Origin of the sequence: Sulfitobacter sp. SBS6 (assembly GCF_048285585.1) — a bacterium.
GTDB lineage: Bacteria > Pseudomonadota > Alphaproteobacteria > Rhodobacterales > Rhodobacteraceae > Sulfitobacter > Sulfitobacter pontiacus.
The window spans coordinates 287,030-342,020 of the sequence record NZ_JBLWBA010000006.1; the positions used below are offsets into that span (position 1 = coordinate 287,030).

The following is a 54,991-nucleotide window of genomic DNA, read 5'->3' on the forward strand; positions in this document are numbered from 1 at the left end:
CCCGCCGCAGGCTTGCCGCCGGTATTGGGCTTTTCAGAATCGCGAGGGAGCGGAATTTGTTTCAGATCATGCAATGGTGCGCCGCATTGTGCGCAAGCCAGCTCGTGCCGCCCTGCCCCCAATGTCAGCGCTGCCTTGCTGCCGCAAAAACAGCATGTCGCGATTTTTGTCGGGTAACTCATGCAATTATGCTCAGCTGTGATCCCGCGACGCATATAGCGCGATCGCCGCTGCATTTGACACGTTTAGCGAACCGAACCCGCCGCCTGCGTCGATTCGGACCAGCGCATCGACGGTTTCTTTGGTTTTTTCACGCAGACCTGGCCCTTCGGCCCCCAGCACAAGCGCCACCGGACGGTCGCGCTTCCCCTCTAGTGCAGATTCGACGGTCATATCGGCTTCGCCGTCCAGACCAAGAACAAGATACCCCATCGATTGAAGCTCCTTGATCGCGTCGGCTAGGTTCCGGACACGCAAATACGGCTGCCGCTCCAGCGCGCCACTCGCTGTTTTCGCAAGCGCCCCGGTCTCGGGAGCAGCGTGATGACGCATGCCCACAACCGCCGATGCACCTAAAACCTCTGCGGACCGCAGAATTGCACCAACGTTATGCGGGTCTGTCACCCGATCCAGCAGCAACACGCGCGGTGCTTCAGCCCCGATGCAGACATCCTTGAGCGCCCCCCAGCTCAGCGGTTTGACCTCTAGTACGGCTCCTTGATGCACCGACCCGGGATCCAACGGCGGGCGGAATTTTCGCGGATCAACGACCTCTGGTTCAATGCCGGCCTTGGCAATCGCCTCTTCCAGCTTGATCTGAGCATTCGGCGTAACCATCAGCTTAATCTTTTCACGCGCGGGATTTTCCAGCGCGTCGCGCACTGCATGAAGGCCAAACAACCAAACTGTTTGGTTCGCGTCCGCCTTCTTTTCCTGCTCTTTTTGCACAACCCACTTAGGTTTTTTCATCGCCGAACCTTCTATCTTTCATCGCAAGGTAAAATTCCCTGCATTTCGCGCCGGTTTTCGCCTTGACGCCTATACTGCCCGCTTGTAATCACGCCTTCACATCCGGTGCAATGCACAGGGTGAAAGTGGGCGACAGGCCGCAAGGTGTGGCAGGGGACTGTAACTCCCTCGCGGAGACGCACGCCTGGTTCGATTCCAGGGTCGCCCACCACTTTCCCCTTTTCGACTATCCTTAAGTATAGCGGCACAGCCGTTTGATACATTGTGTTCCGATGTGAATTTGTGACACATCTTATGCATTTAGAACGCATACGAAATGATAGGGGTTACCCGTGTCCCATGCTTCCCGGCCGGATCAGGCTTTCAACATCGCGATCGTCGGGCAACACGGGCGGTTGGCTTATGAGGCTTTGTTGTTTGCCGCATCGCTGCGCCACCACAGCCCCCATTTTTCGGGCAACCTCTATGTGATGGAGCCGCAGCCCGGCCCGCTTTGGTCGGGAGATCCACGAATCAAGAACCCCGATGTTATCAGCGCGCTCCACAATCTTGGCGCAGAGGTGATCCCGTTTGACACAAAGCACTTCGGCGAGAGCTATCCATATGGAAATAAAATCGAAATGCTCAATGCGCTTCCAAAAGCTGAGCCCTTCGTTTTCTTCGATACGGACACGTTGATCACTGGCGACCTGATGTCGGTCCCCTTCGACTTTGACCGCCCGATGGCATCCATGCGGCGCACAAACACATGGCCTGTTCCCCAGCTGTACGGACCACAATACGCCGGTCTGTGGAAATCCCTTTACGACAAGTTTGACCTAGATTTTGACAGCAGCCTCGACCTGTCTCAGCCCGACGACTATTGGCAACGGTATCTGTATTTCAACGCAGGCTTCTTTTTCTATCGCTGCCCTCGCGAATTTGGTGAAAAGTTTTTGCACTATGCGCTGGCGATCCGCGATGACGCGCCGGAAGAGCTGTGCGCGCAGTCTTTTGACCCTTGGCTTGACCAAGTCGCGTTGCCGCTGGTTATTCATGCGCTTGGTGGGGGGCGCGATACCTTGCCCGACGGGCTGATTGACGGGTCTGTTAGCTGCCACTATCGCCTGCTGCCCCTGCTTTACGCACGCGAACCGGACCATGTCGTTGACACTTTAGAAACGATTGCAGCACCAAATAAACTGAAGAAAGTTTTAAAGGGTTCGGAGCCGATCAAGCGGATGGTCTATCAAGGCCGCGGTCGCAAGGCGCGGGCTCTCTTTGATCAGGACAACTTGCCGCGCAAAGAGCAGGCTATTCGGAATCGTTTGAAATCAAACGGCTACTGGATGCGGTAGCGTCGACCGCATTTCATCCGAGTCGGCAAACAACCTCCTAAGCGTGACAGAAGCGACCTACAGCTTGTGCGTTCACATCGGTTCACCTAACCATATTGAAGACAATTTTAGGGAGAACGACGATGACAGATAGCCCCAACTATGGTTTTGATACCCTGCAGATACACGCAGGGGCCAAACCTGATCCGGCGACCGGTGCGCGGCAGACGCCGATCTACCAGACCACGGCCTATGTGTTTCGCGATGCGGACCACGCGGCGGCGTTGTTCAACCTGCAAGAGGTGGGGTTCATCTATTCCCGCCTGACGAACCCGACCGTTGCTGTCTTGCAGGAACGCATCGCCACGCTTGAGGGGGGCGTTGGTGCCGTGTGTTGCTCTTCCGGACACGCGGCACAGATTATGGCATTGTTCCCGCTGATGGGGCCGGGCAAAAACATTATCGCCTCTACCCGTCTATATGGGGGCACGGTGACGCAGTTCAGCCAAACGATCAAACGTTTCGGTTGGTCTTGCAAGTTTGTCGACTTCGACGACGTTGATGCCGTGAAAGCAGCGGTTGACGACGATACCCGTGCGATCTTTGGCGAAGCCATTGCCAATCCTGGCGGCTACATCATGGACGTACGTGCCATTGCCGACGTGGCGGATGCGGCAGGCGTTCCGCTGATCATCGACAACACAACCGCGACACCCTACCTGTGCCGCCCGATCGAACTTGGCGCGACTCTGGTGGTACATTCGACGACGAAATACCTGACCGGCAACGGCACGGTAACAGGCGGCTGTATTGTGGATTCAGGCAAGTTCGATTGGTCCGCGAATGATAAATTCCCGTCGCTGAGCCAACCGGAACCTGCTTACCACGGTCTCAACTTTCACGAGACCTTTGGCGGCTTGGCCTTTACTTTCCACGGCATCGCCATCGGTTTGCGGGATCTTGGTATGACAATGAACCCGCAGGCCGCGCATTACACCCTAATGGGGACAGAGACACTTTCGCTGCGCATGGAACGCCACGTAGAAAACGCCCAGAAAATCGCGACTTGGCTCGAGAATGATGACCGCGTCGACTATGTCACCTATGCGGGGCTCAAATCCTCGCCCTATTTCGAACGTGCGAAAAGCGTTTGCCCCAAGGGGGCCGGCGGGTTGTTCACCTTTGCGGTGAAGGGCGGATACGACGCCTGCGTCAAATTGGTAAATGCGTTGGAGATTTTCAGCCATGTCGCAAATCTTGGCGACACCCGATCGCTGATCATCCACTCTGCCTCCACCACTCACCGACAGCTTAGCCCCGAGCAGCAAGAAGCCGCGGGCGCCGGCGCGAATGTTGTACGCGTCTCCATCGGGACAGAGGATGCCGCCGACCTGATCGCCGATCTTGATCAAGCGCTGGCTAAAGCGACGGCTTAAGCTACGACCTATAAAAGACCCCCGCCAAAGCAACCCTTCGGCGGGGGTATGTTTACCTATTCAAACCTTCAAATGCCGCGAGGCAGCAGAGGGTTAGTCAGCCTCGGCGATTTCGAACTGCAGCGTGACTTGCGCGCTGATGTCGATCTCTCCGGTCTCGATGGGCATATCCATACTTTTCATCTGGGCACCCCGCATTTCCATCGGGCGGAAACCCTGGCTCGATTCGGACATGCTGGTGAGTTTACCAAGCTTAACGCCAGCGGCATCTGCAAGCTGCTGCGCACGCGCCATCGCATCCTCAACGGCCCTCTCTCGGGCCTTGGCCAGCGCCGCTGCATTATCCTGCAAGCCGAACTGCAAGCCGTTGAAATCATTCGCGCCCTCGGCCACGACCGCGTCCAGAAGTTGCCCAAGTTTGCTTAGATCTCGAACCGTCACGCTGACGGTGTTGCCCGCCTCGTAGCCTGATACTTCCACCGGGGACGCATCTTCGCGGGGGCGGTTGTCATAGACGGGCCGCAGATAAAGCCCGCTGGTCTGACGGTCGAGGCCCGCGATCTTCAATGTGTCCAATTGGTCTAGAATGCCGCGCACTTTTTCAGAAGTCTGCGCCATTGCGTCCGAAGCAGAGGCCGCCCGCTCGCTCACGCCCAAGCGGATCGTCGCGGTATCAGGGGCAAGCGATACAATGCCCTCGCCATTCACGGTGATCCCCTGAGGTGCTTGTTGCGCCAACGCCCCTGACGCAAAACCGGCACAGACGATCGCAGCAATTTTCAACATTCGCATATTCATGACCTTTTTTTACTGTGATATCCCTTGGCAACATATGTGGCCTCCCGCCTAAGTTGCCGCAAGCCTCCTCTGCGCTCCGCTCTTTTCATGAGCAAACTACTGCTCTATTCTTTTGCTGTGAACGGGCGCTCTGTTTTGCAGGCGATCCCCATGGTATTGGCAATCTGCTGCCGTCCGAATGTCCCACCGTCCCAATGCCTCTAGTCAAAAGCGTTCCAATGAAGCCCAATTTTGCACTGTCTCTCTCCTTCGAAGGTATTCGCCTACTGCACCGCGCCCCTGATGGATGGCAGCAGGTGGGCGAAGTGGCCGTCGACGCGGAGGATATGGCCGCCCAACTGGCCGCCTTGCGCAGCACCGCCACCGCGCTAGAGCCGAGCGGCCTGCGCAGTAAGCTGCTGATTCCGAACGATCAAATCAAATACATGACGATCGACACCGCAGGGCTTAGCGATCAGGCGCGGCGCGAACAGGCCGAAGTGGCCCTTGATGGCGCGACGCCCTATGCCGTCGAAGATCTGGTCTTTGACATCAGCAATGACGGCCCCCGCACGCATATCGCCGCCGTCGCCCGCGAAACACTGGCCGAGGCCGAAGCCTTTGCGACCGAGCATCGTTTTCACCCCGTCAGCTTTGCCGCCCAGTCCGACGATCATGATTTTACCGGCGAGGCGTTTTTCGGCCCAACAGTCTCGGCCCCCAAATGGTTGGAGCCGGGCGATTCTGTGGAGCGTGACAAAGGGCCATTCGTTATCCTGGGCGATGTGGAGCTGCCTCCGGAGGATACTTCGCCGCCGAAAGGTGATACGGCTGCTGAGGCGGAAAACCCCGGTAAGGCCGATGATGTGACGGCGGATGCGTCGCAGGAGGGTGACAGGACGTTGGATGCTCCGGCGGCTGATGCTGCAAAGCCGGACGCAAAGACGGCGGATGCGCCTCAGCCTGCGAGTCAGAAACCAGCAGGTGCCCCCGCGCCCAAAGCGGCAAAGCTCGACGCGCCTCGCGTTGCACCCGCGTCCCCATCGGTGAAGCCCCCGCCAAGCAAGGCGTCGCCCCCCGCCCACGCCAAAACGCCCGAAGCGTCAGCTGGAAAGGCATCGGCACCCGCGGTACAGAAACCAGCCGCCCCATCTGTTGAAAAAAATGCGGCAGCGACACCCAAGCCCGCGCCCGCCGTGTCCAAAGCCCCGCCCGCGGCACCTGCCGCTACGAAGGCCCCCGCGGATTTTTCCAGCCGACGCAGCGCGCCCATCGTTACGGGTGCCGCCGCGCGCGGTAGCGTGCAGCCCTTGTCGCACACGGGCGGGCCGGTCCCCGATAGCAGTTCGTTAACCGGTGCCAAACACACACAGCCTGCCAAGTCGTCGCCTTTCGGCTTTCTGAAACGCCGCAAGCCCCGCGCGACACCACCTCCGCCCAAACCAATTGCCGCAAAAGCGGCCCCCATTCCCGGCAAGGCCCTCGCCACGGGGGCCAGCGAAGTCGACCAGATGACCGTTTTCGGGGCCCGCAAAGAGCAGTCCATCGGAGGCAAGCCGCGCTTTTTGGGGCTGGTCCTGACCGCAGCTTTGCTGGTGTTCCTCGCGGGCGTCGCAGCTTGGGCGTCTGTCTTCCTTGATGATGGGTTAGCGCTTTCGCGGCTCTTTGGCAGTCGTGACACCACGCAGACCGCCTCTGCCCCACCGGAGCCAGTGGTCAAACAGCAGGCGGAAAGCCGTGAGGACCCCATCGTACCGCAGGCCCGGCCCGAGAATACGGCTGACACCACTGTCGCCGCGCTTGATCCCACGCTCAGCGATGAAGACGGTGCGGTTTTGGACGCGATGCGCGTGCCACAGCAGCTGCAACCACGCGAACTGACCGCCCAGGAAATCGAAGCGAAATACGCGACAACCGGCATTTGGGCCATCGCGCCAAAGACACCAAAAGCGCCGTCGATGGTGACGCTGGATGATCTATTCATGACCAGCATCGATCCCGTCAGCACCTCGAATGACGCTGTTGCACTGCCGACGCTTGCGTCCTTTGGCGGGGATACGGTCGATATCAGTTCGGCCCCTCCGGCGGCGGCGGGCACGTCGTTCACGCTGGATGATCGTGGTCTGGTTGTTCCAAGTCCGAATGGCACGTTGAACGCGGATGGGGTTTTGGTTTTCGCCGGGCAACCGGCCCGTGTGCCCCCTGCGACCCTGGCCCGCCCCGGTGCGGTCGAAGAGGAAGAGGTCGAGGATACGGTTGTTGCCGCCCTGCTCGGCTTTCGCCCCAAGCTGCGCCCCGAGGATCTGCCCGAACAGAACGAGCGCGCCAATCTGGGTGGGGTGACCCGCAACGAGCTTGCCGCGTTCCGCCCGACCCTGCGCAGCGCCGACGTCATCAAGGCCGCTGCTGCAGCCAAACAAGCCGAGGTTGACGCCGCAGCAGAGGCCGCAGCCGCCGCGATCAAAGCCGCCTTGCCGCAAGAGCCCGTGAACAACGCGACGCAATACGCGACAGAAGTGTCCAAGCGACCAGACACGCGCCCCGGTAACTTTTCGCGCATCGTACGTCGGGCCGAACGGGCGCAGCCTGCGCCTGTGACGGTGGCCAGTGCGCCGGCTGCGGTCACGCCACAGGTAGTACAGCCTTCGGTGCCGTCGAAAGCCTCCGTATCGAAGCAGGCAACCGTGAAAAATGCGATCAAACTGCGTCAAATCAATCTGATCGGGGTCTACGGCAAACCCTCAAGCCGCCGCGCCTTGATCCGGCTGAGCAACGGGCGGTACCAGAAGGTTGCCGTCGGGGATCGTCTGGATGGCGGCCGCGTCTCCGCGATTGGCGAGGCCGAATTGCGGTATAACCGCCGCGGGCGCGATGTCGTGCTTAAGATGCCGCGCGGCTAAACCACGCAAGATCTGACTGCTCGCTACATGAAAAAGCCGCATCCGAAGATGCGGCTTTCTGTCGTTTCAGGCTTCGCTCAACTCGCCACTGTCGATTTGTTCCTGCTCGATGCTCTCGAACAGCGCCTTGAAGTTCCCTTCGCCAAAACCGTCGTCCCCTTTACGCTCGATAAACTCGAAGAAGATCGGCCCGATGACAGTTTTCGAAAATATCTGCAGCAAAATGCGGGTTTCGCCGCCATCCACGACCCCTTCCCCGTCAATCAGGATGCCGTGTTTTTTCATCCGATCAAGCGGCTCTTGGTGGCCGGTGACGCGATCCTTGCTCATCTTATAGTAGGTCTCGGGCGGACCGGGCATGAACTTTAATCCGTTGTCCGCAATGGCATCCGTCGCATCATAGATGTTCCGCGCGCCCACGGCGATGTGCTGGATCCCCTCGCCGTTGTATTTCTTGAGATAGGCCACGATCTGCCCCTTCTCGTCGCGATCCTCGTTGATCGGGATACGGATGCGGCCGCAGGGAGATGTCAGCGCGCGCGAGGTAAGGCCGGTAAACTTGCCTTCAATATCGAAAAACCGGATTTCGCGAAAATTGAACAGATCGCCGTAGAACTTGAACCAGACGTCCATGTTTCCCTTAAAGACATTGTGCGTCAGGTGATCGAGATAGTAGAAACCGACACCAGCGGGTTTGGATTGCGCGATCCAGTCGTATTCCTCGTTATAGGGCGACGTGTCGTAATACTGATCCACAAAGTAGATTAACGACCCGCCGATCCCCTTGATCGCGGGCACATCCAGCACCTTGCCTGCGCCTGTATATTCCTCCGCCCCTTTGGCAACAGCGTGGTCCAGCGCCTTTTGCGCATCCACAACCCGCCAGCCCATCGAGGGCGCACAGGGGCCATGCTCGGCCACAAAGCCTGCGGCAAAGCTGTCAGGTTCAGCGTTCAGCACATAGGTGATGTCCCCCTGCTGCCAGAGTTCGATTTTCTGCGTTTTGTGGTTCGCCACATGGGCATAGCCCATACGGGTAAATAGATCGCGAAGCTCCTGCGGGTCGGCGCTGGCGAATTCGACGAATTCGAACCCGTCGGTGCCGGCCGGGTTTTCATCGGTGATTTTGGATTTTTCGGCGTCATGCGGAAACGGACCCATGAGATGCTCCTTTAATAGCGTTCGTGCGCAGTCTATCGCCGGAACCACGCTATCTTTGCGCAAACATACAAGTGTGACTGGCTATTCGCGCGGGGTTGACGCATGGTTTTATCATTCTATGTGAGAATACCGCATGACATTAGATGATATCGATAAACGCCTGCTGGCGGCGCTGCAAAAGAACGCGCATCTCACGGCTCAAGAGCTGGGAGAGAAGCTGCACCTATCCCCGTCCCAAGCAGGTCGGCGGCGGCAACGGCTTGAAACCGAAGGGTATATCCAAGGCTACACGGCCCGGCTCAACCCCGAACGGTTGGGGCTGACGGTACAGGGGTTTGTGCAGGTCCATCTGGGTACCCACGGCCCCGAACATTCCGCCAGCTTTGCGCGGCTTTTGGCCACCCGCCCCGAAATCGTTAGCGCCTGGACGATGACGGGGGATGCAGATTATTTGCTGCGCGTCTATTGTGCAGACCTGCCCAGCCTGAACCGCCTCATCCATGATGTGCTGCTCCCCCATGGTGCTGTCGCAAAAGTGCATAGCCAGATCGTTATGGATCAGCTTAAACGAGACGGGCCCTTGCCCACCTGATTGACCCGCTCGGGGCCTGCCCGACACAAAGAAAGTATGCCCCTTATGGAAGGTTTCCTGTTTCAAGCCTCGATCTATCTCGCTGCGGCGGTGATTGCGGTTCCCATCGCATCGCGTCTGGGGCTGGGGTCGGTGCTGGGATATCTCGCGGCGGGGATCCTGATCGGGCCGGCCTTCGGGCTGGTCGGATCGGAAACCAAGGATTTGCAGCATTTCGCCGAATTTGGTGTCGTGATGATGCTGTTCCTCATCGGGCTAGAGCTTGAACCCCGCGCCCTGTGGAACATGCGCCACCGGCTGCTGGGGCTTGGCGGGATGCAGGTCGTGCTCAGCGCTGCGGCGCTGATGGGCATCGCGATGGCCTATGACCAGCCGATGGGTGTGGCGATTGCGATCGGTCTCACGCTGTCGCTGTCGTCAACCGCGATCGTGCTGCAAACCCTTTCAGAAAAGGGTTTGATGCAAACAGCGGGCGGACGATCTGTCTTTTCGGTGCTGCTGACGCAAGATATCGCGGTGATCCCGATCCTCGCGTTCCTGCCGCTGCTTGTGGCGCAGCTGCCCGCGCAAATGCGGCCGGACGGATCGATCTCGGTGAACCCCGAGGATGCCGCCCACGGGGCAGAGGCAGCCTCGGGGCATGGTCCTGCGGCAGCAGGTCATGGTGCGGAAACCGCGCAGGCGGCGATTTCACTGGTGCAGGGGCTGCCGGGCTGGGCCATCACGCTGGTCACCTTGGGTGCCATTGCCGGGATCATCATCACCGGCGTGTTTTTCACCCGCCCCGTTTTCCGGTTTATCCACGCCGCCAAGCTGCGCGAGATGTATACCGCTTTGGCCCTGCTGATCGTCGTCGGGATTTCCTTCCTGATGATGCTGGTGGGCCTGTCGCCCGCGCTTGGGGCCTTCCTTGCGGGGGTGGTGCTGGCCAGCAGCGAATTCCGGCACGAACTGGAAACCGACCTCGAGCCGTTCAAAGGGCTGCTGCTGGGGCTGTTCTTCATCACCGTGGGGGCGGGTATCAACTTTGATCTGCTGTTCGCCGATACGATCATCATCGTCGGGATGGCGCTGCTGGTTATTCTGGTGAAGGGTCTGATCCTTTACGGGCTTGGCACCCTGTTCAAGCTGCAAGGGCGCGACCGCTGGCTTTTTGCGCTTGGTCTGGCGCAGGCGGGTGAATTCGGCTTTGTGCTGGTCAGCTTCTCGGTCGCCACGGGGGTCATGCCCAATGACGTGGCCGAGACATTGTTGCTGGTCGTCGCCCTATCGATGCTGATCACACCGCTGCTGTTCATCACCTATGACCAGATCAGCAAACGGATGGATACGAAATCCGGCCCCATCGTTGCGGACGAGATTGACGAGCAGGGCACCGTGATCATCGCGGGTGTCGGGCGGTTCGGGCAGATTGTGAACCGTCTGGTGCAGGCCAGTGGCTTTCGCACCGTCGTTCTGGACCACAACCCCGAAACCATTGCCGTCATGCGCCGCTTTGGCTTCAAGGCATTCTTGGGCGATCCGACCCGCGCTGATATTCTGCGCAAGGCCGGTCTGCGCGATGCCAAGGTTCTGGTTGTCGCGCTGGATGATCCCAAGTCGGCCTTGCAGCTTATCGCCTATGCGCGCAAGGAACGCCCCGACCTGCATATCGTAACCCGCGCCCATGACCGAACGGATGTGTACCAACAATACCAGGCCGGCGCGAATGACATCGTGCGCGAAATGTTCGACAGCTCGCTTCGGGCGGGGCGCTATGTGTTGGAGAACCTCGGGCTCTCTGACTACGAGGCGGCAGAGGCGCAGCGGATGTTCTATTCGCACGACCGTGCGTCTGTGCGCGAGCTGGCGGCCCTGTGGCGCCCTGACATCCCGCCAAGCGAGAACAAAGCCTATGTGGCCCGCGCGAAAGAGCTACAAAAGGATCTGGAAACCGCTTTTCTGAACCGGATTGACCAAGAGGATAAGACCCAAGGGTCGTAGCCCCCCTCGCCCTTCAGACACCAAAAAGCCGCGCCCGATATGATATCAGGCGCGGCTTTTCAAAACTTAACGGATGCGATCAGGCCGCGGCGACGCGGCTTTCCAAAACATCACCGACCTGCTTGGAGGCCGCCAGTTCGTCCCCACCGGCGACGGCGGCAACTTCACGGGTCAGACGCTCAAGCGCGGCTTCATACAGCTGACGCTCGGAATAGCTTTGCTCGCGCTGGTCGTCGGTGCGGTGCAGGTCGCGTACGACTTCGGCGATGGCGATCAGATCACCGGAGTTGATCTTTTGCTCATATTCCTGCGCGCGGCGCGACCACATGGCGCGTTTGACCTTGGCCTTACCCTTCAGGGTTTTCATCGCATGGCTGATCACGTCAGGGCTGCTGAGCGCGCGCATGCCAATTTCTGTCGCCTTATGGGTGGGCACCCGCAGCGTCATCTTGTCTTTCTCGAACGCGATAACGAACAGCTCCAGCGAGATGCCCGCGACTTCCTGCTCTTCGACCGAGATGATCTGACCAACGCCATGCGCCGGATAAACAACGAATTCATTCGGGCGGAAATCTAGCTTCTTCGACTTGCTCATACAGTGGCTCCTTGGGCGCGGGGACGGCCCGCATGGGTAAATATGCTGTCACAACGACAAAGGCCGACCGGCCCAAAGAGCCGTCAGCCTCATTTCATAACTTCAGATGTTCTGGTTCAACCTGTGCAAAACGGTTGAGATTTGGCGCGTAGGTATCATCATTTGCGACAATGTATATCACAAAATTGCCCCCCCCGAAAGCGGGGGGCGGCATAGATTCGATCAAATACGTGTTAATCGAATAAATAAAGGGGATCAGGTGGCGTCACACGCAGCGATGACCCATGCATCCAAGTGCGAATCGCTTAGCCGCCTTCGCCGGGTGCTTCAGAGAAATACTTCTCGAGCTTGCCCTCTTCACCATCGCGTTCCTCTGCCTCGGGCAGCGGGTCTTTCTTGGTGATGATCACGGGCCAAAGTTCAGAGTATTTGCGGTTGAATTCAACCCACTTCTCCATGTCCGGCTCTGTATCGGGGCGGATCGCGTCGGCGGGGCATTCAGGTTCGCAAACGCCGCAGTCGATGCATTCATCGGGATGAATGACCAACATGTTTTCGCCCTCATAGAAGCAATCCACCGGACATACTTCAACGCAGTCAGTGTATTTGCAGGCGATACAGGCATCGTTAACGATATAGGTCATAACATCATCTTTTATGGCAGGTTTAACGCAGGAGATACGTCAGCACAGCGTATCATTCAAGGTGGCGCGCCCGAGAAAGATCAAGCACGCGGCGATCACGCTTACTGGGGCGCCCTTTTCCCTCAAATGCCGGATTTTCAGGTTGTTTTTTCTCGGATCGGGGGACCGGCGGGGACAGATCGGTGTAAAGCGTTTGCGCCTCGGGGGCCGGGCCACGGCGGGTGCCGATGCCCTCTATCTGGATCACCCGCACATCGTCGCCCATAGCAAAGGTCAGCACGTCGCCAACCACAACCAGCGTCGCACGCTTTTGCGCGACGCTGCCGTTGACCCTGACGGCCCCCGCTTGCACGCGGGCAGCCGCCAGAGAACGCGTTTTATAAAACCGCGCATGCCACAGCCACTTATCAAGCCGCAGCTTTGTCGGCGCTTCGGACAATTACTTGTTGTCTTTCAGCCCCATTAGCGCAGCGGCGAATGGGTTGTCGGGGTCGATCGGCTTTTCGGCACGGGCGGGCTTGCTGCTGAACTTCTGGGCTTTGCCGCCCTTGTCACCACGCGGTGCACCCTTCTTGCCACGCGGTCCGGGCTTCCCCTTCCCTTGTGGACGATCCCCGCCGCCGCGACGCTGGCCTTGGGCATTGCCACGGGGTGTGCGCCCCCAGGTAAAGACATAATATGTCTCAAGCTCGGCACCTGCGATATCGGCGTCAGGCGCTGTGCCTTGGGGGTTTTCCTCGGCAGGGGTGTCGGGGATGTGGTCATCGACCTCTGGTGTCTCGGCCAGTTCCTCGACCATCGGGGCGATCCCGTCATCGGGCATATCCGAAGTTGCGGGCACGATGTCATCCGCCTGAGCAGCCGCCGGATCTTCGACGATACCACCGGCAGGTTGCTCGGCCGCGACATCCATCACTGGCGTCTCGGCGTCTGCGCCTTTGTCGGCAGCCATCGGTGCACCGTCGTGAGGCACGACAGTATCAACGGCTTTCACCTTGGTGCGCTCGGCCTTTTCGGCCTTATAGCCCAGACCTTCCATCAACGTGGCGAATTGTTCGAGCGTCATGCCCGTGATCGACAGCATATCGGCCTTCGCCTCGAATCCGCCGCGCGAATCTTCGGAGCGCAGCATATCGGCCAGACGTTCCAGCATATCGATACGGATCGCGCGTTCACCCGCGTTGCGGTACCCGGCCATCGTCGCAGCGCCTTCGGGCGCGCTGGTGTCTACGGGGATGGTGACCAGACCGGGGGGCGGCGATTCAGGGAATTCATTCAGCCCTTTGGAAATCGACCACAGCACCAGACGCAAACGTGTCGGCGCAGGCTTCAGCAACAAAGGCATAAAGATGGTGAACTGACCAAAGCGCAAACCATGCTTGCGCAGCGCGCCACGGGCGTCTTGATCCAGGGCTTTCACCTCGTCCGCCACATCAGCGCGTGGCAGAATACCAAGGTTTTCAACCATGCGGAAGGCAAAGCCACGGGCCAGACCGGTCAGCGCCTCGTCCTTTGACAGGGCGATCAGTGGCTCGAACAGGGCTGCGACCTTGCGGTCGATGAAATGCTGCAAACGGCGCTGCACTTTTTGCGCGACCTCGGGGCCCGCAACGTCATCGACGAAGACCTCGACACCGGGCTTCAGCGGATCGGAGCCCGCAACCAGTTTACCCACGGCAGAGCTGCCCCACATGAGGCCGCCCTGCTCTGTGAAATCAATCTCTGTATCAGGCGCGTTGTAGAAACGATCCGCCCGCAAATGGAACTGAGGAGCCAGCGCCTGCAACGATGCAGCTTTGATCGTTTTATCTTCGGCAACGCCTGCGCCTTTGTCTTGGCGAAAGCGGAACCCGTCCAGCTTGCCAACAAATTCGCCTTCAACGGTTACTTCACCGGTCTCGTTTACTTCGGCCACCATGGCTTCCTTCTGTCCTAGCCGGCGCAAAAGCACGGATGTGCGCCGATCTACAAATCTTTGGGTCAGACGCTCGTGCAGCGCATCCGACAGTCTGTCTTCTACGACACGCGCCTCGTGTCGCCAATGGCTTTCGTCACCTGTCCAGCCTTTGCGCTGTGTCACGTAGGTCCAGGTGCGAATAAACGCCAATCGTTTGGATAACGCATCAATGTCGCCATCGGTTCGATCTATGCGTTTAATTTGCCGCGCCAGCCAGTCGTCGGGGATCGAACCGCGCTGGTGCAGGAAGTTGAAAATCTGCTCCAGCAGGCTGGCGTGCTCTGCATGGCTTATACCACGAAAGTCGGGAATCCGGCAGACATCCCACAGTAGGCGCACCGATGGCCCATCGGTACAGCGCGCCGCGATCTCGGCATCAACGGCGAGATTCTTGAGCGCGCGCAGATCATCGGCCTCGCGCGCTTTGAACAAGCGTTCATTGTCCGGCGACATTTCAAGCGTCTGGATCAGCCGGTCAATGGACCCGAACTGCAGCGCGGGGTTGCGCCAGTTGAGCTTGTTCTGCGGTGTGAACTGATGATCCATAATGGCCCGCGCGACACCATCATCAAGCGGAGACGCATCGCCCGTGACACCGAATGTACCGCTCTTGAACCCGCGCCCTGCCCGTCCGGCAATCTGCGCCAGTTCGTTCGGGGCCAAGGGTCGCATCCGACGCCCGTCAAACTTGCTGAGTGCCGAGAAAGCGACGTGGTCCACATCAAGGTTCAGCCCCATCCCAATGGCATCCGTGGCCACCAGATAGTCGACCTCGCCGTTTTGATACATGGCGACCTGCGCGTTGCGCGTGCGCGGGCTGAGCGCACCCATAACCACCGCCGCACCGCCCTTCTGACGCCGGATCAGCTCTGCAATCGCATATACATTCTCAACCGAAAACCCGACGATTGCGCTGCGCGGACGCATCCGACTTATCTTTTTCTGACCAGAATAGATCAATTCCGACATTCTCTCGCGCCGGATGAACTGCGCCTCTGGCACCAGCGCCGCGATTGAGCCGCGCATGGTGTCGGACCCCATGAAAAGCGTCTCGTGTTGACCGCGCGCACGCAAAAGACGGTCGGTAAAGACATGCCCCCTCTCTGGATCCGCACAAAGCTGGATCTCATCGACCGCGACCAGATCAGCGCCCATGCCTTCGGGCATCGCCTCGACGGTGCAGACCCAATATTGGGTGCGCGGCGGCACGATCCGTTCTTCGCCTGTGACCAGTGCCACGATGGACGGGCCACGCAGGGCAACGATGCGGTCATAGACCTCACGCGCGAGCAAACGCAGCGGCAGCCCGATCACCCCCGTGCGATGCGCCAACATCCGTTCAATTGCATAGGTCGTCTTGCCTGTATTGGTCGGGCCCAAAACGGCCACGACCCTGCTGTCACCTGCCACCAGAAATTCCTTAGATCGTTAAAGCGTGCGCCCGATGCCGTCGCGCCGCAGCCCGTCGAGCGCCCTTTGCGCGTTATCATGGTGAGGGTTAATGCTTAACACTCGGCGATAGAGATCGGCAGCCGCCCGCAGATCGCCAAACTCCTGCAGGATCGCCCCCAGACCGAAGATGGCGTTATACTGCTGCGGGTTCAAGGCAAGCGTTGTTTCCAGATCATCGATTGCAGGGCCATAGAGACCTGCGGCGAAATAGGCCTGTGCACGGGCGTGATAGCCTTCGGCAAAATCAGGGGCGTGATCCGTCAGAGCTGTCAGATGGGCGATCGCCAAGGTGGTGTCCCCCTCTGACATGGCATCGCGACCACGCGAATACAGCAAATCCATCGCGGCCGAGCCGGACCGCGCCCAAGCGCGCTGCACATCACGTTCGATTCGCGGTGCCTCTGCGGCGGGGGCATCGCGTAAATCCTGCAGTAATTCCGCCGCCGCGGGGGGCGACATTTGCGCGAAACTTATACCCCCAAGCAACACCCAGAGACCAAGTGCCGCGACGGTATGTTTGAGGTTGACGATGCGGTTGCCCATAACAAGAGTGAATGTAACAGGCTGCCGCCACAATTCCAGACGTGTCGGCACCATTTGCCAAGAAAAGGGCCTATGATGAGCGATATTGTGAACCAAGCTGTAACAGTGCTGAACGAAAAACTGGCGGGGGCCGACTTTGACGGCACAGCCAAGTTCGACATCGAAGACGAAGGCACTGTCATGATGGATTCGACCGGCGCACGCGCCGCGGATGAAGAAGCGGATGTAACCCTTTCTGCTGACGCAGAAACTTTCCAGGCGATCCTGTCCGGCGACACCAACCCGACCGGTGCCTTCATGAGCGGCAAGCTCAAGATTGACGGCGACATGGGCATGGCGATGAAGCTGGCGTCCGTTCTCTCCTAATATGCTGGAAACCGCGCCCTTTTTCACCGATATTGCGCCGCTGCCCGAAACGGGTCAGGCGCATTGGGCCGAGACATCGGATGGTAAAAAGCTGCGCGTCGCGCATTGGCCGCTGGACGGGGCAAAGGGCACCGTGCTGCTTTTCCCCGGCCGCACCGAATACGTGGAAAAATATGCGATGACCGCAAGCGCCTTTGCGAAAAAGGGGCTGGCGGTCATGGCGATTGATTGGCGGGGGCAAGGTCTGTCGGACCGGTTGATCCCCGACCGCAACATCGGCCATGTCGATGTCTTCTCTGACTATCAAAAAGACGTGGCGGCCATGATGCGGACAGCCCGCGCCTTGCAGCTGCCGCGCCCGTATTTCCTGCTGGCGCACTCCATGGGCGGGGCCATCGGCCTGCGCGCCTGTATGGAGGGTCTGTCGGTGCAGGCCGCCGCCTTTACCGCGCCGATGTGGGGTATCCATATCGCGCCGCACATGCGTCTGGTGGCCGCGGGGCTGTCCAACCTGATGCCGCGCATCGGTCAGGGCTACAAGCTGCCCATGGGCACGCAGGCGGCATCCTATATCTCGACCGCACCGTTCGAGAACAACATGCTCACCACCGACCCCGAGATGTACGAGATGATGCGCACGCAACTGGCGGCCCATCCCGAACTGTCTTTGGGCGGGCCCAGCTTTATCTGGCTGCGCGAGGCTTTGTCCGAGACCAAGCATCTGTCCCTTCGCGCCGCCCCCAGCCTGCCCTGCGCCACATTCCTCGGGTCCAACGAACGTATCGTGCACAGGGGCCGCATCCACGCTCGAATGGAGACTTGGAAAGGCGGTAAGCTGCATATCATTGACGGCGCAGAGCACGAAGTGCTGATGGAAATCCCCGCCACCCGCGACAAAACGGTGGATGAGATGGCGGCCCTGTTCTTTGGAAACGCCAAAAAGTAGCGCGGATCGCAGGATGAACTTCCGCCTGCAACCTACTTTTATTTCGACGGAAAACTCGGCATCGGCGAGGATTTTCTCAGCCACCCTGTTCAAACGCGCGCGCCCCGCTAGCTTATGCGCATGGCCAAGCAACCTGTTCTGACATTCAACCAAAACGGCATTTATTGCCCCGCGGGTGATTTCTATATCGACCCGTGGGGGCCTGTGGACCGTGCTCTGATCACCCACGGGCATTCCGATCACGCCCGCTGGGGCATGAACCGGTACCTTGCCACCGACATCGCCCTGCCCGTCATGCGCCACCGTTTGGGCGATATCACCGCTGACGGCATCGCATATGGCGAGGTGCGGCAGATCGGCGGGGCGCAGGTATCGTTTCACCCCGCCGGCCACGTCCCCGGCTCTGCCCAGATACGCGTTGAGGTCGACGGCGAGGTCTGGGTTGCCTCGGGCGATTACAAGGTGGTCGATGACGGGCTGTCCGACCCGTTCGAGCCGGTGAGATGTCATCACTTCATCACCGAAAGCACCTTTGGCCTGCCGGTGTTTCGCTGGGCCGAGCAAGCCGCCGTGGCGGCAGAGATCAACGCATGGTGGGCAGGCTGCGCGGCACAGGGCAAAACGGCGTTTCTGGGCGCTTATGCCTTGGGTAAGGCCCAACGTTTGCTATCGATGCTCGACCCCGACATCGGCCCGATCCTGACCCACACGGCGACCGAGAACACCAATCGCGTCATGCGTGAACAGGGGATCACCCTGCCCGACACGATCCTCGCCGATGCGGATCTGAACCCCAAGGATCACCGCGGCGCGATTGTGCTGGCCCCACCCGGTGCCTTGGGCAGTGCGTGGTCGAAAAAATTCGGCCCGCAGGAAACCGCCTTTGCCAGCGGATGGATGGCCGTGCGGGGTGTACGTCGACGCCGTGCGGGCGATCGCGGCTTTATCATCTCGGACCATGCGGATTGGGATGGGCTGCTCTCGGCGATCAAAGCGACAGAAGCCGAAAACATATATGTGACACATGGTTACACCGATGTCTTCAGCCGGTTTCTGGCCGATAGCGGCTGGCAAGCGCAGGTCGTTCCCACCCAGTTCGAAGGTGAGACCCTGGATAAGGACGCAAGCGAATGAAACGGTTTGCCGCGCTGTTCAACGCCATCGACCAAAGCACCAAGACAACAGTGAAAGTCGCAGCACTGGCCGATTATTTCAGCGCGGCACCGGATGACGACCGGCTATGGACCATCGCCCTGTTTTCCGGCCGCCGCCCCAAACGCGCCGTCACCACCACCAAGCTGCGCGAATGGGCCGCCGAGCGCGCGAACATCCCCCTGTGGCTGTTCGAGGAAAGCTACAGCATCGTTGGCGATCTGGCCGAGACGATCACGCTCGTTCTGCCCCCCAACCCGACGCAGGATGATCAACCGCTTGCCGCGTGGATAGCGGCACTGCGCGAGATTTACACCCAGGATGAAGAGGCCCGAAAAGCCTTTGTCCTTGACGCATGGGCGACGCTTGGCGGGACCGAACGATTTATCTTCAACAAGCTGATCACCGGCGGGTTTCGAGTGGGCGTCAGCCAAAAGCTGATGACCCGCGCCCTGTCTCGCGCCACAGGCAAACCCGAGCCCGAGCTTGCGCATCGCCTCATGGGCAACTGGCACCCCGACGACACCACATGGCATGGGCTGGTAGAGGCCGAAGATGCCTCTGCCGACGCATCGCGCCCCTATCCCTTCTATCTGGCTTATGGGCTGGAAGCCGAGCCGCAAGAACTGGGGGATCCGCAAGACTGGCGTGCCGAATGGAAATGGGACGGCATCCGCGGCCAGTTGATCCTGCGGGACGGTGCCTATTTCGTCTGGTCGCGCGGTGAAGAGCTGATGACCGACCGCTTCCCCGAGCTCGCCCGTACGGTGGACTTCATGCCCGACGGCACGGTTCTGGACGGCGAGCTGCTGGTCTGGCCCGACGGACAGCCTGCGCCCTCCTCCTTCAATGCGCTGCAAGCCCGGATTGGCCGCAAAACCGTGCCGAAGAAACTGCTGGCCGAAGCCCCGGTGGTGCTGCACGCCTACGACCTGCTGGAATGGCAGGGCGAAGATATTCGCTCCCGCCCCTTCGCCGAGCGCCGTGCGCTGCTGGAACAGGCCTGCGCCGCCCCGCCCGACGATGCGCCGATCCGCCTGTCGCCGCAACTGACCTTCCCCACATGGGATGCGCTGGCCGACCAACGCGCCACCGCACGCGAAGCGCAGGCCGAAGGGGTCATGCTGAAACGTGCCGACAGCCCCTATCTGGCGGGGCGAAAGAAGGGCGTTTGGTGGAAATGGAAGCTGGACCCGCTGACCATTGATGCGGTGATGATCTATGCCCAATCCGGGTCAGGACGACGCGCCAACCTGTTCACAGACTTCACCTTTGCGGTTTGGAACGGCAATGATCTGGTGCCTTTTACCAAAGCTTATAGCGGCCTGACGGATGCCGAGTTTCGCAAGATCACGGCTTGGGTGCGAAAGAATACGCTCGAACGGTTTGGTCCCGTGCGCAAGGTCACCCCGCATCATGTGTTCGAGATCGCCTTCGAAGGCATCCAGCGCAGCACGCGGCATAAATCGGGCGTCGCCTTGCGCTTTCCGCGGATGCTGCGCTGGCGGCAGGACAAGCCCCTGCAAGAAGCCAACACATTGGCCGATCTTGAAGAAATGCTGCGGATTTACGGCTAATCCGCGCCGCCATCGCCTTGCTTTGCCGCGGACCCGTGCTTAGGTAGATTTAACGTCAAAAAGAGGTTTTTCATGTTTCAACTGCCCGTCCCCGTCCTTGATGCCAACGCCGGTTCCGGGGCCTCTGCCTTCGGCAAGCTGCCTGAGTGGAATCTTGACGATCTGTACACCGGTGAAGACGCGCCCGAGCTCAAGCGCGATCTGGACTGGCTTGAAGAGGCCTGCCGCAGCTTTGCCGAGGATTACGAAGGCAAACTGGCCGAACTGGATGCGAACGAATTGCTGGACTGTGTGCTGCGCAATGAGAAGATCAACCAGATCGCCGGGCGCATCATGTCTTACGCGGGGCTGCGCTATTACCAGCTGACCACCGATTCCGGCCGTGCAAAATTCATGTCGGACGCGCAAGAGAAGATCACCAACTTTACCACCCCGCTGGTGTTCTTCACGCTGGAGCTGAACCGGCTGGAGGATGATCACCTTGCCAACCTGCTGAGCCAAAAAGCGGATCTGGCGCGGTATAAGCCGGTGTTCGACCGTATCCGCGCGATGAAGGATTACCAGCTTTCCGACGAGATGGAAAAGTTCCTGCATGATTTGGGCGTCGTCGGCGACGCATGGGAGCGTCTGTTCGATGAAACCATCGCCGGACTGGAATTTGAGGTAAACGACGAGCCGCTGAACATCGAAGGCGTGCTGAACCTGCTGACCGACCCGTCGCGTGATCTGCGCGAAGCCGCGGCGCGCGAATTGGCGGATGTGTTTCAGGCCAATATCCGGACCTTTGCCCGCGTGCACAACACGCAAGCCAAGGAAAAAGAGGTCATCGACCGCTGGCGCGGGATGCCCACACCGCAAACCGGCCGCCACCTGTCAAACCACGTCGAACCCGAGGTCGTCGAAGCGCTGCGCGATGCGGTGGTCAACGCCTACCCTAAACTCAGCCACCGCTACTACGAGCTGAAACGCAAATGGCTGGGCCTCGACACCATGCAGGTCTGGGACCGCAACGCCCCCCTACCGATGGAAGACCCCAAAACCGTCAGCTGGGAACAGGCCGAAAAGACCGTCATGGACGCCTACAACGCCTTCGATCCCCGTATGGGAGAAATCGCGGCCCCCTTCTTTACCGAAGGTTGGATCGATGCAGGCGTCAAACCGGGTAAAGCCCCCGGTGCCTTTGCCCACCCCACCGTGACCGACGTGCACCCTTATGTGATGCTGAACTACTTGGGCAAACCGCGCGATGTGATGACACTGGCGCATGAGCTGGGCCACGGCGTGCATCAGGTGCTGGCCGCAGGTCAGGGCGAGATGTTATCTTCCACACCGCTGACCTTGGCCGAAACCGCCTCTGTCTTTGGCGAGATGCTGACCTTCCGCAAGATGCTGGACGGCGCCAAAACTAATGCCGAGCGCAAAGTGCTGCTGGCCGGCAAGGTCGAGGATATGATCAACACGGTCGTGCGCCAGATCGCCTTTTATGATTTCGAATGCAAACTGCACGACGCCCGCCGTGGTGGAGAGCTGACACCAGACGATATTAACGCGCTGTGGATGTCGGTGCAGGGCGAGAGCCTTGGGCCAGCGTTTGAATTCATGGACGGCTACGAGACCTTCTGGGCCTATATCCCCCACTTCGTCCATTCGCCCTTTTATGTCTATGCCTACGCCTTCGGCGACGGCTTGGTAAACGCGCTCTATGCGGTCTACGAAGAAGGCGAGCCGGGTTTTGAGGACAAGTATTTCGATATGCTGAAAGCGGGCGGATCGAAGCACCACAAGGAGCTTCTGGCCCCCTTCGGCCTTGATGCCTCTGACCCCGCGTTCTGGGATAAGGGCCTGTCGATGATTTCGGGCTTCATTGATGAACTGGAAGCGATGGAGGATTGATCCGGCGGGAAGGCATAAGAGTTTAATGCCTTCGGCGAGGATTTAAGACCATTTGGAAATTGGTCGGGGCGGTGCAGATGCAGCGCCCCGTTTTGCTTTTGGCTATTTCAGCTGGCTATCTTTGCTGCCGCGCCGGTTGATGCCACCGCGGGCCTGCGCCAGACCGTCCCGTTCGCGCACGCAATCAATGCAGAGCTTTACGCCCGGCAAAGCTTGGCGGCGCGCCTCGGGGATCGGTTCTTCGCATTCGGCGCAATGGGTGCGGCTTTCGCCCTGAGGGGCCTTGCGCGCCTTGAGGCGGGCCAGTTCATCGTTGATCGACGCTTCGATCTGTTCACTGACAGCGCCGTCTTTCGCCCATCCTCCGGCCATGATCATCCCCCTTGAGTGTTACCCCTTATAGGTAGGTCGCAAGTGCCAAGGCTCAACCCCCGGCGGCAAAGGCCATATCCGTCATGCGTTGCGTGCCGCGGCTGAATTCAAGCGGACAAGGATAGGCCGTGCCCTCGGTCACTGACGCGCCAAAGTTTTCGACCTGTTGTACATAGTGGTTCACGCCGGGAAAGCGTTCGACGGTGGTGCTGTTCTGTGCGGTCTCGAGATGCAGCTCGGCTTGGGAATAGACCGTCGGGTTGAACGGGCAGGTCAGACGCAGAATACCTTTTTCGCCGTGGAGGATGACCTGCTGAAACGGGAACATGCGCATGGACACGGTTGCGGAAAGGTCAAACCCGTCGAAGCGGGCCGCGACCTGCGCGAAGACATCGACATCGTTTTCGTAGTCGATCTTGGCATGGGAGATCGCGGTCGGCTCTTGCCCCGTGACGAAACGGGTGCAGCCGAAGGCATAGGTACCGATGTCCGGCAGCACGCCCCCACCGGCCTTGGGGTCGTTGCGGATGTTGCCGGTATCGTCGTTGAAGAACGAGAAGTTGACCGCCACGTGGCGCAGCCGCCCCAGGCTGCCCGATTGCACGATCTCTCGGGCGCGTATCCATTGGGGGTGATGGACGATCATAAAGGCTTCGGCCGCCAGCAGGCCCGTGGTATCGCGTGCGGAGATCAACCGCTCATAGTCTTGCGCCTGCATCGCCATCGGCTTTTCGCATAAGACATGTTTGCCCGCCTTCAGCGCCTTGAGCGTCCATTCCACATGCAAATGGTTGGGCAGCGGGATATAGACCGCGTCGATATCCGGATCGGCGAGCAGCGCCTCGTAGCTGCTGTGCACTGCAAGCTGCGGGGCAAAGGCCTGAAAGGGCGCGGCTTTGTCAGGGTGAGATGTGGCGAGGGCAACCAGTTCGGCCCCTTTCGCCGCGTGGATGGCCGGGGCCATCTGTTCTTGTGCGAATTGGGCAGCCCCGAGGATGCCCCAGCGTAGCGTTTTCATCGTGATCCCCTGATGTTTGGTGTCGCGCGACTGTAGGGGGAGCCGCGGCAGAGCATCAAGAGGCGCATAAAAAATCCCCGCAAATCGACGCGCCTTGCGGGGATCAATATTCAAAACCGTGGCTGGCGATCAGGCGGTGCCCATCAGACCTTTTTCACGGGCCAGATCACGCATGCGTTTTTGCAGTTTCTCAAAGGCACGTACCTCGATCTGGCGGATACGCTCGCGGCTGACGTCATACTGGCTGCTCAGATCTTCGAGCGTGACCGTTTGGTCCGACAAGCGACGTTGGGTCAGGATGTCTTTCTCGCGGTCATTGAGCACATCCAGCGCCTCCGCCAGCATCTCGCGGCGGGTTTCCAGTTCGTCCCGTTCCTCGTAGTCGGTGGCCTGGTCGGCGTCTTCGTCTTCCAGCCAGTCCTGCCACTGCATCGTCCCCTCGCCTTCGGAGCCGACCGTGGCGTTCAAGGACGCATCACCGCCCGACATACGGCGGTTCATAGAGATGACTTCGGTTTCGGTCACGCCAAGGTCCGTCGCGATACGTTTGACGTTATCGGGGTGCAGGTCGCCTTCTTCCAGCGCGCCGATGCGGTTCTTGGCCTTGCGCAGATTGAAGAACAGTTTCTTCTGGCCCGAGGTCGTGCCCAGCTTCACCAGCGACCAGGATCGCAGGATATATTCCTGGATCGAGGCGCGGATCCACCACATGGCGTAGGTCGCCAGACGAAAGCCTTTTTCGGGGTCGAAGCGTTTGACCGCCTGCATCAGGCCGACGTTGGCTTCTGAAATCACCTCTGCCTGCGGCAGACCGTAGCCGCGGTAGCCCATGGCGATCTTGGCCGCCAAACGCAGGTGCGAGGTGACCATGCGATGCGCGGCTTCGGTGTCTTGCTCTTCGACCCACCGTTTGGCGAGCATGTATTCTTCTTCCGGCTCCAACAGGGGAAACTTGCGGATTTCCTGCATATAGCGGTTCAATCCGCCTTCCGGTGTTGGCGCTGGCAGATTTGCGTAATTAGCCATCTTTGTCCCTTTCCCCAATTTCCGGGGCCCATGTTATTTGGATTAACATAGATATGGAGAGGGCCCCGCTCCGTTTCAAGTGCCCAGCCTAACGCATGGGACGGTGAATTGGGCCCAATAATCCTTAAAAAACCGTTTTACTACAGGTCGATCACACAACTGTGCACTAGGGCAGGTCGTAGCCTACGGCCCCGAGCAGCTCGGTCATATCACCGGGCAGCGGCGCTTCGAAGCGTACGTAGTCGCCCGTGACCGGATGATCGAACCCCAGTACCGCCGCATGCAGGGCCTGGCGCGGGAAGCTACGCACCGCTTCGGCGGCGGCGTCCGAGACCGCGCCCTTTGCGAGCTTGCGTTTGCCACCGTAGGTCGGATCGCCCACCAATGCGTGACCGGCATGGGCCATATGCACCCTGATCTGATGGGTACGGCCGGTTTCAAGCCAGCATTCCATCAGCGCCAGAACCTCTGGATTGCCAAGCCGCGCAACGGTGCGCGCACGGGTCACAGCGTGGCGGCCGCCCTGAAAGAACACGGCCTGACGCTGGCGGTCGGTACGGTGACGCGCCAGCTGCGTGGTGAGCTTGAGGATATTGCCCGGCTCGAAGCTGGCCCCCTTCACCCCCCGCAGGCGCGGATCGTTGGCATCCGGCACGCCGTAGACCAAGGCCTGATAATAGCGTTCAACGGTGTGTTTCTCGAACTGTTTGGCCAGCCCGTGGTGGGCCGCGTCAGACTTGGCGACAACCAGCAGACCCGAGGTATCCTTGTCGATCCGGTGCACGATGCCCGGACGTTTCATGCCGCCAACCCCCGACAGGTCATCGCCGCAATGCGCCAGCAGCGCATTGACCAGCGTCCCCGACGGACTGCCCGGCGCAGGGTGAACCACCATGCCTGCGGGCTTGTTGATCACGATCAGATCCGCGTCTTCAAAGACGACCTCCAACGGGATTTCCTCGGCGAGGATATGACTGTCTTCGGCCTCTTCCACATCGACGGTGATCTGCTGCCCCGCTTCGGCACGGCTGCGCGGATCGGTTACCACTGCCCCGTCAACCTGCACGGCCCCTTGTTCCAGCAAACGCCCCAGCCGTGTGCGCGACAGGTTCGCATCCTCTGGCACATCGCGCGCAAGCGCCTTATCAAGGCGAGGTGGCGGGCTGTCCGCGATGGTAAACGTAATTTGACGGTGCGACATGACTGATCCTTCCGAGCCCCCGAACATCAAATTCCTGCGGCGGCTGGTGACGGTGCTGACCGCCACAATGATTTTCGGCCTTCTAGTCGTGATCGGGCTACTTGTCATCCGCTTCTCGAACAAGAGCCCCGATTTACCGGCCTCTATCACCCTGCCCGATGGCGAAAAAGCGGTCACCTTCACCCAAGGCCCCGACTGGTATGCTGTGGTGACACAGGAAGATATGATTCTGATCTTTGACCGGATGACAGGCGAGCTGCGTCAGAGCGTTGCGATCGAGTAACGCGCGCAGCCTATGCACCACAGTGCCGAGGCAAGGCGCACAAATACATCACGCCGAACAGACATGTGGTCTAATTTTATTGAGGGGGAGAGTGGTACCACCTCCTGGTCTCGAACCAGGGACCTCCTGATCCACAATCAGGCGCTCTAACCAACTGAGCTAAGGCGGCACTGCGGTCGATCTAGCGTTCATGAAAAAGGAATGCAAGCACATATCCGTCGCAAACTTCGATTTGTCCTGTCGCAGATGAGAATGGCAAAACTTGCCATTTCCAGCGCCGCAGGGTACGGGACCTGACACAGTTTCGGAGAAACCTCATGGGCATCGACACAGAACGCGACATTGAAGCCAACCTGCAAATCGGGCCAACCGATAAGGGCATGGTCCGGCTGTTCATCGAAGCGGAAGGCGGGATCGAGATCCCGATGGATTTCACCACGGATGAAGCCGTTGAAATCGCGGAAGAGATTATGGCCGCCGCCCATCGTGCGGGCAAAGCTGGCAAGAACAAGCGATAAAGCACGTTGCCCGGTCGGGATGGGGGCCAGCCCCCGCCGCGCCTTTGCGCGGCACCCCCGGGATATTTTCCATTTGGAATATTGATGTACCCTAGCCCCACTGCGGCATGGCATGCGGGTCGCGCAACATATGCAGTCTGCGCGCGGCATGGGTGGCAAAGAGATGGGTCATCTTTTTGCGGCGCGCGGCAGCCAGTCGGGTTTCCGGTCCCATGCGCACGAGCTCTGCCCCGTAGCTGTCGCCGATAAACAGGCCGGTGTCCTCGGGCAGCAGGTCGACGTCGAAATCCGCATCCACCGCCCAAAAGAACCTGTCGGCCCATTCGAGGTACCTGTCCCATTTGCTGTCGGACATGAAATCGGCGCGGCTGGATTTGCATTCGACGATCCAGATCTCCCCCTTGGGGCCAAGCGCCATCACATCTACCCGCAGCCCCCGTGTCGGCACCAGTTCCTCGACGCTCGCGAAACCGAGTGCGGCAAGCTGGCGGGTCACACCACGGGCAATCAACTGTCCGGGTTGCAAGGTCGGGGCGGTCATCAGGTCGGCCTGGGTCATGGGAGCAATATGAACAATTCATGAACATCAGGCAAGCGCTTGGTAATCCGCAGCGCGCAACCTATCTAGTTCAAAAGAAAACAAGGTGGGCATATGGCGCGCGACGGCGAAAACTCGACACATCAACAGCGCGGCATCCGTTATGCGCGCGAACTTGAAGGGCATCTAGGCTGGCTCGATACGTTTTCGGGCACAGCGCTTGGGGTGCTGGCGGTGGCGTCGGGCATCTACACCTATCTTGGGGTATCGTCTTTGCTGGATGACAACGGGGCGATGTCGGCCTTTGCCGCGATCGCCTATTCCGCTGCTGTTTCCGTGGGCATCTTTGTGTTCTGGTCCTATATGCTGCGCCTGTTTCCGGCGGTGCGCAGCGCCCGTGCGCGGGTCGGGCTGTTGGGGGCCATGTCGCTGGGAAGCGTCGCGATCATCGCCATGTCGAGCTGGCTGAACGCCGCCGCCCTTGCCGGATCTGCAGCGGTGGAACAGCATCTGGCCGAGACTGTGCAGGATTACCAAGGCTCGTTAGAGCGCGCGCATGAGATCACCCTTTCCGCCCAAGGGCTGGAGCGGGACGTTGCCCGTGTGCGTCAAAGCTTCGAGGATCTGAGCGAACAGGAGGCCACGGGCGGGCTGTCGGGCTTGGCGGGGCGTGGTGCCGTGTTCCGCGTGCTGCGTCAGAAATCGGCAGAGCTGTCGGGGCTGGAGGCGCAGATCGCCACCCAGACCCCGCTGGTCAATGACGCCTTTGTCGAGGGCAACCAGATCCTTAGCCGGATGCGCGCGCTGACGGTCGAACCAGGTCCGGTGGAAGCGCGATCGGTCGAATTTTCCGAACAGGCGGTACGGCTTGCCGGGTTGATCACGCGCTTACGGCAACTGTCAGTCGCCCCGCTGGTCGAACGCGCCGCGCAGGATCTGTCGGCCTCGGTCGTGCTGCCCGAACTGGATGGCAGCAGTGTCGAGGTGCGGGGCAATCAGGCCTCGACCATCAGTGCCGTGCTTGAGGTTCTGGCCCAACGTGCCGCCACACTGGAGCGTGCGGCCCAAGACGTGCTGGCCATGGCCCCGCCAACAGAGACGACCTACACCCCGATTTCCAGCGCCGACGCGGTGATCAAATACGCGCGCAACTTCGTGCCCTCCTGGGCCGGCGCGATTGCCATTGATCTGTTGCCCGCCGTGCTGGTCTTCATTCTCGCCATTACCCAAGGCGCGATCCGCGAAGGCCGCGAGGGCAGCGCGATCGAGGAAACACTCACCCTTGCCGAACTGCGGGCCGCGGTGCTGGCAATGCGTGACATGGATGCGGCGATGAAGGGCACATCTGTTGATGAGGACGCGCATGGTGACCGCGATGAAAGCGCGCCCCATGATATCGTGACCGAGAATCCTGCCCTTAGCACGCCTTCGAAAACCGCATGAAACTGCTACGTGATCCCTCCAAACGCCCACCCGTGGCACGGGTTCTGGGCGGCGTTCTGATCTTTCAGCTGGGATTGGCGGGGCTGCTTTTCTGGGGCGATCTGGACGAGGGGCTGCGCCTGCCCGGCTTTGGCCCGCGTGCCCCGGGGCTGACCGAACCCACGCGCCCCGGCGACCAGACCCGCCGGTTTCAACCCGACCGCGCCCGCCCCGGCGGCCGCCCCATGCCGGATACACCCCTGCCCGAACGGCTGACCCTGACCGTGATCGAAGGCGGCGCGCGCGTGCTGCTGGAAGGGGGCATTATGGCGGGTGATGCCGAACGCATCGAGAAACAGATCACCGCACTTGATCGCCAACCCGAGGGCGTGATCCTGAATTCGCCCGGTGGGTCAGTCAGCGACGCGCTGCGTCTGGGACGGTATCTGCGGGATGCTGAGCTCACGACCGCCTTGCGCAGCGGCGATATCTGCTATTCCGCCTGCCCCTATCTATTGGCCGCAGGCATCAGCCGCGACGTGCCGGAGGATGCCTCTGTCGGGGTGCACCAGCATTTTTTCGGTGAAAGCACCCTGCTGCCCGCCTTTGTCGCGGTAGAGGACATCCAGCGCGGCCAAGGCGAGGTCATGACCTATCTGGATCAGATGGGCATTGACCCGCTGGTCATGCAGCACGCGCTGGTCACGCCGCCCGATGAAATCTATCTGCTGCTGCCCGAAGAGCTGACCCGCTACCGCTTTGTCGAAAACACCGAGCCAAGCTAGAATACCCCTTGTCGCAGGCTATTGTCGCGCCTACTTAACGGGGGTGACGGGTTCTGCCCTGTTTGTAAAAGTTACATTCCAGTGGCCTTAAGCAAATCCGAGGGAGCTGGCTCTGTTCGAGCCCTGGTTCGTTTATCTGGCGCCCACCTGTACATACAGGTCCTCGGGAATATAGAACAGAACGGCAGCGGTGGTCCCGTCACACTTTCCCGACGATATCAGCCCGAAAATATCAGGTCTTTCGCTGGTCCGTCGCTGTCGGCCAAAGACGATGAGCTGAGCCTGTCCGGCTCAGAACTCTTCCGGACGGGCTTCGCGGGCCATATGATCCAGAACGGCGTTCACGAACTTCGGCTCGTCGCCCCCCTCAAAGAATGCACGGGCCACGTCGACATATTCGTTGATCACAACCCGCGGCGGCGTTTCCTGCCCGCGCAGCTCGGCACCGGCGGCGCGGAACAAGGCACGCAAAGTAGGGTCGATCCGCGCGATGGCCCATTTAGCCACCAGCGCACGGTCGGTCATCTGGTCAATCGCCGCCTGATAGTTCACCGCCGTCTCAAGCAGGTCTGCAAAATGCCGAATGTCACCATCGATCATTTCCTGACCGTCGTAGCTCGCACCAAAGCGGTGCTCAAGGAACTCCTTGCGCACGGTGTCAAAGCTTTGCGAGGAATGCTCCATCTGGAACAGGGCCTGCACGGCATAAAGCCGCGAAGCTGATTTCATCTTGCGTTTTTGATTGCCCGAAAGGCCGGCGGAGGATGTCATGCTGTCTTGGGTCCGTCATTGTCGCCCGCCATCAGATATTCATCCGAGCGCGGCTTGAAACCGATGTCTTTGCGAATGTCGCCCCACTTACGGCTCAGCGCGATCAGATGCAAGGCCGCAGCTGCCGCACCGCCGCCCTTGTTTTGCCCCTCCGGATCGGCGCGCACGGCGGCCTGTTCGTGGTTCTCGACGGTCAGGATGCCGTTGCCGATACAGATGCCCTGCAACCCCATCAGCTGCAAGGCGCGGCTGCTGTCGTTGCACACGGTCTCGTAATGCGTCGTCTCGCCGCGGATGACACAGCCAAGCGCCACGTAGCCGTCAAAATTGCTCTTGCGGTCAGAGATGCCGATGGCGGTCGGGATTTCCAGCGCGCCGGGCATTTCCACCACGTCCCATTCAGCCCCCGCGGCCTCGAGCTCTGCCTTGGCGCCTTTCAGCAAGCCCTCGGCGATGTCCGAGTAATAGGGCGAAATGACGATCAGAACCTTAACCGGCGTGTCAAAGCGCGGTGTGGTCAGCGTCGTATGATTTCCAGCAGCCATTGCATTTACTCCTGCGTGATGGGGCGCGTGCCCACGATGCTAAGGTCATAGGCGTCCAGCCCCAGATAGCGCGTATCGGGGTTATCCGTCAGCAAGATCAGCTTGTGCAACCCAAGGCTCGCCATGATCTGCGACCCAAGACCGGTGCGTTTGACGGTGCGGGGGCGATCATCCTCTTCGTCCTCGAAACGCAACCGCGGGTCGGGATCGCGGAACAACAGCACCGCGCCACGGCCTTCGTCCGCGATGATCTGCATCGCGCGTGGCAATTCGTCGGCGGGGCTTGGCCCGAGGCCGAGGATATCCTCAAGCGCGTTGATCGCATGGGTGCGAACCAGAACCGGAGCCTCTGTGGTAATATCGCCCTTGGACAGGACCACATGATCGGTGCCGCTGATCTCGTCGGTGAAAATCTGCATCTTCCAATCGCCCCCATAGGCAGAGGTCACGGTGCGGCTGTCGCGCTCCACCAGCAGGTTGTCATGCTTGTGGCGATAGGCGATCAGATCGCTGATTGTACCGATCTTCATGTCGTGCTGCTGACAGAATGCAACCAGATCCGGCAGGCGGGCCATGGTGCCGTCTTCCTTCATGATCTCGCAAATCACACCCGACGGATGCAGCCCCGCAAGGCGCGAGATATCGACGGCAGCCTCGGTGTGGCCTGCACGGACCAAGACACCGCCATCGCGTGCGCGCAGCGGAAACACATGCCCCGGCGTGGCGATATCCACCGCGCCTTTATCCTCGTCGATGGCGACCTTCACGGTCAGCGCACGGTCGGCGGCGGAAATACCGGTGGTCACCCCCTCGCGTGCTTCGATCGATACGGTAAAGGCTGTTTCATGGCGGGCAGAGTTATTCACTGCCATCATCGGCAGACCCAGCGTGTTGACCCGTTCCTCGGTCATCGGCAGACAGATCAGCCCGCGCCCGTGGGTGGCCATAAAGTTGATCGCATCCGCATCCGCGAACTGCGCGGGGATTACCAGATCGCCTTCGTTCTCGCGGTCTTCGTGGTCGACCAGCACGAACATGCGACCCTGACGGGCCTCTTCGATGATCTCTTCGATGGGCGCGATGGCATCCGCCAATTCAGCCTCGACCGGTCCGGGCGTTTCAAATTGCATGGGGTCACCTCAATCGTTGTTGCATTGGCACATACCCCACCCCACGCGCCTTTGCCAGAGCAGGGCCGCCCCCCTCCCTGCTTCATTTTGCCAAATAAACTCAATTCCGCACCGTCACCGCGCGCGGCGGTCCGCGTTAAGCCCCGAAATAGCGCGCGGCCTCCACATAGCCCGCCGCCTTGCTTGCAGTGGCCCAGTCCCGTTCCAATCCGGTGTCGCCGATGATCAGCACCTGATCGCCGACCAGTTTGCGCCCTTGAACCACCTGCCCCAGATGATCGCGCATCGCGCTCCAGCTGTCGGTGAACTTGGGGGCCTCGGCCACGTGATCCAGCACGGAATTCGCCTGTGCCACACTGTCGGGCCGCAGCGGGCGATGTACCAGCGCCAGCTTTTGGGCGCGCTGCACCTTGTCCAGCACCTCGGCCTCGCGCAGGGGGATATGCGGTGCCCCCGCACGCACCACCCGCAGCGCATTGGACGAGAACAGCAGCGCCAGAATATCGCGCCCCGTGGCCTGACGGATCGCGGCATAGGCCTTGTAGTCCAACCCCAGCTCGCGGGCGCGCGCCACGCGCATCTTGACGACCATCAGCGGGATCGCTGAAGGCATCGCCGCCTCGCGTGCCTTTTGCCACTGGAAAGCGCGCCACTTCTGGCCGCGCTCAAGGCTGGGGCCCTGATTATGTCCGATCCCCGCGATCACGACATTTCTGCCAGCCGCGCAACATAGCGGGCCAATGTGTCGATCTCCAGGTTGATCCGGTCCCCGACGGCGACATCACCCCATGTGGTCACCTCTTTGGTGTGGGGGATAAAGTTGATGCCGAAATCGCAGCCGTCGACCTCGTTAACGGTCAGCGAGGTGCCGTTCAGCGCGACAGAGCCTTTGGGGGCAATGAAACGCGCCAGATCCTCGGGCGCGCGCAGGGTCACGCGGGTGCTGTCGCCCTCGTCGCGCAGCGCCACCACCTCGGCCACGCCATCGACATGGCCCGACACGATGTGCCCGCCCAATTCGTCCCCGACCTTCAGCGCGCGTTCAAGGTTCAGACGGCGTCCGACCTCCCATGCGCCAAGGTTGGTCTTGTCCACGGTCTCGGCGCTGATCTGCACCTCGTACCAATCGGACCCCAGATCCACCACGGTCAGGCACACGCCATCACTGGCGATAGAGGCCCCCATGTCGATGCCGCCGGTATCATAGCCCGTTTTGATCCGCGCGCGCAGGTCGCCTTGCTGTTCAAGCTTGGTGATCTTTCCGATGTCCGTGATAATGCCTGTAAACATGCGCCTGCCTCTTCTATACTGGTCGCTACCGAAGTAGACCTCTGCCCGCAGCATGACAAGTCCACAGACACGCCACATTTTCGCCGGTATCCGGTGTTTGTCTGCCCGATGACCAAGATAAACCGAAAGCAACCGATGAACGCCGCAGCACCCCGTGAACGGGTCTTCCTTTTCCTGCAAGGGCCGCATGGCCCCTTCTTCAACCGTCTGGGCAAGATGCTTCGTCTGGCGGGGGCGCAGGTCTGGCGTGTGGGGTTCAACGCAGGCGATCGGGCCTTCTGGTTCCACCCGCGCAGCTATATCCCGTTTCGCGGAACAGCTGACACGTGGAAAGACACCTTTGTTGCGCTGCTCGCCGACAAGGGTGTCACAGATATCGTGCTTTATGGCGACACCCGCCCGATCCACGCCCAAGCCGTGGCCGAGGCCAAGGCCCGCGGGCTGACCGTGCATGTCTTTGAAGAAGGCTACATGCGCCCCTATTGGGTCACCTATGAACGCGGCGGGTCCAACGGCAATTCACGGCTGATGGACATGTCCATCGAACAGATGCAGGCCGCATTGGCCAATTCGGATATGGAGGCCCCCCTCCCCCCCGGTCATTGGGGTGATATGCGCCAGCACGTTTTCTATGGTGCGCTCTATCACTGGTTTGTGCTGTTCCGGAACGGCGACTACCGTAACTTCCGTCCGCATCGGAGCTTGCCGGTGACCAAGGAGTTCAAGCTGTACCTCAAGCGGCTGCTGCTGATGCCCGCGCTGGCGCTGGACCGGCTGATCGCAACGCTGCGTATCCGGCTCGGCGGCTTCCCCTACCATCTGGCACTGCTGCAGCTGGAGCACGACAGCTCGTTCCAGGAACACTCCCCATTCGAGACGATGACCGATTTCCTGACCGTGGTGCTGGAAGGCTTCGCCAAGGGCGCGCCGCGCCACCATCATCTTGTTGTGAAGGCCCATCCTCTGGAAGACGGCCGCGCACCTCTGCGCCGCGTGGTCAAACAGGTGGCGCGGGATTTGGGTGTCGCGGACCGGGTGCATTTCGTGCGCGGCGGCAAGCTGGCGCAGCTGCTCAACGATGCCCGCACCGCCGTTACCGTGAACTCCACCGCCGGTCAGCAGGTGCTGTGGCGCGGAATTCCGCTCAAGGTGTTTGGCAGCGCCGTCTATGCGAAACCCGAATTCGTCTCGGACCAGCCGCTGGCGCAATTCTTTGCCGCCGCCTCGCGCCCCGATAACAAGGCCTACAAGGATTATCGCCGGTATTTGCTGGAAACCTCGCAGGTGCCGGGCGGATTTTATGCGGCACGCGCGCGCACGCAGTTGATGCGGCAAGTGGTCGATATGATGCTTGCCCCCGAAGACCCCTACGACGCGCTAGAGCTGGGAACCGCGGCACCAAGGCAACAGTTGCGGGCCGTCACCTGAGCGTTTTTCGCCCAGACAGTAGCTTTTCGATCCAATCTGCGCTAAGCCGATGATAATTACGCCGAAAAAATCGGCGAATTCGAGGCAGAACAAGAACAGGTCGAGGAGACCGGGCAGTGAAATCCGTACCCTTCCGGTGGGCGCGCCCCATCGCATTACTTGCGGCTATGGCCGTGGTATCTTCATGTGGCCTTCCGCAGGTTGGCCCGAACAAACGTCAGATCTTTGCCGGATCGGTCCAGAAGGAAGGCGACGCATTTGTTGTCGCCGTCAACGACCGTGTGACCCGCGCCACCGCCGTCGCCCCCGCGCTTGGCTTTAGCCCGGGGTTCATCAACGCCGGTCAGCTTGGGTCGGATACGATCAACCCCGGTGATACGCTGGGGCTGACGATCTGGGAAAACGTCGATGATGGCTTGCTGGCCGCCCAAGGGGCCAACGCCACCGTGCTGGAAGAAGTGCAGGTCGACGGCTCCGGGTTCATCTTTGTGCCCTACGCGGGCCGGATCAAGGCCGCTGGCAATTCCCCCGAAGCGATCCGTCGCATCATCACCAACAAACTGTCCGAACAAACGCCGGATCCGCAGGTTCAGGTGCGCCGTCTGGCCGGTGACGGGGCGACCGTGTCGCTTGTCGGCTCTGTCGGTGCGCAGGGTGTCTATGCGATTGAACGCCCGACACGCACGCTTGCCACCATGCTGGCGCGGGCCGGTGGTGTGACCATCACCCCCCAGATCGCGCAGGTCACCGTGCTGCGTGGCAATCAGCGGGGCAAAATCTGGCTTGAAGATCTTTACAGCCACCCAGAGCTCGACATCGCCCTGCGCGGCGGGGATCGCATCCTGATCGAGGAAGACACACGGTCCTTTGTGGCTCTTGGTGCCACCGGCGCGCAGCAGAAAGTCCCGTTCGAGACCAAGAACCTGTCGGCGCTTGAAGGCATCGCACAGGTGGGCGGGCTGAACGCGGGCACCGCTGACCCGACAGGTGTTTTCGTCTTCCGCAACGAACCCGAAGCGGTCGTGGCACAGGTTCTGGGCCGCAATGACCTGCAAGGCGCACAGCGCATGGTCTATGTGCTTGACCTGACCAAGCCCAACGGCATGTTCATGGCCCGCGATTTCGTGATCCGTGATGGCGATACGCTCTACGTCACCGAAGCCCCCTTCACCCAGTGGAGCAAGGTCATCTCCTCGATCACGGGGTCGGCCAGCTCGGTCAACAACCTGTCGTCGCTCGCGTCGAGCAACTGATCTGGACCGATGGCTTTAGGGCCTGAAATATACGACACACCCGCCGCCGGTTCCCCACGGGACCGGCGGCTTTTTGTGTTTAACGGAGGTTTCATCACCAACCGGCGGGTGCGGCGCATCTTGCAGCTGTCGGGCTATAGCCTGCATCTGGGCATGCCGCGCGACGGGGATGCCATCGCTGTCTGGGGCAATGCTGGCACCGCGCATCGTGGGCTGGCCGTCGCATCTAAAAAAGGGCTGCCCGTTGTCCGCGTCGAAGACGCGATGCTGCGGTCGCTGTTTCCCGGTCGCGCAGGCGAGCCGCCGCTGGGGCTGCTGGTCGATCACAAGGGGCTGCATTTCGACCCGGCACAGCCCTCCGAGCTTGAGGACATCCTGACCAGCCACCCGCTGGATGACACGGCTTTGCTGGACCGTGCGCGCGGTGCCATCCACCGCATCACCGAGGCGCATCTGACCAAATACAGCGGGTTCGACACCGCGCACCCCGCACCGGATCCCGGCTATGTGCTGGTGATCGACCAGACCTTGGGTGATGCGTCGGTCGCGGCCTCGGGCGCGGACCGGTCGCGGTTCCTTGAGATGCTCGTCTTTGCCCAACAAGAGAACCCCGGCGCGCGGATCATCATCAAGACCCATCCGGAAACCGCAAAGGGCTATCGGAGCGGTCATTTCGGGCCTGAGGACGCCAACGACCGCATCACACTGCTGACCGCCCCCATCAGCCCCTGGACCCTGTTTGAAGGGGCCGTGCGTGTCTATACCGTGTCGTCACAAATGGGGTTCGAGGCGATCTTTGCAGGCCATAAGCCCAGGGTGTTCGGGCAGCCCTTCTATGCGGGATGGGGCCTGACCGAAGACGAATTCCCCGTGCAGCGGCGCCAACGTGTGCTGACCCGTGCGCAACTTTTTGCGGGGGCGATGATCCTTTATCCAAAATGGTACGATCCGCACCGTGACTGCCTGTGTGATCTGGAAACCGTGATAGAGGCGATGGCCGCGCAGACCCGGGCCTGGCGCGAAGACCACCGGGGCTGGGTCGCCTCTGACATGCGCCTGTGGAAACGTCAGCCCTTGCAGCGTTTCTTTGGCCGCTGGTCGCCGGTTACCTATCAGAATGATCCAAACGCCGCCCGCGCCACAGGCAAGCCCTGGATGGTCTGGGCGTCGAAAGCGACGCAGGCCCATGCCGGCGCCCTGCGGGTCGAGGACGGTTTCCTGCGCTCGCGCGGATTGGGGGCCGATCTGGTGCCGCCCCTGTCGCTGGTCTGCGATGATCTGGGTATCTACTATGACCCGCGCAGCCCCAGCCGGTTGGAACAGCTGATCACGTCGCGCGCCAAAATGCGCCCCGACCAGTCGCGCCGCGCGGGACGGTTGATCGCGGCGCTGCGCGACGCGGGGCTGAGCAAGTATAACCTTGGCGGCGGTGGCGATCTGTGCGCCCTGCCCGCCGGACGGCGCATTCTGGTACCGGGTCAGGTGGAGGACGACGCCTCTATCCGTGCGGGCACCGATGCGGTATCCACCAATCTGGCGCTGCTACACGCCGCGCGCACCGCACATCCCGACGCTGTGATCCTGTACAAGCCCCATCCCGATGTAGAGGCCGGGCTGCGCCTTGGCGCGATTGACGCAGGCGGGCTGGCGGACCGAGTGCTGACCGATGCCGACCCCATCGCCCTGCTAGCGCATGTGAATGAGGTTTGGACCATGACATCGCTGCTGGGGTTCGAGGCCCTGCTGCGCGGCGTCAAGGTGGTGACCTTAGGTGCCCCCTTCTACGCGGGCTGGGGGCTGACCGAAGACCGCGGGGATATCCCGGCGCGGCGAAGGGCAGAGGTGAGCATCGAAGGTTTGGCGCATGCCGCCCTGATCGATTATCCGCGCTACTTTGATCCGCGCAGCGGTACCGCCTGCCCGGTCGAGGTGGTGGTGGAGCGGTTGGCCTCGGGTGATCTGCCGCGGCGCGGGGTGGCGAACCGGGTGCTGGCGAAGCTGCAGGGCGTGTTTGCTACACAGGCGCATTTGTGGCGGCGGCGATAGTAGAGCGGGGCCAGCCTAGGTGCAGATCAGATGCGGGGGCCAGCCCCCGCGCCCCCGGGATTTTAAGCCATTTGGAAGGGGTTAGGCGGGCGTGTTGGCCCGGTGCCAGATGTGGAGGAGGTCGGGGCCGATGCGCGAAGTTTCGGTCAGGGTGAAGCGCGGGGCCTGTGCCAGACGTTGAAGCTGCAGCGGCGCGATGGCGGGCAAGCCGTCCGCGCCAAGCGCCAGACCCGCCGTAAACCCGACGAGTTGATCTACGAGATCCGCCTTTAGCAGCGTCGCGGCCAGTCCGCCGCCCCCCTCGCAGAAGATGCGTGTCAGACCGTGGCGGCCAAGCTGCTGGAGCATGTCATCGGCGTCGATCTGGCCCATCTTTGGTGCGCAAGAGATCAGCGTCGCGCCAAGGCTTTCCCAGGTCTCGATCAGCTCTGCCGGGGCCTTGGGGCCGTGGCAAAGGATCAGGGGGATGTCATTGGCGGTTCTGGCGAGCGTGCCATTCAGGGGGATGTCCAGCCCGTTCGACACAACAATCCGTGTCGGCTGGCGCGTGGTGCCAAGGTCGCGCACGGTCAGGCTAGGGTCATCCTGCCGCGCCGTGCCACCGCCCACCATGACCGCGTCATGGCGGCTGCGCATGGCATGAACCACGCGGCGGGCGGGCGGAGCAGTGATCCATTGGCTTTCGCCCGACGCGGTGGCAATGCGACCGTCAAAGCTGCTCGCGAGTTTGAGCGTCACCATCGGGCGGCCTTCGTCGACACGCAGGAAAAAGCCCAGATGATCCGCGCGGGCTTCATCTTCGAGCACGCCCACGTCAACGATAATGCCCGCCGCACGGAGGATCGCAATACCTTTGCCGCTGACGCGTGGATCGCTGTCGGTGCAGGCGATCACCACGCGCGCAGGCTTGGCGGCGACAAGCGCATCAGCACAGGGCGGCGTCTTGCCGGTATGGGCGCAGGGTTCGAGGGTGACATAGACCGTCGCCCCCTGTGCCGCAGGTCCGGCCTGAAGCAGCGCTTGGGGTTCCGCATGGGGCCTGCCGCCCGGCTGGGTCCAGCCACGCCCGACAATGCGGCCGTGTTGCACGATGACGCAGCCCACGGCGGGATTGGGCCAGACAGCCCCCTGCCCGCGCCGGCCTAGCGACAAGGCCAGCGCCATAAAGCGCGCGTCGTCAGACATGCTTATTCGTCCGCAGGGGTATCGGGCCGCAGTTCCTGCACGAATTTATCGAAATCATCTGCCGCCTGAAAGTTCTTGTAGACGCTGGCAAAGCGGACGTAGGCGACGGTGTCGATGCGGGCCAGCGCCTCCATCACGATCTCGCCGATTTGTTTCGATCCGACATCGGTTTCGCCCATGCTTTCCAAACGTCGCACGATGCCGCTGATCATCTGATCGATCCGTTCGGGATCAATCGGGCGTTTCTGCATCGAGATCCGGATGGAGCGTTCCAGCTTGTCACGGTCGAAATCCTCGCGCTTGCCCGAGGTTTTGACGACAACCAGATCGCGCAGTTGCACCCGTTCGTAGGTGGTAAACCGGCCCCCGCAGGCGGGACAGAAACGGCGGCGGCGGATCGAAACGTGATCCTCGGCCGGGCGGCTGTCTTTAACTTGGGTGTCGATATTTCCGCAAAACGGGCAGCGCATAGCCGGTCCCCTTATCTTAAACCTGCTCAATAGGGGGTGAAACACCCCCATTCCCCAAAACTATAGGACCAACGCGAGGTTTTGGGTAGGGGCGAAATGCCCATCTATATGTTGTAGCGGGGAAAACTGCCCTGAACTTTGGCTGATACCATGCGTTGTCCCTGCAAGACGACTGATCTGAAAGGAATTCACTATGACCAAGACGCTTTTCATCACCGGAGCCTCAAGCGGGATCGGTGCAGCCACCGCCCGCGCTGCTGCCAAGGCCGGCTGGAACGTGGGGCTGTTCGCCCGCAGCGAAGACAAGCTGAAAGATCTCGCGCGCGAGATCGGGGATCAGGCGCTGGTGCTGACCGGGGACGCCACACAATACGACGATCAGGAACAGGCCATGAGCCGTCTTGCGCAGAAGTTCGGGCAAATCGATGCTGTCTTTGCCAATGCAGGACGGGGGACATCGGCGGGCGGCACCGAAAAGGGTGACCCGGACGACTGGAAATCGATGATCGATCTGAACGTGATGGGCGCGCTGTATACGGCCCATGCCGCGATGCCATATCTGCGCAAGACCACGGGGCAGTATGTTGTGACCGGCTCCGCCGCAGGACGCCGCCACATCAAAGGGTCGATCTACGGCGCGACCAAGTTCTTTATCCATGGCTTTGCGGGCAACCTCGCCGACGAAATGGCGGAATGGGGTGGGCGCTGTATGGTTGTCTCCCCCGGGATGGTGGACACGGCGTTCTTTGACGAAGCCAAGCCCGACAAGCTGAAACCGGAAGACGTGGCATCGGCCGTGATGCACGCGCTAGAGGCACCGGCCCACGCAGCCGTGCGCGAGATCCACCTGATGCCGGTGGATTGAGGTCAGGCGAAATGCACCGCGATGCGCCTGCTATGGGGCGCGTCGCGGTGTTCGAACAGATAAATGCCTTGCCATGCGCCCAACACCATGCGGCCTGCAACCACGGGGATGCTGAGCGTAACGGGCAGCACTGCCGCCTTGATATGCGCGGGCATGTCATCTGGTCCTTCCAGCGTATGCCGGAGGTAGGACATTGAGGGGTCATCCGCAGGCGGCACCAGACGCGAGAAATAGGCCAGCAGATCGCGTTGCACATCCGGGTCCGCGTTTTCCTGAATAAGCAGCGAGGCGGAGGTATGGCGCAGAAACAGTGTCACCAACCCGTCAGAGCGTTGCCCTGACAGCGCCTGATGCACCTGATCCGTCACCTCGTAGAGCCCCTGCCCGCCGGTCTTGACCGTAAACTCGCTGTTCATTCCGCCCGCCTTGTGCTGATGGGTCAGGCTAGCCTCAACGCCCGGGCGATTGCAAACCACCGCAGAGCGTGATCCCGTGGCTGATGGTCATGGCCGACCCGGCCTTGGTCAAGGATCCGCCCAGGATAACGACGGGCGATGGGGTCAGCCCCGCGGGATCCAGCGTGAAGGTGACACCACCATCGCCGCCAAAACCACGCGCGCGCGGCTCGCTTACATAAAGCTTTTGACTGTCCTGCGCGCCCATTTCGCGCAACGCATAATCCGCTGCGGCACACCAATGCCCGCGCGCACCAAAGCCGGTGCTGCCGCTGATATGCACGCCGCCCTCGGTCGGTGTGAAAGTCAGACGGTCATTCGGCACATAGGCCTGTGCGAGCGCCGGGGTCGTTGCCAATGCGGCCAGTACGAAAGCGGTGGTCAGGGTTTTCATCGTGGTATTCCTAATTTTCAAAAGTCTTTAAGCTCAAGGATGTAGTCCTTGCAGAACTGGATGGCGTGGCCCACGGGCAGAGCCTGACCCGCGTTGCGCACCGATACCGAATAGGATTTGAACGCAGGCTCCGACAGCTCTGCATCATTCAAGGTAAAGACGACGCCCGTGCGCCCTACCCCGCTGATAGATGGCCCGCGCGGCGACTTGACGTAGATCTCAGCAGCGCTTGGCGTGCCCAGCCTTTCCTCGGCAAATTCGGCGGCGGCACACCACATGCCCCTGGCCCCTTCGCCATGATCCTCGATCACCTCGAAGGATGCGCCCGACAGCGGGATGACCTGTAACTCGTTTACCGCTGTAAAGGATTGCGCAAACGCGGCGAGCGGGGCGGCAGAGAGAATGGCGGCAAGGGCAAGGCGTTTCATGGCGGCTCCTGTTTGGTGCGTGGTTCACAGATAGGCTGCGCGGCGGGATTTTAAATTCACAGCTTCGAGATCGTCGCTTCAGCGCATGAAAAAAGGCGGGTGCCTGAACACCCGCCTTTCAAAACTCTCGCGATCACGCGCTTACTGATCGAGGAACGACCGCAGCTTGCGCGACCGGCTTGGGTGCTTGAGCTTGCGCAGCGCCTTCGCCTCGATCTGACGGATACGTTCGCGGGTCACGCTGAACTGCTGGCCGACTTCTTCCAGCGTGTGGTCGGTGTTCATGCCGATGCCGAAGCGCATCCGCAGCACACGTTCCTCGCGCGGGGTTAGGCTGGCCAGAACCCGTGTCGTGGTCTCCTTGAGGTTTTCCTGAATGGCACTGTCGAGCGGCAGCACGGCATTCTTATCCTCGATGAAATCACCAAGCTGGCTGTCTTCTTCGTCGCCAATAGGCGTTTCGAGAGAGATCGGCTCTTTGGCGATCTTCATCACCTTGCGCACTTTCTCAAGCGGCATCTGCAGTTTCTCGGCCAGCTCTTCCGGCGTCGGCTCGCGGCCGATCTCGTGCAGCATCTGGCGGCCGGTCCGAACCAGCTTGTTGATCGTCTCGATCATGTGGACCGGAATACGGATGGTGCGCGCCTGATCCGCGATGGAACGGGTGATCGCCTGACGGATCCACCATGTCGCATAGGTCGAGAATTTATAACCGCGACGGTATTCGAACTTGTCGACGGCCTTCATCAGGCCGATGTTCCCTTCCTGAATAAGATCAAGGAACTGCAAGCCACGGTTAGTGTATTTCTTGGCGATCGAGATCACAAGACGCAGGTTCGCCTCGACCATTTCTTTCTTGGCCTGACGGGCCTCTTTCTCGCCCTTCTGAACCTGCTGCACGATGCGGCGGAATTCAGAGATATCAAGACCGACGTATTGACCCACCTGCGCCATATCGGCCCGCAGCTCGTCCACCTTGTCAGAGGACCGTTCGATGAACATCTGCCAGCCGCGACCGGATTTCTCGGCCATCCGCTCCATCCAGTTGGGGTCCAGCTCGTAGCCGCGATAGGCGTCGACGAATTCCTTGCGGTTGATGCGCGCCTGGTCGGCAAGTTTCACCATCGCAGAGTCGATCTGCATGATGCGGCGGTTGATGCCGTAAAGCTGGTCGATCAGCGCTTCGATACGGTTGTTGTGCAGGTGCAGGTCGTTGACCAAAGCCACGATCTCGGAGCGGACGCGCTGGTATTCTTCCTCATCGGTCTTCGAAAAGGTGCCGTCCTCGTTCAGGGTGGCCGAAATCCGGCTGTCCTGGATTTGGCTCAACTTGACGTAGTCATCGGCAATGATGTCGAGCGCTTCCAGCACTTGCGGCTTCAGCGCGGCTTCCATCGCGGCCAGCGACATGTTGGCCTGTTCGTCATCATCCTCGTCGTCGTCATCGTTCGAGATCGGGTTGCCGTCGGCGTCAACTTCGCTGGTGCTTTCGGCGGGCTTTGTCTCGGTGCCTGCGGTTGGCACGACCGGAGTCGTTTCCTCTTCGTCGCCCATCTGGGTACCGAATGTCGCCTCGAGGTCGATGACATCGCGCAGCAAAATGTCTTCGGACAAAAGTTCGTCGCGCCAGATCGTGATCGCCTGGAAGGTCAGCGGGCTTTCACACAGCCCCGCGATCATCGTGTTGCGCCCTGCCTCGATCCGCTTGGCAATGGCGATCTCGCCCTCACGGCTCAGCAGTTCAACCGATCCCATCTCGCGCAGATACATGCGAACGGGGTCATCCGTGCGGTCCAGCTTTTCGGACGTGCCAGAGGACAGCGCCACATCACGGTTGCTTTCCGTGGTGGCAATTTCTGTCCCACCCTTGGCGTCTTCTTCTTCGGCTTCTTCGTCTTCGATCACGTTGATGCCCATTTCGGACAGCATCGACATCACATCCTCGATCTGCTCCGAGCTGACTTGGTCAGGGGGCAGAACGGTGTTCAGCTGATCGTAGGTGATATAGCCCTTTTCACGGGCTTCGCCGATCATCTTTTTGACGGCGGCTTGGCTCATATCAAGCGAATGGCCGGCATCCTGGTCGTCAGACTTCGCGTCTTCGTTCGTGTCTTTGGCGGCCATGAAATTTCCTCCAGCGAATGGGTGCGAATCACGTGACGTGATTCGGTTGTTCGAATCATGCGGGGTTCTGGGTGATTCTTAAACCCGTTACCCTGTATTTTGTTAAACATCCCGGCGAAAAAGCCACGCCGGGTTCATTTTTTGTCTTTCGCATCACCCTTCAGGATCGACCCCAGCAATGCGTCAAAAGCGCTGCGTTCGTCCCGGCTGATGTGGGCACCGTTCTCGGCAATGTCGTATTCTGCGGTATCTTCCTGCCCGCTGCGCTGTGCGCGATCAGCGTTGCGTGCCGCTTCGCCCAACCGCCATGTCAGCCCTTCATCCGCGGTGCCGGTCAGATCTTCGACCGCATCGGCAATCTCTTCGTCCAGCCCGCGCACGGCTTCCAGCTTGCCCAGTTCTTCGGCGACAGTCATGCGCGTCTTTTCCAGGTTGCCAGGGCTTCGGATGCAGGGCGTGATGGCTACGTGGCGCTGCGACAGCATGTTTTCAAGGGTGTACTCCCCCACAGCGTCATAAATCTTTTCGCGCAACACCGCCGGATCGTGATGCACATGGCGCAACATCAAATCGCGGATACGCCCGTGATCAGGATCCTGGCAGCGCATCGCGGCCAGCCCGTTCTCGAACTCTTCCACCAACTGCGGACAGCCCAGCAGGGCCATCAGGATCACCGCCTCGCGCAGATGCTCCGTCGCTCCCAGCCCGGCTGCGGTCACCAGAATAGAGGATTTCGCACTCGGGGACGGCCCCTGCGGCGCGGGGGCCCATTTGCCCCCACCGGAGGCGCGCGCGACGGGGCTAAAATCTTTCTTGGCCTTTTGCGGACGGAAGAGCTGCCAGCGCAGATCCTTGATTTCCTGGCCATAATGGCTGCGGATCGACGGGTCTTTGATCATCATGATCTTTTCGCGCAGCGCCTTGTCCAACCCTGCCTTACGCTCGGGGCTGTCGAAAACGCGACCGTCGGTCTCGCGCTGCCAAAGCAGACGCACCATTGGCATCGCGTTATCCAGTAACTTTTGCAACGCTGGTGCCCCGTGCGCGCGGAGCAGATCATCCGGATCCTGCCCGTCAGGCATCACGGCAAAACGCAAGGATTGCCCCGCCTCAAGCAGTGGCAGCGCCAGATCGATCAAGCGCATGGCCGCACGTTGACCCGCCGCATCCCCGTCCAGCGTGATGATCGGCTCGGGCGAGATGCGCCACAACATCTGCAACTGGCTCTCGGTGATCGCCGTGCCCAAGGGGGCCACCGCCGCACCGAAACCGGCCTGCACCAATGCAATCACATCCATATAGCCTTCGGCCACGATCAACGGCTTGCCTTGCCCTGCGGCTGTCCGCGCGTCGCGCACGTTGTAGAGGCTGCGGCCTTTGTCAAAAAGCTCCGTCTCGGGGGAGTTCAGATATTTGGCGTTGTCATTCGGGTCCATTGCCCGCCCGCCAAAGGCAATCGCCCGCCCCCGCGCATCCCGGATTGGATACATGATCCGGCCCCGGAAAGTATCATAAGGCCGCCCGCCCTTGGACGAAGGCTTGGCCAGCCCCGCCCCAAGGATCAACGCACCCTCGATATTCTTGGCCTTCAGGTGATCCCAAAGCCCTTGCCACAGGTCCGGCGCGAAGCCGATTTCCCATTGCTCCAAGGCCTGCGGCGTCAGCCCGCGCCCGGCAAGATAGTCGCGCGCGGCCCCTGCCGCACCGGTGCGCAGTTGCAGCCGGAAGTACTGCACCGCCAGCTCCATCACCTCGGCCAGTTGAGTGCGCTTATCCGCCTTCTCCTGCGCGCGCGGGTCTTGTTTCGGCATGGGCATCCCCGCCTCACGCGCCAGAATCTCTACCGCTTCCATAAAGCTGACATTCTCGGTCTCGCGCACGAAAGAGATCGCGTCCCCCTTAGCGTGACACCCGAAACAATAGTAGAATCCCTTGCGGTCATCGACGTGGAAGCTGGCGGATTTTTCCTGATGGAACGGGCACGGAGCCCACATATCGCCCTTGCCCTGATTGGACTTGCGCGGATCCCACATCACTTTGCGCCCCACCACCTGTGACAGGCTGGCACGGCTGCGCAGTTCATCCAAAAATCCAGGGGGCAGGCTCATACTGTTTTATATTGGGTCGGCAGGGCCAAAGTCCAGCACCCAAAGCCTGCGCAACGGGCTTCATTTTGCCGGATAAACTCCGGGGGGATCGTCCGTCAGGGCGATGGGGGCTGGCCCCCGTCTTACCGCCCCGACAGGTACTCCGGCGCGATCAAACGACGCGCGCGGGCGTTACTGGCCCAAACACATTTCGTTCCAGGCGGCAGAAAGGTCGTTGCCCTTCACGTCGCGCATTTTCATTTCATAGACCCAAGGGGCGACCAGCGGGACAACCGCGTCATAGCGATCGGGCCATTCTGGGTTCTTGGAGGCGATGTGATCCGGCACGTCACGCTCTTTCACGCGGTCGATGCGCGCTTGCCGGACGGCCTGCACGACATCTGCCTGATACTGACAATCGGTTTCAGCGCTGGTGGCGGCGAAGACAGGCGCGCTGGACGTGGCCAGTGCTGCGGCAATCATGAGTTTACCAAATTTCATCGTCACATCTCCTAAATGTTTCTTTGCAAGCCCGCCGCCCTTCCACGGCCTACGCCGTTTAAAGTTAAAGGCTGCAGCGGACATGAGAGCGGGTGCTCATGGCGCAGGAACCTAGCCAGCCCCCGTTGGAATACAAGTGACAGAGCGGTTTTCCGCAGTACGCGCTTGGCGGTTTGGCGCGTCTTTGCCGAAAGCCGCTATCACAGCGGCTTTCGGGGAACTTTTCAGGGGCGCAGCATAGGGCCCGCGCGGGGTTACAGCCCCTTTGCGCGGTAGCTGGCGGCGACCTTGCCGATGCTGACCAGATAGGCGGCGGTGCGCAGGTCTTCGACATCGTCGCGGCTGTGCCAGACTTCCGCCATTGACCGGTAGGCGTCGCTCATCGTGTCGTAAAGACCGGAGCGGACCAGCTCAAGCTCCCCGGCGCCCCGCAGGTATTTATCCTTGAAGTTCGGGCTTAGCTGCCAGCCGACACCGCTATCGGCGCTCAGACGTTCCAGCTCGTCCACCAACAGCTGGTGGCGGCTTTCCTCGTTGCGGCGCTGCATACGGCCAAAACGGATGTGGCTCAGGTTCTTGACCCATTCGAAATAGGACACCGTCACACCGCCGGCATTGGCATACATGTCAGGGATGATCACGACGCCTTTTGCACGCAGGATATCATCGGCACCGGCGGTTACGGGGCCGTTGGCGGCTTCGACGATCAGCGGAGCCTTGATGTTTTGCGCGTTGGTCAGGTTAATTACCCCTTCCAGCGCCGCAGGGATCAGGATGTCACAGTCCGCTTCCAGCAGCTTGGCACCGTCTTCTTCAAGGGGCGCATCTGGATAGCCCTTGATCGTGCCGTGCATGGAAATCCAGCGGTGCACCTCTTCCACATCAAGACCACGGTCATCGAACAAAGCGCCGTCGCGTTCAATGATCGCGGTGATCTTGCAGCCATCCTCTTCGCTCAGGAACTTGGCGGCGTGGTAGCCCACATTGCCCAAGCCCTGCACCACGACGCGTTTACCGTCCAGCTCACCGCCCAGACCAGCCTTTTCCATCCCCTTGGTGTCGCGGAAGAAAGCGTGCAGCGCATATTGCACGCCGCGGCCTGTCGCCTCGGTGCGGCCATGGATGCCGCCCGCGTTGATCGGCTTGCCCGTCACACAGGCTACCCCGTTGATATCCGTGGTGTTCATGCGCTTGTACTGATCCGCGATCCAGGCCATCTCGCGCTCGCCCGTGCCCATGTCGGGGGCGGGAACGTTTTGCGCGGGGTTGATCATATCGCGCTTGATCAGCTCGTATGCGAAACGGCGGGTGATCAGTTCCAGCTCGTGTTCATCATAGTCGCGCGGATCAATGCACAGCCCACCTTTGGAGCCCCCGAACGGCGCTTCGACCAGCGCGCATTTATAGGTCATCAACGCCGCCAGCGCCTCTACCTCGTTCTGGTTCACGCCGGGGCTGTACCGGATGCCGCCCTTGACCGGCTCCATATGCTCGGAATGGACCGAGCGATAGCCGGTAAAGGTCTGGATACCGCCGCGCAGGCGCACGCCGAAACGCACCGTGTAGGTCGCGTTGCACACGCGAATCTTCTCTTCCAGACCCGGCGACAGGTCCATCAGGGCCACCGCCCGGTTAAACATGATGTCGACGCTATCGCGAAAGCTCGGTTCGGTTCCGGGGTTCATTCTACGCTCCTAAATTGGCTCTGCGACCCTGATACGGGCCGGTTCATCGCCTCGCCTTTTGAACATGGCACCTGCGTCAAGCAAAGCTGTAAATCACCATATTTCGAAGTTTTCGCACAAATTTTAATCAGTTTGAAAACTTATCACCCAAAGCGAGTAGTCACGGCACACAAGACAATCCCTGCGCGAAGTTTCCTGACAGAGGACAGTCCGGCTGCCCGGGCGGGATCTGCCCCGAAAACGGCATGAGTATACACTTTTTTAAACGTATTTCGCCCTATTTCGGCCAACTTCACCCCGCATATCTGCTGGCAACGCCGATCCGCCCGAAATGCGTCTGTCGCATGGGTCGCACGAATAAGGACATGGAAATGCCGGTGAACGATACAGTGAGTAAATGGGTAACCCTCCCCCTGCGCAAGCGGCTGACGCGGTTCGCCCGTGAAGACGACGGGTTGGTGACGATCCTCGCGCTTTTCATGATCATGATGATGATCGCCGTGGGTGGCATCCAGCTAGATTTCATGCGCCACGAGATGGAACGCTCGCGTCTGCAAGCTGTGTCGGACCGTGCCGTTCTGGCCGCAGCCGATCTGGATCAGATGCGTGACCCCAAAACGGTGGTGGAAGACTACTTTGCCAAATCGGGCATGACCGAGTTTCTGTCGAATGTCGTGGTGGATGACGGTCTGAACTTTCGCACCGTGACGGTCGACGCAAGCAAGGACATGGACACCCAGTTTATTGGCCGCTTTGGTTTCCCCACGCTCGAAGTGCCCGCCCATAGTCAGGCGGAAGAACGCGTTGCAAAGGTCGAAATTTCGCTCGTGCTCGATATCTCGGGTTCGATGGCCACCAATAACCGTCTGGGCGAAGTACAGAATGCCGCCGATATCTTTCTGGACACTGTGCTGAAGGACGAGAACGAAGACCTGATTTCAGTCTCTTTGGTCCCTTATTCGGAACAAGTGAACGCGGGCCCGCTGATCATGGACCGTATGAACGTGAACAGAAAGCACGACTATTCCCACTGCATTGATTTCGACAATGGTGACTTCGATTCAATCGCGATGAATAGCAGCACACGGTATAACCAGATGCAGCACTTCCAGTGGAACTACGACGGCCGCAACAACTACCGTGACGATACGGTTTGCCCGCGCTACGATTACGAGCGTATTACCCCGTTTTCACAAAACAAACGCACGTTGAAGAACCAGATTGATGATCTTGTACCGCGCGCTGGTACGTCGATCTTCCTTGGCATGAAATGGGCCGCGGCGATGCTTGATCCGGCGTTCCGGGACATCAACAACTCGCTGGTGAATGCCGGTCATGTCGACCGTGAATTCTACAACCGCCCCGCGAGCTATACCGATTCAGAAACGCTTAAGACTGTTATCCTTATGACAGATGGCGCGAATGATAACTCGTTCCGCATCAGCAATACGTACTACAACGAAGATAGCGAGTATGTTCACTGGAATAGGTACAACCTTTGGTGGTATCTACGCCGCGAGGTAAACTCGCGCTACTGGGGTTACTTCTATTATCAGAAGTACAACAAATCGCTGGGCAACACCTTGCTGTCGAATATCTGCGACGCCGCCAAAGCCAAGCGGATCGTGATCTGGTCCATCGGGTTCGAGGTCGATGACGAGGACGTGCCCGCGATGCAGGATTGCGCCTCCTCGCCCAGCCACTTCTTCCGCGTCGAAGGTGTCGAGCTTTCCGAAGCCTTCCGTGCCATCGCCCGCCAGATCAACCAGTTGAGATTGACCCAATGATCGCCCGCATTTCACAAGCGCTGCGCCGGTTCCGCCGGGGTGAGGATGGCGCAGTTGTCCTGATCGAGTTCGTGATCCTCTTTCCGGTCATCTTCGGCATGTTCCTCGCGTCGGTCGAGGTCAGCCTTTATTCCCTGCGGCAGTTCCACCTGAACCGCGGGCTGGAAACGGCAGTACGGTATATCCGGCTGAACACACGCACGACGATCACCCACGACATGATCAAGACGATGATCTGTGACAACGTGGGCTATATCGGCGACTGTAAGGATACCCTGCGCCTTGAGATGGTGCTGGTGAACCCGCGCAACTTCGCCGCGATGAACGCCTCGCCCGACTGCGTGGACAAATCCCTGCCCGTCAAACAGGAACGCGGCTTTACCCTTGGGGCGCAGCACCAGCTGATGCTGCTGCGGGCCTGCGTCAAGTTCGACCCGATGCTGCCGGGCAGCGCTATGGGCTTCAAGTTCGAAACTGATGGCGCGGGTCAGGGCAGCATGTACGCTGTATCCTCCTTTGTGCAGGAGCCAAGCTAATGGTTATCTCTTATCTCAAACGCCGTGTACTGGCGCGCTTTCTGCGTGATCAGGACGGCAGCGCCTCGATCGAAGCGGTAATCATGATGCCCATGGTCTTCTGGGTTTATCTGGCGATGTTTACCTTCTTCCAGACCTATCAGGAATATTACACCAACCAGAAAGCGGCCTATACCATCGGCGATATGATCTCGCGCGAGACGCTGCCGATGGACACTGCCTATATGGACGGCATTCAGGATCTGCTGGATTATATGACCCGTTCCTCGGGTGAAACGACAGTGCGCATCACCTCGGCGAAATACGATCAGAAGAACAAACGCTTCCTGCTGCACTGGTCCCGCGCCCGCGGCAGCCTGAGCGACGCGACCCAAGCGGATGTGACCGGCTGGACGGATAAAATCCCGGAACTGGAGGATGGTGAATATATCACCGTCACCGAGACATGGACGTCATTTGCCCCGCCCTTCAACATCGGGCTGCCGGTGCAAGAGGTGAAGAACTTCGTCTTTACCCGCCCGCGCTACGCCCCTTGGGTGCTGTACTCGGACGGGGCGTAAAAGCTGACGATAACGACAAAAAGAAAAGGCCCGCGGCGATCTGCCTGCGGGCCTTTTGCTTAGGATCGTTCTGCCATCATGGCAGAGATGATCTCGGACATGAACTTGGTCTGACTGCCGGGGGTCATGCCGCCGACACCGATGCGCCGGCCAATCCGCCACCACAGGCCCGGCCGCCAAATGCGGTCACCGCCTGTGCCGGGCTTGGTGCGCAGTAGAAAACCGTTAGACGGCTTGAACGCAAAAACGCCGCGATCCAGCCCGATGATGTCTTCGACCCGTGCAATCACCGTACCGTCGCTGTCGCGTAATTCGGTGGCGGTCAGCTCGATCGCGCCCGCGGTTGCGCGGCGCATCTTGTCAGCCATCCAAAGCGCCAGCCCCCCCATTGCCAGCAAGAACACCTGCCAGCCCAGACCGGGCGACGAGGTGAACGCGACGTAGATCAGGAACAGCCCCAATATCCCAAGCGCCGTCAGCCCAATGGCCCGCCGCCCAGAGGAGGCACGCGTGGTGGCAAGAACTTCGTTTGGATCGTTGAATTCAGGGAGCATGGGGCGCGACTTTCGTTAAGGTCGCTTTGCCTACCGCGCCGGGCGCGCATTTGGCAAGCCCGCGCCGCGCAATCCCGCACGGCAGCCTCTGACCGCTTGGGCCAGTTGCCAGCCTATTGACCGGCCTTCGGAGGCTTTGCGCCGTCGCGTTTGCCCTTTTTGCCGCGCTTGAGCATTTCCTCGACTCGGTCGGCATAGGCTGCACGCTCGGGTGCCGACATCTGCGCCAACTCGGCCAGCCACGCGTTTTGAACGGTCTGCTGAACGGTCAGCGTGGCGTCGCGTTGCAGGTCCAGCACGCGGCGTGCCTCTGCGGGGTCGAAGGGCTCTGCGCGGATGGCGGTCAGCGCCTCTTGATACAATGCGCGGCGTGCGGCACGGCTGACGGATTTATCCTCGCGCCCCTTGCGCGCATCGGCAAAGACGGCGCGGCGGCGTTCTTCGGGCAGCGCCATGACGTAGGGCGTGCCATAGTCGCGCATGTGCCGCATCGCGCCACCATGCGGCCCGTCAAAGCGATAGGCCGCCCCCGCAACCAGCCCCAGCACCAGCAGGTTCACCCCCAGCGACAGCCCCAAGGCCCACCGCAGTGTCTTCGTGCTTTTGAATGCAAAGCCTGCCATTTTCTATCCCTCGTCCAAGTCCCAGCCGAACGCCGTCAGATCTGACGTATAGGTGTCCAGCGATGTCGCATCGGCGACGATGTAATCATCGCCGCCCGTGATAATCTGCGTCGCGACATCCGGCAGGCCGCTTGGCGGGGCGACCCCGATCCAGAACCCGACAGCCGTTGCCGTGATCAGCCCGCCCAAGGCAGGTGCGCCGCCGATGGCGCGCCAGAACCCACGCCAGCCCCCTATCGCGGGGGCGGGCTGTGCCGCCAGCGCATCGGCGATCAGCCGGTCCATCATGCCCGCAGGCATCTGCGGCGGGGTCGCCCGCGCCTGTTCGAAATGCGCCTCTAGCGTCTCTGTTTCACGTTTTGTCATCATCGTATCCCAAGGCGTCACGTCGTGCGCCCAAAAGTTTCGCCAAAGCCCTTTTGCCCCGTGCGGTCAGGCTTTCAACCGCTTCGACCCCGACATCCAGAATGGTCGCGATCTCGGGGTTCGCCAACCCGTCTATGTGGCGCAGCACCACCGCCTGCCGCTGCCGCTCGGGCAATCTGTCCAGCGCCGCTTGCAAGGCATCCTCGCGCGCCGTGCGCTGCAGCCGAGCCTCGGCGCTCTCCGCCGGATCGGTGGGTTCCGCGATGTCCTCAAGCGGGACACCACGGCCGCGTTTGCGCAGGCGGTCGGTGCACAGGTTGGCGGTCACACGGTACAGCCAGGTGGTCACCTTCGCTTCGCCATCGCGCCAGTCCGGAGCGATCTTCCACAGGCGCATCAGCGCGTCTTGCGTCACGTCTTCAGCCTCGGCCGCGTTGCCCAGAATGCGGAAGGCGTGACCAAAGATGCGCGGTGTCAACTGGAGCGTCAACAGCCGTGCCGCCGCCGCATCCCCCTGCACATAGCGGTGCAGCAAGGCGCGTTCGGGATCATCCACCCCGTCGGCATCCGTCGTATCGTGCATATCCATCAAACCGGAGGTAGCCTTTGCGGGCGCGCCGTTCAAGCACGCCCGCATGCTTGCCTTATTCCGTTGCAGCCGCGTCGCCGTCATCGGACTTGTCGTGCTTCATGTGTTTGCCGGGTTTGCCGTGCCCGTCCTTGCCGTCATGACCACCGCGTTTGCCGTGATGCTTGCCACCCATACGAGCTTTGGCGAACTCTTCCGCGCTCAGCGATCCGTTCTTGTCGGTGTCCAGCTTCTCGATCATCTGCTCGGGGCTGTGACGCCCGGCCATTTCTTCTATCGACAGCTTGCCGTCTTCATTGGCATCCATGCGCTTCATCATCTTGTCGTGGCGCTTGGCCATCCGGTCGCCTTTGCCTTTGCCCATGGCTTCAAGCTCGGTCGCGGAAAGCGACCCGTTGCCGTCGGTGTCCAGCTTCTCCAGCATGCGCTGGCTGCGCTCGGCGTGGCGTGCCTTGGCTGCGGCGGCCAGTTCATCCTGTGTCAGGAAGCCGTCGCCGTCCGCGTCAGCAGCAGCGAAACGTGCCGCGGCATGGGCTTTCATTTCTTCGGCAGTGACTTCACCGTTCATATCGGTGTCCAACTGGACAAAGTGGCTTTGCTTGCCGCCCTCTGCCTTATCCGCATTCTGCGCGACCAGTGTCGTGCCGCCCAATGCGATCAACCCGCTCAAGAGTGCGATCTGAAGATTTGCTCGTTTTGTCATCTGTTTCTTCCTTTGGTGATCTATCTAACGCCCGCCGTTTTCAGCGTGGCGATACCGGTTCAAACGACAGCCGCCCGTCATTCCGTCGCAGAAAATGTGAAAAAGTTTTGAGCACCCCTGCGCGGGCTTTGCGACATGGCGACGCAACTGCCCCGAGATCCCTTTATTTCGCGGCGTTTTGGCCGCATGTAGGATGGGAACAAGGAAGCCCAGATGACTGACCAGACCGTAAATATGCCTCACGTAGACACAGATGAACGCAGCATGAAGAAATCCCTGCTGCGCGGCTGGCGGCGTAAATGCCCCAACTGCGGGGCCGGTCCGATGCTGAAAAGCTATCTGAAGGTCAATGATACCTGCACCGTCTGCGGCCAAGAACTGTTCCACCACCGCGCCGATGATGGGCCCGCCTATCTGACGATCCTGCTTGTCGGGCACCTGCTGGCGCCGGGGCTGCACATCGCCTTTGTGGTCTGGCGCCCCGAGCCGCTGACGTTGTTTACAATCTTTTCGGTTGGCTGCGTCGGATTGTCCCTCTACCTTCTGCCCAGACTGAAAGGAGCCATGATCGGCTTCCAATGGGCAAAGCGTATGGGCGGGTTCGGCAGCACCAGCTGACCGGCACCCCAAAAGCCCCGCTAGAACAACAGGATATGGGGCAAGGCGATGACCATCGATAAAAGTAAAATCCGCAACGCAGCCACGGTGATCGTGATCCGCGACCGGCATACCGCGCCGCGGATCCTGATGGGGCAGCGTGGTGCGACGGCAGCCTTTATGCCCAATAAATTCGTCTTTCCGGGCGGCGCGGTCGATCTGGGCGATGCGCAGGTGCCGCTGGCCAGCATGGTGGATGAAACCTGCCAGAACCGTCTGGCCGAAGACGCCGATGGCAGCCTTGCACATGCCTTGGTGGTGGCCGCGATCCGCGAGCTTTGGGAAGAGACCGGCCTGATCCTTGGCCAGAAAGGCGCATGGGAGGGCACGCCCCCTGCCGATTGGCTGACCTTTGCACAGCGCGGCTATCTGCCCCACGCGGCCCCGCTGCAATTTGTTTTCCGCGCGCTGACGCCTCCCGGCCGTCCACGCCGCTTTGATGCGCGTTTCTTTCTGGTCGATGCCGAGGATATCGCCACCGATCTGGACAATTTCGACGACGCCTGTGACGAGCTTTCGCATCTGCAATGGGTGGCC

56 protein-coding genes and 2 tRNA genes (2 of these 58 cut by a window edge) are annotated in these 54,991 nt (G+C 60.6%); 24 read left to right on the forward strand and 34 right to left on the reverse strand.

Translation table 11 applies throughout. The features are described from left to right. Positions 1-182 carry the 5' portion of a hypothetical protein gene (locus ACNQ62_RS10230; RefSeq protein WP_418094821.1) on the reverse strand. It extends 136 nt beyond the left edge of the window, so the window shows 182 of its 318 coding nt (coding positions 1-182); it begins with the start codon at positions 180-182; its stop codon lies off the left edge, out of view. Positions 183-192: 10 nt separating this feature from the next. Then, positions 193-969, reverse strand: coding sequence for a 23S rRNA (guanosine(2251)-2'-O)-methyltransferase RlmB (gene rlmB / locus ACNQ62_RS10235; RefSeq protein WP_037944591.1), 777 nt, complete (start codon positions 967-969; stop codon positions 193-195). Between the two features lie 127 nt (positions 970-1,096). On the opposite strand from rlmB, the gene ACNQ62_RS10240 reads away from it, so the two are divergent. From ACNQ62_RS10240 to ACNQ62_RS10250, 3 genes are all read left to right on the forward strand, one after another. After that, positions 1,097-1,180: transfer RNA gene (locus tag ACNQ62_RS10240), tRNA-Tyr, on the forward strand. 121 nt (positions 1,181-1,301) lie between these two features. Further along, positions 1,302-2,306, forward strand: coding sequence for a hypothetical protein (locus tag ACNQ62_RS10245; RefSeq protein ID WP_418094822.1), 1,005 nt, complete (start codon positions 1,302-1,304; stop codon positions 2,304-2,306). 122 nt (positions 2,307-2,428) lie between these two features. After that, positions 2,429-3,721, forward strand: a complete 1,293-nt coding sequence (locus ACNQ62_RS10250) for an O-acetylhomoserine aminocarboxypropyltransferase/cysteine synthase family protein (RefSeq protein ID WP_418094823.1) — start codon at positions 2,429-2,431, stop codon at positions 3,719-3,721. Positions 3,722-3,814: 93 nt separating this feature from the next. Here ACNQ62_RS10250 and ACNQ62_RS10255 read toward each other — a convergent pair whose 3' ends face one another. Then, positions 3,815-4,513 (reverse strand): SIMPL domain-containing protein, encoded by a 699-nt coding sequence (locus ACNQ62_RS10255; protein WP_254704214.1) that lies wholly within the window; start codon positions 4,511-4,513, stop codon positions 3,815-3,817. A 224-nt stretch (positions 4,514-4,737) separates the two neighbouring features. Between ACNQ62_RS10255 and ACNQ62_RS10260 the strand changes: the two genes are divergently transcribed. Then, on the forward strand, positions 4,738-7,398 hold the full coding sequence (locus tag ACNQ62_RS10260) for a hypothetical protein (protein WP_418094824.1): 2,661 nt from the start codon (positions 4,738-4,740) through the stop codon (positions 7,396-7,398). Between the two features lie 66 nt (positions 7,399-7,464). On the opposite strand, the gene hppD is transcribed toward ACNQ62_RS10260, so the two are convergent. After that, positions 7,465-8,559: a 4-hydroxyphenylpyruvate dioxygenase gene (gene hppD, locus ACNQ62_RS10265; RefSeq protein WP_184581700.1), complete on the reverse strand. Its 1,095-nt coding sequence runs from the start codon at positions 8,557-8,559 to the stop codon at positions 7,465-7,467. Positions 8,560-8,692: 133 nt separating this feature from the next. Between hppD and ACNQ62_RS10270 the strand changes: the two genes are divergently transcribed. Next, the gene (locus ACNQ62_RS10270) at positions 8,693-9,151 is read left to right on the forward strand and encodes an Lrp/AsnC family transcriptional regulator (RefSeq protein WP_005854326.1); all 459 of its coding nucleotides are present in this window, start codon (positions 8,693-8,695) and stop codon (positions 9,149-9,151) included. Positions 9,152-9,196: 45 nt separating this feature from the next. Continuing rightward, entirely contained in the window at positions 9,197-11,134 is a 1,938-nt protein-coding gene (locus ACNQ62_RS10275; RefSeq protein WP_005854327.1) for a cation:proton antiporter, read from the forward strand. A 79-nt stretch (positions 11,135-11,213) separates the two neighbouring features. Here ACNQ62_RS10275 and ACNQ62_RS10280 read toward each other — a convergent pair whose 3' ends face one another. From ACNQ62_RS10280 to ACNQ62_RS10300, 5 genes are all read right to left on the reverse strand, one after another. After that, complete coding sequence (locus tag ACNQ62_RS10280) at positions 11,214-11,729, reverse strand: CarD family transcriptional regulator (RefSeq protein ID WP_009825020.1); 516 nt, start codon at positions 11,727-11,729, stop codon at positions 11,214-11,216. A gap of 305 nt (positions 11,730-12,034) precedes the next feature. After that, positions 12,035-12,373, reverse strand: a complete 339-nt coding sequence (fdxA, locus tag ACNQ62_RS10285; protein WP_005849180.1) for a ferredoxin FdxA — start codon at positions 12,371-12,373, stop codon at positions 12,035-12,037. A 52-nt stretch (positions 12,374-12,425) separates the two neighbouring features. Beyond that, entirely contained in the window at positions 12,426-12,812 is a 387-nt protein-coding gene (locus ACNQ62_RS10290; RefSeq protein ID WP_005849182.1) for an RNA-binding S4 domain-containing protein, read from the reverse strand. Next, positions 12,813-15,740: a helicase-related protein gene (locus ACNQ62_RS10295; protein ID WP_418094825.1), complete on the reverse strand. Its 2,928-nt coding sequence runs from the start codon at positions 15,738-15,740 to the stop codon at positions 12,813-12,815. It lies immediately after the preceding gene. A gap of 18 nt (positions 15,741-15,758) precedes the next feature. Then, complete coding sequence (locus tag ACNQ62_RS10300) at positions 15,759-16,325, reverse strand: tetratricopeptide repeat protein (RefSeq protein ID WP_278425674.1); 567 nt, start codon at positions 16,323-16,325, stop codon at positions 15,759-15,761. Between the two features lie 75 nt (positions 16,326-16,400). Here ACNQ62_RS10300 and ACNQ62_RS10305 point away from each other — a divergent pair, with 75 nt between their 5' ends. From ACNQ62_RS10305 to ACNQ62_RS10325, 5 genes are all read left to right on the forward strand, one after another. Further along, positions 16,401-16,691, forward strand: coding sequence for an SCP2 sterol-binding domain-containing protein (locus ACNQ62_RS10305; protein WP_037944601.1), 291 nt, complete (start codon positions 16,401-16,403; stop codon positions 16,689-16,691). A gap of 1 nt (position 16,692) precedes the next feature. Beyond that, positions 16,693-17,637 (forward strand): alpha/beta fold hydrolase, encoded by a 945-nt coding sequence (locus ACNQ62_RS10310; RefSeq protein WP_418094826.1) that lies wholly within the window; start codon positions 16,693-16,695, stop codon positions 17,635-17,637. Positions 17,638-17,751: 114 nt separating this feature from the next. Continuing rightward, positions 17,752-18,771, forward strand: a complete 1,020-nt coding sequence (locus ACNQ62_RS10315; protein ID WP_418094827.1) for a ligase-associated DNA damage response exonuclease — start codon at positions 17,752-17,754, stop codon at positions 18,769-18,771. Continuing rightward, complete coding sequence (locus ACNQ62_RS10320) at positions 18,768-20,366, forward strand: ATP-dependent DNA ligase (protein WP_418094828.1); 1,599 nt, start codon at positions 18,768-18,770, stop codon at positions 20,364-20,366. Before ACNQ62_RS10315 ends, ACNQ62_RS10320 begins: the two co-directional genes overlap by 4 nt. Before the next feature lie 72 nt (positions 20,367-20,438). Further along, on the forward strand, positions 20,439-22,259 hold the full coding sequence (locus tag ACNQ62_RS10325) for a M3 family oligoendopeptidase (protein ID WP_005849193.1): 1,821 nt from the start codon (positions 20,439-20,441) through the stop codon (positions 22,257-22,259). 102 nt (positions 22,260-22,361) lie between these two features. Here the strand turns inward: ACNQ62_RS10325 and ACNQ62_RS10330 are convergent, their stop codons facing one another. The 4 genes from ACNQ62_RS10330 to ACNQ62_RS10345 all read right to left on the reverse strand — a co-directional run bounded on the left by ACNQ62_RS10330 (position 22,362) and on the right by ACNQ62_RS10345 (position 25,876). Continuing rightward, positions 22,362-22,631, reverse strand: coding sequence for a DksA/TraR family C4-type zinc finger protein (locus ACNQ62_RS10330; protein WP_005849195.1), 270 nt, complete (start codon positions 22,629-22,631; stop codon positions 22,362-22,364). A gap of 52 nt (positions 22,632-22,683) precedes the next feature. Then, positions 22,684-23,649, reverse strand: coding sequence for a Gfo/Idh/MocA family protein (locus ACNQ62_RS10335; protein WP_418094829.1), 966 nt, complete (start codon positions 23,647-23,649; stop codon positions 22,684-22,686). Between the two features lie 129 nt (positions 23,650-23,778). Next, complete coding sequence (rpoH, locus tag ACNQ62_RS10340; RefSeq protein ID WP_005849199.1) at positions 23,779-24,675, reverse strand: RNA polymerase sigma factor RpoH; 897 nt, start codon at positions 24,673-24,675, stop codon at positions 23,779-23,781. A 166-nt stretch (positions 24,676-24,841) separates the two neighbouring features. Beyond that, positions 24,842-25,876, reverse strand: a complete 1,035-nt coding sequence (locus ACNQ62_RS10345; RefSeq protein ID WP_418094830.1) for an RluA family pseudouridine synthase — start codon at positions 25,874-25,876, stop codon at positions 24,842-24,844. Between ACNQ62_RS10345 and ACNQ62_RS10350 the strand changes: the two genes are divergently transcribed. Beyond that, complete coding sequence (locus ACNQ62_RS10350; RefSeq protein WP_418094831.1) at positions 25,875-26,159, forward strand: DUF6476 family protein; 285 nt, start codon at positions 25,875-25,877, stop codon at positions 26,157-26,159. The two genes, ACNQ62_RS10345 and ACNQ62_RS10350, sit on opposite strands and share 2 nt — an antisense overlap. Before the next feature lie 92 nt (positions 26,160-26,251). Here the strand turns inward: ACNQ62_RS10350 and ACNQ62_RS10355 are convergent. Beyond that, positions 26,252-26,328 (reverse strand) — tRNA-His (locus ACNQ62_RS10355). A 148-nt stretch (positions 26,329-26,476) separates the two neighbouring features. On the opposite strand from ACNQ62_RS10355, the gene ACNQ62_RS10360 reads away from it, so the two are divergent. Beyond that, the gene (locus ACNQ62_RS10360; RefSeq protein ID WP_005849205.1) at positions 26,477-26,677 is read left to right on the forward strand and encodes a DUF6324 family protein; all 201 of its coding nucleotides are present in this window, start codon (positions 26,477-26,479) and stop codon (positions 26,675-26,677) included. A 91-nt stretch (positions 26,678-26,768) separates the two neighbouring features. Here the strand turns inward: ACNQ62_RS10360 and ACNQ62_RS10365 are convergent, their stop codons facing one another. Then, entirely contained in the window at positions 26,769-27,236 is a 468-nt protein-coding gene (locus ACNQ62_RS10365; RefSeq protein ID WP_418094832.1) for an MmcB family DNA repair protein, read from the reverse strand. A gap of 93 nt (positions 27,237-27,329) precedes the next feature. Here ACNQ62_RS10365 and ACNQ62_RS10370 point away from each other — a divergent pair, with 93 nt between their 5' ends. Further along, the gene (locus ACNQ62_RS10370) at positions 27,330-28,658 is read left to right on the forward strand and encodes a hypothetical protein (protein ID WP_418094833.1); all 1,329 of its coding nucleotides are present in this window, start codon (positions 27,330-27,332) and stop codon (positions 28,656-28,658) included. Beyond that, the gene (locus tag ACNQ62_RS10375; RefSeq protein WP_418094834.1) at positions 28,655-29,422 is read left to right on the forward strand and encodes a hypothetical protein; all 768 of its coding nucleotides are present in this window, start codon (positions 28,655-28,657) and stop codon (positions 29,420-29,422) included. The genes ACNQ62_RS10370 and ACNQ62_RS10375 overlap by 4 nt, the downstream gene beginning before the upstream one ends. A 291-nt stretch (positions 29,423-29,713) precedes the next feature. Here ACNQ62_RS10375 and nusB read toward each other — a convergent pair whose 3' ends face one another. The 5 genes from nusB to ACNQ62_RS10400 all read right to left on the reverse strand — a co-directional run bounded on the left by nusB (position 29,714) and on the right by ACNQ62_RS10400 (position 33,158). Continuing rightward, positions 29,714-30,193, reverse strand: coding sequence for a transcription antitermination factor NusB (nusB, locus tag ACNQ62_RS10380; protein ID WP_418094835.1), 480 nt, complete (start codon positions 30,191-30,193; stop codon positions 29,714-29,716). Beyond that, positions 30,190-30,738: a 6,7-dimethyl-8-ribityllumazine synthase gene (locus tag ACNQ62_RS10385; protein WP_005849215.1), complete on the reverse strand. Its 549-nt coding sequence runs from the start codon at positions 30,736-30,738 to the stop codon at positions 30,190-30,192. Before ACNQ62_RS10385 ends, nusB begins: the two co-directional genes overlap by 4 nt. A 5-nt stretch (positions 30,739-30,743) precedes the next feature. Further along, positions 30,744-31,868, reverse strand: coding sequence for a 3,4-dihydroxy-2-butanone-4-phosphate synthase (gene ribB, locus ACNQ62_RS10390; protein ID WP_114865375.1), 1,125 nt, complete (start codon positions 31,866-31,868; stop codon positions 30,744-30,746). A 136-nt stretch (positions 31,869-32,004) separates the two neighbouring features. Further along, on the reverse strand, positions 32,005-32,481 hold the full coding sequence (locus ACNQ62_RS10395; protein WP_418094836.1) for a hypothetical protein: 477 nt from the start codon (positions 32,479-32,481) through the stop codon (positions 32,005-32,007). 89 nt (positions 32,482-32,570) lie between these two features. Beyond that, entirely contained in the window at positions 32,571-33,158 is a 588-nt protein-coding gene (locus ACNQ62_RS10400) for a riboflavin synthase (protein WP_418094837.1), read from the reverse strand. A gap of 108 nt (positions 33,159-33,266) precedes the next feature. Here ACNQ62_RS10400 and ACNQ62_RS10405 point away from each other — a divergent pair, with 108 nt between their 5' ends. From ACNQ62_RS10405 to ACNQ62_RS10415, 3 genes are all read left to right on the forward strand, one after another. Further along, positions 33,267-34,586 (forward strand): capsule biosynthesis protein, encoded by a 1,320-nt coding sequence (locus tag ACNQ62_RS10405; protein ID WP_009825042.1) that lies wholly within the window; start codon positions 33,267-33,269, stop codon positions 34,584-34,586. Positions 34,587-34,753: 167 nt separating this feature from the next. Further along, the gene (locus ACNQ62_RS10410; RefSeq protein WP_005849224.1) at positions 34,754-35,839 is read left to right on the forward strand and encodes a polysaccharide biosynthesis/export family protein; all 1,086 of its coding nucleotides are present in this window, start codon (positions 34,754-34,756) and stop codon (positions 35,837-35,839) included. Between the two features lie 9 nt (positions 35,840-35,848). After that, positions 35,849-37,885 carry a capsular polysaccharide biosynthesis protein gene (locus ACNQ62_RS10415; protein WP_418094838.1) on the forward strand — a complete coding sequence of 679 codons (2,037 nt, stop codon included), beginning with the start codon at positions 35,849-35,851 and terminating at the stop codon, positions 37,883-37,885. Between the two features lie 81 nt (positions 37,886-37,966). Here ACNQ62_RS10415 and ribD read toward each other — a convergent pair whose 3' ends face one another. Further along, positions 37,967-39,070 (reverse strand): bifunctional diaminohydroxyphosphoribosylaminopyrimidine deaminase/5-amino-6-(5-phosphoribosylamino)uracil reductase RibD, encoded by a 1,104-nt coding sequence (ribD, locus tag ACNQ62_RS10420; protein WP_418094839.1) that lies wholly within the window; start codon positions 39,068-39,070, stop codon positions 37,967-37,969. A 2-nt stretch (positions 39,071-39,072) separates the two neighbouring features. After that, the gene (gene nrdR, locus ACNQ62_RS10425) at positions 39,073-39,540 is read right to left on the reverse strand and encodes a transcriptional regulator NrdR (RefSeq protein ID WP_005849229.1); all 468 of its coding nucleotides are present in this window, start codon (positions 39,538-39,540) and stop codon (positions 39,073-39,075) included. 193 nt (positions 39,541-39,733) lie between these two features. On the opposite strand from nrdR, the gene ACNQ62_RS10430 reads away from it, so the two are divergent. Further along, positions 39,734-40,405, forward strand: a complete 672-nt coding sequence (locus tag ACNQ62_RS10430) for an SDR family oxidoreductase (protein ID WP_418094840.1) — start codon at positions 39,734-39,736, stop codon at positions 40,403-40,405. A gap of 2 nt (positions 40,406-40,407) precedes the next feature. Here the strand turns inward: ACNQ62_RS10430 and ACNQ62_RS10435 are convergent, their stop codons facing one another. From ACNQ62_RS10435 to ACNQ62_RS10465, 7 genes are all read right to left on the reverse strand, one after another. After that, complete coding sequence (locus ACNQ62_RS10435; protein WP_418094841.1) at positions 40,408-40,821, reverse strand: secondary thiamine-phosphate synthase enzyme YjbQ; 414 nt, start codon at positions 40,819-40,821, stop codon at positions 40,408-40,410. A gap of 34 nt (positions 40,822-40,855) precedes the next feature. Continuing rightward, the gene (locus tag ACNQ62_RS10440) at positions 40,856-41,254 is read right to left on the reverse strand and encodes a hypothetical protein (RefSeq protein WP_237279620.1); all 399 of its coding nucleotides are present in this window, start codon (positions 41,252-41,254) and stop codon (positions 40,856-40,858) included. 17 nt (positions 41,255-41,271) lie between these two features. Further along, complete coding sequence (locus tag ACNQ62_RS10445) at positions 41,272-41,682, reverse strand: hypothetical protein (protein ID WP_243250485.1); 411 nt, start codon at positions 41,680-41,682, stop codon at positions 41,272-41,274. A gap of 141 nt (positions 41,683-41,823) precedes the next feature. Further along, positions 41,824-43,806 (reverse strand): RNA polymerase sigma factor RpoD, encoded by a 1,983-nt coding sequence (rpoD, locus tag ACNQ62_RS10450; protein ID WP_005849238.1) that lies wholly within the window; start codon positions 43,804-43,806, stop codon positions 41,824-41,826. 134 nt (positions 43,807-43,940) lie between these two features. After that, a complete protein-coding gene (gene dnaG, locus ACNQ62_RS10455) occupies positions 43,941-45,914 on the reverse strand; it encodes a DNA primase (RefSeq protein ID WP_418094842.1) in 1,974 nt (657 codons plus the stop codon). Between the two features lie 171 nt (positions 45,915-46,085). After that, positions 46,086-46,394, reverse strand: a complete 309-nt coding sequence (locus ACNQ62_RS10460; protein WP_005849241.1) for a hypothetical protein — start codon at positions 46,392-46,394, stop codon at positions 46,086-46,088. A gap of 254 nt (positions 46,395-46,648) precedes the next feature. Continuing rightward, positions 46,649-48,079, reverse strand: coding sequence for a Glu/Leu/Phe/Val family dehydrogenase (locus ACNQ62_RS10465; protein WP_340287762.1), 1,431 nt, complete (start codon positions 48,077-48,079; stop codon positions 46,649-46,651). 371 nt (positions 48,080-48,450) lie between these two features. Here ACNQ62_RS10465 and ACNQ62_RS10470 point away from each other — a divergent pair, with 371 nt between their 5' ends. Genes ACNQ62_RS10470 through ACNQ62_RS10480 form a run of 3 tightly spaced genes read left to right on the forward strand, consistent with a single transcriptional unit; the run spans position 48,451 to position 50,962 of the window. Further along, positions 48,451-49,866 (forward strand): TadE/TadG family type IV pilus assembly protein, encoded by a 1,416-nt coding sequence (locus ACNQ62_RS10470; RefSeq protein WP_348410190.1) that lies wholly within the window; start codon positions 48,451-48,453, stop codon positions 49,864-49,866. Beyond that, positions 49,863-50,402 (forward strand): TadE/TadG family type IV pilus assembly protein, encoded by a 540-nt coding sequence (locus tag ACNQ62_RS10475; protein ID WP_005849245.1) that lies wholly within the window; start codon positions 49,863-49,865, stop codon positions 50,400-50,402. The genes ACNQ62_RS10470 and ACNQ62_RS10475 overlap by 4 nt, the downstream gene beginning before the upstream one ends. Then, a complete protein-coding gene (locus tag ACNQ62_RS10480) occupies positions 50,402-50,962 on the forward strand; it encodes a TadE/TadG family type IV pilus assembly protein (protein ID WP_074634579.1) in 561 nt (186 codons plus the stop codon). Before ACNQ62_RS10475 ends, ACNQ62_RS10480 begins: the two co-directional genes overlap by 1 nt. A gap of 59 nt (positions 50,963-51,021) precedes the next feature. Here the strand turns inward: ACNQ62_RS10480 and ACNQ62_RS10485 are convergent, their stop codons facing one another. The 5 genes from ACNQ62_RS10485 to ACNQ62_RS10505 all read right to left on the reverse strand — a co-directional run bounded on the left by ACNQ62_RS10485 (position 51,022) and on the right by ACNQ62_RS10505 (position 53,797). Continuing rightward, the gene (locus ACNQ62_RS10485) at positions 51,022-51,516 is read right to left on the reverse strand and encodes a hypothetical protein (RefSeq protein WP_005849249.1); all 495 of its coding nucleotides are present in this window, start codon (positions 51,514-51,516) and stop codon (positions 51,022-51,024) included. Between the two features lie 113 nt (positions 51,517-51,629). Continuing rightward, positions 51,630-52,139, reverse strand: a complete 510-nt coding sequence (locus ACNQ62_RS10490; RefSeq protein ID WP_074634580.1) for a periplasmic heavy metal sensor — start codon at positions 52,137-52,139, stop codon at positions 51,630-51,632. Between the two features lie 3 nt (positions 52,140-52,142). Beyond that, positions 52,143-52,505, reverse strand: a complete 363-nt coding sequence (locus ACNQ62_RS10495) for a hypothetical protein (protein ID WP_235208518.1) — start codon at positions 52,503-52,505, stop codon at positions 52,143-52,145. Continuing rightward, positions 52,492-53,094: an RNA polymerase sigma factor gene (locus ACNQ62_RS10500; RefSeq protein WP_373276847.1), complete on the reverse strand. Its 603-nt coding sequence runs from the start codon at positions 53,092-53,094 to the stop codon at positions 52,492-52,494. The genes ACNQ62_RS10495 and ACNQ62_RS10500 overlap by 14 nt, the downstream gene beginning before the upstream one ends. Before the next feature lie 55 nt (positions 53,095-53,149). Then, entirely contained in the window at positions 53,150-53,797 is a 648-nt protein-coding gene (locus ACNQ62_RS10505) for an EF-hand domain-containing protein (RefSeq protein ID WP_386168235.1), read from the reverse strand. A gap of 213 nt (positions 53,798-54,010) precedes the next feature. On the opposite strand from ACNQ62_RS10505, the gene ACNQ62_RS10510 reads away from it, so the two are divergent. Together ACNQ62_RS10510 and ACNQ62_RS10515 are read left to right on the forward strand one after the other, a co-directional pair. Then, positions 54,011-54,415 carry a DUF983 domain-containing protein gene (locus ACNQ62_RS10510; RefSeq protein WP_005849256.1) on the forward strand — a complete coding sequence of 135 codons (405 nt, stop codon included), beginning with the start codon at positions 54,011-54,013 and terminating at the stop codon, positions 54,413-54,415. Between the two features lie 48 nt (positions 54,416-54,463). After that, positions 54,464-54,991, forward strand: partial view of an NUDIX hydrolase gene (locus ACNQ62_RS10515; RefSeq protein WP_009825059.1) — the 5' portion only. The gene runs 168 nt beyond the window's last position; only the first 528 of its 696 coding nucleotides appear in the window; the start codon lies at positions 54,464-54,466; its stop codon lies beyond the right edge, outside the window.

Coding starts and splice junctions, on each gene's coding strand:
- ACNQ62_RS10395 (WP_418094836.1), bottom strand. CDS start 32,481: ATGCCTTCAGCGATCCCGCTGATGGTCGTCAAGATGCGCGTGGCGCGC.
- ACNQ62_RS10370 (WP_418094833.1), top strand. CDS start 27,330: ATGGCGCGCGACGGCGAAAACTCGACACATCAACAGCGCGGCATCCGT.
- ACNQ62_RS10480 (WP_074634579.1), top strand. CDS start 50,402: ATGGTTATCTCTTATCTCAAACGCCGTGTACTGGCGCGCTTTCTGCGT.
- ACNQ62_RS10255 (WP_254704214.1), bottom strand. CDS start 4,513: ATGCGAATGTTGAAAATTGCTGCGATCGTCTGTGCCGGTTTTGCGTCA.
- ACNQ62_RS10400 (WP_418094837.1), bottom strand. CDS start 33,158: ATGTTTACAGGCATTATCACGGACATCGGAAAGATCACCAAGCTTGAA.
- ACNQ62_RS10360 (WP_005849205.1), top strand. CDS start 26,477: ATGGGCATCGACACAGAACGCGACATTGAAGCCAACCTGCAAATCGGG.
- ACNQ62_RS10350 (WP_418094831.1), top strand. CDS start 25,875: ATGACTGATCCTTCCGAGCCCCCGAACATCAAATTCCTGCGGCGGCTG.
- dnaG (WP_418094842.1), bottom strand. CDS start 45,914: ATGAGCCTGCCCCCTGGATTTTTGGATGAACTGCGCAGCCGTGCCAGC.
- ACNQ62_RS10445 (WP_243250485.1), bottom strand. CDS start 41,682: ATGAAACGCCTTGCCCTTGCCGCCATTCTCTCTGCCGCCCCGCTCGCC.
- rpoD (WP_005849238.1), bottom strand. CDS start 43,806: ATGGCCGCCAAAGACACGAACGAAGACGCGAAGTCTGACGACCAGGAT.
- ACNQ62_RS10435 (WP_418094841.1), bottom strand. CDS start 40,821: ATGAACAGCGAGTTTACGGTCAAGACCGGCGGGCAGGGGCTCTACGAG.
- ACNQ62_RS10485 (WP_005849249.1), bottom strand. CDS start 51,516: ATGCTCCCTGAATTCAACGATCCAAACGAAGTTCTTGCCACCACGCGT.
- nrdR (WP_005849229.1), bottom strand. CDS start 39,540: ATGCGCTGCCCGTTTTGCGGAAATATCGACACCCAAGTTAAAGACAGC.
- ACNQ62_RS10320 (WP_418094828.1), top strand. CDS start 18,768: ATGAAACGGTTTGCCGCGCTGTTCAACGCCATCGACCAAAGCACCAAG.
- ACNQ62_RS10490 (WP_074634580.1), bottom strand. CDS start 52,139: ATGGCAGGCTTTGCATTCAAAAGCACGAAGACACTGCGGTGGGCCTTG.
- ribB (WP_114865375.1), bottom strand. CDS start 31,868: ATGCAATTTGAAACGCCCGGACCGGTCGAGGCTGAATTGGCGGATGCC.
- ACNQ62_RS10375 (WP_418094834.1), top strand. CDS start 28,655: ATGAAACTGCTACGTGATCCCTCCAAACGCCCACCCGTGGCACGGGTT.
- ACNQ62_RS10310 (WP_418094826.1), top strand. CDS start 16,693: ATGCTGGAAACCGCGCCCTTTTTCACCGATATTGCGCCGCTGCCCGAA.
- ACNQ62_RS10305 (WP_037944601.1), top strand. CDS start 16,401: ATGAGCGATATTGTGAACCAAGCTGTAACAGTGCTGAACGAAAAACTG.
- ACNQ62_RS10365 (WP_418094832.1), bottom strand. CDS start 27,236: ATGACCCAGGCCGACCTGATGACCGCCCCGACCTTGCAACCCGGACAG.
- rlmB (WP_037944591.1), bottom strand. CDS start 969: ATGAAAAAACCTAAGTGGGTTGTGCAAAAAGAGCAGGAAAAGAAGGCG.
- ACNQ62_RS10385 (WP_005849215.1), bottom strand. CDS start 30,738: ATGGCTGCTGGAAATCATACGACGCTGACCACACCGCGCTTTGACACG.
- nusB (WP_418094835.1), bottom strand. CDS start 30,193: ATGACATCCTCCGCCGGCCTTTCGGGCAATCAAAAACGCAAGATGAAA.
- ACNQ62_RS10495 (WP_235208518.1), bottom strand. CDS start 52,505: ATGACAAAACGTGAAACAGAGACGCTAGAGGCGCATTTCGAACAGGCG.
- ACNQ62_RS10510 (WP_005849256.1), top strand. CDS start 54,011: ATGACTGACCAGACCGTAAATATGCCTCACGTAGACACAGATGAACGC.
- hppD (WP_184581700.1), bottom strand. CDS start 8,559: ATGGGTCCGTTTCCGCATGACGCCGAAAAATCCAAAATCACCGATGAA.
- ACNQ62_RS10335 (WP_418094829.1), bottom strand. CDS start 23,649: ATGAAAACGCTACGCTGGGGCATCCTCGGGGCTGCCCAATTCGCACAA.
- ACNQ62_RS10300 (WP_278425674.1), bottom strand. CDS start 16,325: ATGGGCAACCGCATCGTCAACCTCAAACATACCGTCGCGGCACTTGGT.
- ACNQ62_RS10250 (WP_418094823.1), top strand. CDS start 2,429: ATGACAGATAGCCCCAACTATGGTTTTGATACCCTGCAGATACACGCA.
- ACNQ62_RS10405 (WP_009825042.1), top strand. CDS start 33,267: ATGACCAAGATAAACCGAAAGCAACCGATGAACGCCGCAGCACCCCGT.
- ACNQ62_RS10270 (WP_005854326.1), top strand. CDS start 8,693: ATGACATTAGATGATATCGATAAACGCCTGCTGGCGGCGCTGCAAAAG.
- rpoH (WP_005849199.1), bottom strand. CDS start 24,675: ATGGCTAATTACGCAAATCTGCCAGCGCCAACACCGGAAGGCGGATTG.
- fdxA (WP_005849180.1), bottom strand. CDS start 12,373: ATGACCTATATCGTTAACGATGCCTGTATCGCCTGCAAATACACTGAC.
- ACNQ62_RS10500 (WP_373276847.1), bottom strand. CDS start 53,094: ATGGATATGCACGATACGACGGATGCCGACGGGGTGGATGATCCCGAA.
- ACNQ62_RS10345 (WP_418094830.1), bottom strand. CDS start 25,876: ATGTCGCACCGTCAAATTACGTTTACCATCGCGGACAGCCCGCCACCT.
- ACNQ62_RS10470 (WP_348410190.1), top strand. CDS start 48,451: ATGCCGGTGAACGATACAGTGAGTAAATGGGTAACCCTCCCCCTGCGC.
- ACNQ62_RS10415 (WP_418094838.1), top strand. CDS start 35,849: ATGGCTTTAGGGCCTGAAATATACGACACACCCGCCGCCGGTTCCCCA.
- ribD (WP_418094839.1), bottom strand. CDS start 39,070: ATGTCTGACGACGCGCGCTTTATGGCGCTGGCCTTGTCGCTAGGCCGG.
- ACNQ62_RS10505 (WP_386168235.1), bottom strand. CDS start 53,797: ATGACAAAACGAGCAAATCTTCAGATCGCACTCTTGAGCGGGTTGATC.
- ACNQ62_RS10260 (WP_418094824.1), top strand. CDS start 4,738: ATGAAGCCCAATTTTGCACTGTCTCTCTCCTTCGAAGGTATTCGCCTA.
- ACNQ62_RS10465 (WP_340287762.1), bottom strand. CDS start 48,079: ATGAACCCCGGAACCGAACCGAGCTTTCGCGATAGCGTCGACATCATG.
- ACNQ62_RS10330 (WP_005849195.1), bottom strand. CDS start 22,631: ATGGCCGGAGGATGGGCGAAAGACGGCGCTGTCAGTGAACAGATCGAA.
- ACNQ62_RS10325 (WP_005849193.1), top strand. CDS start 20,439: ATGTTTCAACTGCCCGTCCCCGTCCTTGATGCCAACGCCGGTTCCGGG.
- ACNQ62_RS10410 (WP_005849224.1), top strand. CDS start 34,754: ATGGCCGTGGTATCTTCATGTGGCCTTCCGCAGGTTGGCCCGAACAAA.
- ACNQ62_RS10460 (WP_005849241.1), bottom strand. CDS start 46,394: ATGAAATTTGGTAAACTCATGATTGCCGCAGCACTGGCCACGTCCAGC.
- ACNQ62_RS10440 (WP_237279620.1), bottom strand. CDS start 41,254: ATGAAAACCCTGACCACCGCTTTCGTACTGGCCGCATTGGCAACGACC.
- ACNQ62_RS10430 (WP_418094840.1), top strand. CDS start 39,734: ATGACCAAGACGCTTTTCATCACCGGAGCCTCAAGCGGGATCGGTGCA.
- ACNQ62_RS10280 (WP_009825020.1), bottom strand. CDS start 11,729: ATGAGCAAGTCGAAGAAGCTAGATTTCCGCCCGAATGAATTCGTTGTT.
- ACNQ62_RS10275 (WP_005854327.1), top strand. CDS start 9,197: ATGGAAGGTTTCCTGTTTCAAGCCTCGATCTATCTCGCTGCGGCGGTG.
- ACNQ62_RS10315 (WP_418094827.1), top strand. CDS start 17,752: ATGCGCATGGCCAAGCAACCTGTTCTGACATTCAACCAAAACGGCATT.
- ACNQ62_RS10475 (WP_005849245.1), top strand. CDS start 49,863: ATGATCGCCCGCATTTCACAAGCGCTGCGCCGGTTCCGCCGGGGTGAG.